General features: G+C 61.3%; 52 protein-coding genes (2 of these 52 running past the window's edge). 26 read left to right on the forward strand and 26 right to left on the reverse strand.

Going from position 1 to position 56,586, the window contains the following annotated elements; translation table 11 throughout:
- Together AB4P94_RS08780 and AB4P94_RS08785 are read right to left on the reverse strand one after the other, a co-directional pair.
- Positions 1-825 carry the 5' portion of a 3-keto-5-aminohexanoate cleavage protein gene (locus AB4P94_RS08780; RefSeq protein ID WP_395610224.1) on the reverse strand. 63 nt of this gene lie to the left of the window's left edge, so only the first 825 of its 888 coding nucleotides appear in the window; its start codon is at positions 823-825; its stop codon lies off the left edge, out of view.
- 78 nt (positions 826-903) lie between these two features.
- Positions 904-1,848, reverse strand: a complete 945-nt coding sequence (locus AB4P94_RS08785; protein WP_395610225.1) for a choline ABC transporter substrate-binding protein — start codon at positions 1,846-1,848, stop codon at positions 904-906.
- A gap of 193 nt (positions 1,849-2,041) precedes the next feature.
- Here AB4P94_RS08785 and AB4P94_RS08790 point away from each other — a divergent pair, with 193 nt between their 5' ends.
- The 3 genes from AB4P94_RS08790 to AB4P94_RS08800 all read left to right on the forward strand — a co-directional run bounded on the left by AB4P94_RS08790 (position 2,042) and on the right by AB4P94_RS08800 (position 4,301).
- Entirely contained in the window at positions 2,042-2,986 is a 945-nt protein-coding gene (locus tag AB4P94_RS08790) for a GlxA family transcriptional regulator (RefSeq protein WP_395610226.1), read from the forward strand.
- Between the two features lie 179 nt (positions 2,987-3,165).
- Positions 3,166-3,468 carry a transposase gene (locus AB4P94_RS08795; protein ID WP_014717988.1) on the forward strand — a complete coding sequence of 101 codons (303 nt, stop codon included), beginning with the start codon at positions 3,166-3,168 and terminating at the stop codon, positions 3,466-3,468.
- A gap of 8 nt (positions 3,469-3,476) precedes the next feature.
- Positions 3,477-4,301 (forward strand): IS3 family transposase, encoded by an 825-nt coding sequence (locus AB4P94_RS08800; protein WP_395611313.1) that lies wholly within the window; start codon positions 3,477-3,479, stop codon positions 4,299-4,301.
- A gap of 68 nt (positions 4,302-4,369) precedes the next feature.
- On the opposite strand, the gene AB4P94_RS08805 is transcribed toward AB4P94_RS08800, so the two are convergent.
- Genes AB4P94_RS08805 through AB4P94_RS08815 form a run of 3 tightly spaced genes read right to left on the reverse strand, consistent with a single transcriptional unit; the run spans position 4,370 to position 5,736 of the window.
- Entirely contained in the window at positions 4,370-4,786 is a 417-nt protein-coding gene (locus AB4P94_RS08805) for a DUF3010 family protein (protein WP_395610227.1), read from the reverse strand.
- A gap of 26 nt (positions 4,787-4,812) precedes the next feature.
- Positions 4,813-5,295, reverse strand: coding sequence for a hypothetical protein (locus AB4P94_RS08810; RefSeq protein ID WP_395610228.1), 483 nt, complete (start codon positions 5,293-5,295; stop codon positions 4,813-4,815).
- 39 nt (positions 5,296-5,334) lie between these two features.
- Positions 5,335-5,736: a lysozyme inhibitor LprI family protein gene (locus tag AB4P94_RS08815; protein ID WP_395610229.1), complete on the reverse strand. Its 402-nt coding sequence runs from the start codon at positions 5,734-5,736 to the stop codon at positions 5,335-5,337.
- 220 nt (positions 5,737-5,956) lie between these two features.
- On the opposite strand from AB4P94_RS08815, the gene AB4P94_RS08820 reads away from it, so the two are divergent.
- From AB4P94_RS08820 to AB4P94_RS08845, 6 genes are all read left to right on the forward strand, one after another.
- Entirely contained in the window at positions 5,957-6,934 is a 978-nt protein-coding gene (locus tag AB4P94_RS08820) for a dipeptidase (RefSeq protein WP_176996679.1), read from the forward strand.
- A 77-nt stretch (positions 6,935-7,011) separates the two neighbouring features.
- Positions 7,012-7,542, forward strand: coding sequence for a DUF5943 domain-containing protein (locus AB4P94_RS08825; RefSeq protein WP_016972865.1), 531 nt, complete (start codon positions 7,012-7,014; stop codon positions 7,540-7,542).
- A 15-nt stretch (positions 7,543-7,557) separates the two neighbouring features.
- Entirely contained in the window at positions 7,558-9,618 is a 2,061-nt protein-coding gene (gene dgcA / locus AB4P94_RS08830; protein WP_395610230.1) for a dimethylglycine demethylation protein DgcA, read from the forward strand.
- Between the two features lie 172 nt (positions 9,619-9,790).
- Positions 9,791-11,734: a dimethylglycine demethylation protein DgcB gene (dgcB, locus tag AB4P94_RS08835; RefSeq protein ID WP_395610231.1), complete on the forward strand. Its 1,944-nt coding sequence runs from the start codon at positions 9,791-9,793 to the stop codon at positions 11,732-11,734.
- Positions 11,734-12,954, forward strand: coding sequence for an electron transfer flavoprotein subunit alpha/FixB family protein (locus AB4P94_RS08840; protein WP_395610232.1), 1,221 nt, complete (start codon positions 11,734-11,736; stop codon positions 12,952-12,954). The genes dgcB and AB4P94_RS08840 overlap by 1 nt, the downstream gene beginning before the upstream one ends.
- A gap of 10 nt (positions 12,955-12,964) precedes the next feature.
- A complete protein-coding gene (locus AB4P94_RS08845; protein ID WP_395610233.1) occupies positions 12,965-13,735 on the forward strand; it encodes an electron transfer flavoprotein subunit beta in 771 nt (256 codons plus the stop codon).
- 910 nt (positions 13,736-14,645) lie between these two features.
- On the opposite strand, the gene gbcA is transcribed toward AB4P94_RS08845, so the two are convergent.
- Positions 14,646-15,941, reverse strand: coding sequence for a glycine-betaine demethylase subunit GbcA (gene gbcA / locus AB4P94_RS08850; protein WP_395610234.1), 1,296 nt, complete (start codon positions 15,939-15,941; stop codon positions 14,646-14,648).
- A 281-nt stretch (positions 15,942-16,222) separates the two neighbouring features.
- Between gbcA and gbcB the strand changes: the two genes are divergently transcribed.
- Positions 16,223-17,323 (forward strand): glycine-betaine demethylase subunit GbcB, encoded by a 1,101-nt coding sequence (gene gbcB / locus AB4P94_RS08855; RefSeq protein ID WP_395610235.1) that lies wholly within the window; start codon positions 16,223-16,225, stop codon positions 17,321-17,323.
- Between the two features lie 136 nt (positions 17,324-17,459).
- Here gbcB and AB4P94_RS08860 read toward each other — a convergent pair whose 3' ends face one another.
- The gene (locus tag AB4P94_RS08860) at positions 17,460-18,500 is read right to left on the reverse strand and encodes a threonine aldolase family protein (protein ID WP_395610236.1); all 1,041 of its coding nucleotides are present in this window, start codon (positions 18,498-18,500) and stop codon (positions 17,460-17,462) included.
- 90 nt (positions 18,501-18,590) lie between these two features.
- Between AB4P94_RS08860 and AB4P94_RS08865 the strand changes: the two genes are divergently transcribed.
- The 8 genes from AB4P94_RS08865 (at position 18,591) to fdhA (ending at position 28,425) form a co-directional block, all read left to right on the forward strand.
- Entirely contained in the window at positions 18,591-19,319 is a 729-nt protein-coding gene (locus AB4P94_RS08865) for a TraX family protein (RefSeq protein WP_395610237.1), read from the forward strand.
- Positions 19,320-19,555: 236 nt separating this feature from the next.
- Positions 19,556-20,809, forward strand: a complete 1,254-nt coding sequence (gene glyA, locus AB4P94_RS08870; protein WP_395610238.1) for a serine hydroxymethyltransferase — start codon at positions 19,556-19,558, stop codon at positions 20,807-20,809.
- Positions 20,810-20,831: 22 nt separating this feature from the next.
- A complete protein-coding gene (locus AB4P94_RS08875; RefSeq protein ID WP_010207084.1) occupies positions 20,832-22,082 on the forward strand; it encodes a sarcosine oxidase subunit beta in 1,251 nt (416 codons plus the stop codon).
- Between the two features lie 15 nt (positions 22,083-22,097).
- Entirely contained in the window at positions 22,098-22,400 is a 303-nt protein-coding gene (locus tag AB4P94_RS08880) for a sarcosine oxidase subunit delta (RefSeq protein WP_010207083.1), read from the forward strand.
- A complete protein-coding gene (locus AB4P94_RS08885) occupies positions 22,397-25,414 on the forward strand; it encodes a sarcosine oxidase subunit alpha (RefSeq protein ID WP_395610239.1) in 3,018 nt (1,005 codons plus the stop codon). The genes AB4P94_RS08880 and AB4P94_RS08885 overlap by 4 nt, the downstream gene beginning before the upstream one ends.
- 115 nt (positions 25,415-25,529) lie before the next feature.
- Positions 25,530-26,162, forward strand: coding sequence for a sarcosine oxidase subunit gamma (locus tag AB4P94_RS08890; protein ID WP_395610240.1), 633 nt, complete (start codon positions 25,530-25,532; stop codon positions 26,160-26,162).
- A gap of 10 nt (positions 26,163-26,172) precedes the next feature.
- Entirely contained in the window at positions 26,173-27,030 is an 858-nt protein-coding gene (purU, locus tag AB4P94_RS08895; RefSeq protein ID WP_005792124.1) for a formyltetrahydrofolate deformylase, read from the forward strand.
- Positions 27,031-27,225: 195 nt separating this feature from the next.
- Positions 27,226-28,425 (forward strand): formaldehyde dehydrogenase, glutathione-independent, encoded by a 1,200-nt coding sequence (fdhA, locus tag AB4P94_RS08900; RefSeq protein WP_395610241.1) that lies wholly within the window; start codon positions 27,226-27,228, stop codon positions 28,423-28,425.
- 50 nt (positions 28,426-28,475) lie between these two features.
- Here the strand turns inward: fdhA and AB4P94_RS08905 are convergent, their stop codons facing one another.
- The 4 genes from AB4P94_RS08905 to AB4P94_RS08920 form a co-directional block, all read right to left on the reverse strand.
- Complete coding sequence (locus AB4P94_RS08905) at positions 28,476-28,838, reverse strand: hypothetical protein (RefSeq protein ID WP_395610242.1); 363 nt, start codon at positions 28,836-28,838, stop codon at positions 28,476-28,478.
- Between the two features lie 166 nt (positions 28,839-29,004).
- Positions 29,005-29,463, reverse strand: coding sequence for an anti-sigma factor domain-containing protein (locus AB4P94_RS08910; RefSeq protein WP_395610243.1), 459 nt, complete (start codon positions 29,461-29,463; stop codon positions 29,005-29,007).
- 85 nt (positions 29,464-29,548) lie between these two features.
- The gene (locus tag AB4P94_RS08915) at positions 29,549-30,226 is read right to left on the reverse strand and encodes an anti-sigma factor domain-containing protein (RefSeq protein ID WP_395610244.1); all 678 of its coding nucleotides are present in this window, start codon (positions 30,224-30,226) and stop codon (positions 29,549-29,551) included.
- The gene (locus AB4P94_RS08920; RefSeq protein ID WP_395610245.1) at positions 30,223-30,849 is read right to left on the reverse strand and encodes a sigma-70 family RNA polymerase sigma factor; all 627 of its coding nucleotides are present in this window, start codon (positions 30,847-30,849) and stop codon (positions 30,223-30,225) included. Before AB4P94_RS08920 ends, AB4P94_RS08915 begins: the two co-directional genes overlap by 4 nt.
- A 151-nt stretch (positions 30,850-31,000) precedes the next feature.
- Here AB4P94_RS08920 and AB4P94_RS08925 point away from each other — a divergent pair, with 151 nt between their 5' ends.
- A complete protein-coding gene (locus AB4P94_RS08925; protein WP_078739464.1) occupies positions 31,001-31,573 on the forward strand; it encodes a DUF2780 domain-containing protein in 573 nt (190 codons plus the stop codon).
- Here AB4P94_RS08925 and AB4P94_RS08930 read toward each other — a convergent pair.
- A complete protein-coding gene (locus tag AB4P94_RS08930) occupies positions 31,570-32,457 on the reverse strand; it encodes an acyltransferase (protein WP_395610246.1) in 888 nt (295 codons plus the stop codon). The two genes, AB4P94_RS08925 and AB4P94_RS08930, sit on opposite strands and share 4 nt — an antisense overlap.
- Positions 32,458-32,629: 172 nt before the next feature.
- Between AB4P94_RS08930 and AB4P94_RS08935 the strand changes: the two genes are divergently transcribed.
- The 4 genes from AB4P94_RS08935 to creD are packed head-to-tail and all read left to right on the forward strand — an operon-like array spanning position 32,630 to position 36,657.
- A complete protein-coding gene (locus AB4P94_RS08935) occupies positions 32,630-33,130 on the forward strand; it encodes an ATP-dependent zinc protease (protein ID WP_395610247.1) in 501 nt (166 codons plus the stop codon).
- 9 nt (positions 33,131-33,139) lie between these two features.
- Positions 33,140-33,808, forward strand: a complete 669-nt coding sequence (gene creB / locus AB4P94_RS08940) for a two-component system response regulator CreB (RefSeq protein WP_395610248.1) — start codon at positions 33,140-33,142, stop codon at positions 33,806-33,808.
- Positions 33,808-35,247 carry a two-component system sensor histidine kinase CreC gene (creC, locus tag AB4P94_RS08945; RefSeq protein WP_395610249.1) on the forward strand — a complete coding sequence of 480 codons (1,440 nt, stop codon included), beginning with the start codon at positions 33,808-33,810 and terminating at the stop codon, positions 35,245-35,247. The genes creB and creC overlap by 1 nt, the downstream gene beginning before the upstream one ends.
- A 51-nt stretch (positions 35,248-35,298) precedes the next feature.
- Entirely contained in the window at positions 35,299-36,657 is a 1,359-nt protein-coding gene (creD, locus tag AB4P94_RS08950) for a cell envelope integrity protein CreD (RefSeq protein ID WP_395610250.1), read from the forward strand.
- A gap of 174 nt (positions 36,658-36,831) precedes the next feature.
- Here creD and AB4P94_RS08955 read toward each other — a convergent pair whose 3' ends face one another.
- The 8 genes from AB4P94_RS08955 to AB4P94_RS08990 form a co-directional block, all read right to left on the reverse strand.
- On the reverse strand, positions 36,832-37,461 hold the full coding sequence (locus tag AB4P94_RS08955; RefSeq protein ID WP_395610251.1) for a glutathione S-transferase: 630 nt from the start codon (positions 37,459-37,461) through the stop codon (positions 36,832-36,834).
- A 122-nt stretch (positions 37,462-37,583) separates the two neighbouring features.
- Complete coding sequence (locus tag AB4P94_RS08960) at positions 37,584-37,766, reverse strand: hypothetical protein (RefSeq protein ID WP_395610252.1); 183 nt, start codon at positions 37,764-37,766, stop codon at positions 37,584-37,586.
- Complete coding sequence (locus AB4P94_RS08965) at positions 37,763-38,866, reverse strand: PepSY-associated TM helix domain-containing protein (RefSeq protein WP_395610253.1); 1,104 nt, start codon at positions 38,864-38,866, stop codon at positions 37,763-37,765. The genes AB4P94_RS08960 and AB4P94_RS08965 overlap by 4 nt, the downstream gene beginning before the upstream one ends.
- Positions 38,867-38,928: 62 nt before the next feature.
- Positions 38,929-41,337 (reverse strand): TonB-dependent siderophore receptor, encoded by a 2,409-nt coding sequence (locus AB4P94_RS08970; RefSeq protein WP_395610254.1) that lies wholly within the window; start codon positions 41,335-41,337, stop codon positions 38,929-38,931.
- Between the two features lie 128 nt (positions 41,338-41,465).
- Positions 41,466-42,428: a FecR domain-containing protein gene (locus tag AB4P94_RS08975; protein ID WP_395610255.1), complete on the reverse strand. Its 963-nt coding sequence runs from the start codon at positions 42,426-42,428 to the stop codon at positions 41,466-41,468.
- Positions 42,425-42,943: an RNA polymerase sigma factor gene (locus tag AB4P94_RS08980; protein WP_395610256.1), complete on the reverse strand. Its 519-nt coding sequence runs from the start codon at positions 42,941-42,943 to the stop codon at positions 42,425-42,427. Before AB4P94_RS08980 ends, AB4P94_RS08975 begins: the two co-directional genes overlap by 4 nt.
- Before the next feature lie 100 nt (positions 42,944-43,043).
- Positions 43,044-43,751: a PolC-type DNA polymerase III gene (locus AB4P94_RS08985; RefSeq protein WP_395610257.1), complete on the reverse strand. Its 708-nt coding sequence runs from the start codon at positions 43,749-43,751 to the stop codon at positions 43,044-43,046.
- On the reverse strand, positions 43,748-45,670 hold the full coding sequence (locus tag AB4P94_RS08990; protein ID WP_395610258.1) for a putative nucleotidyltransferase substrate binding domain-containing protein: 1,923 nt from the start codon (positions 45,668-45,670) through the stop codon (positions 43,748-43,750). The genes AB4P94_RS08985 and AB4P94_RS08990 overlap by 4 nt, the downstream gene beginning before the upstream one ends.
- Before the next feature lie 246 nt (positions 45,671-45,916).
- On the opposite strand from AB4P94_RS08990, the gene AB4P94_RS08995 reads away from it, so the two are divergent.
- Entirely contained in the window at positions 45,917-46,363 is a 447-nt protein-coding gene (locus AB4P94_RS08995) for a response regulator (RefSeq protein ID WP_395610259.1), read from the forward strand.
- A 173-nt stretch (positions 46,364-46,536) separates the two neighbouring features.
- Here AB4P94_RS08995 and AB4P94_RS09000 read toward each other — a convergent pair whose 3' ends face one another.
- Positions 46,537-48,714: a malate synthase G gene (locus tag AB4P94_RS09000; RefSeq protein WP_395610260.1), complete on the reverse strand. Its 2,178-nt coding sequence runs from the start codon at positions 48,712-48,714 to the stop codon at positions 46,537-46,539.
- A 266-nt stretch (positions 48,715-48,980) separates the two neighbouring features.
- Between AB4P94_RS09000 and AB4P94_RS09005 the strand changes: the two genes are divergently transcribed.
- Positions 48,981-49,493: a glycine cleavage system protein R gene (locus tag AB4P94_RS09005; protein WP_395610261.1), complete on the forward strand. Its 513-nt coding sequence runs from the start codon at positions 48,981-48,983 to the stop codon at positions 49,491-49,493.
- Between the two features lie 224 nt (positions 49,494-49,717).
- On the opposite strand, the gene rarD is transcribed toward AB4P94_RS09005, so the two are convergent.
- The 5 genes from rarD to AB4P94_RS09030 form a co-directional block, all read right to left on the reverse strand.
- Positions 49,718-50,602: an EamA family transporter RarD gene (rarD, locus tag AB4P94_RS09010; RefSeq protein ID WP_395610262.1), complete on the reverse strand. Its 885-nt coding sequence runs from the start codon at positions 50,600-50,602 to the stop codon at positions 49,718-49,720.
- A 187-nt stretch (positions 50,603-50,789) separates the two neighbouring features.
- Positions 50,790-51,764, reverse strand: coding sequence for a serine/threonine protein kinase (locus AB4P94_RS09015; RefSeq protein ID WP_395610263.1), 975 nt, complete (start codon positions 51,762-51,764; stop codon positions 50,790-50,792).
- Positions 51,765-51,943: 179 nt separating this feature from the next.
- A complete protein-coding gene (locus AB4P94_RS09020) occupies positions 51,944-53,842 on the reverse strand; it encodes a PhoX family protein (protein WP_395610264.1) in 1,899 nt (632 codons plus the stop codon).
- Between the two features lie 79 nt (positions 53,843-53,921).
- On the reverse strand, positions 53,922-54,686 hold the full coding sequence (locus tag AB4P94_RS09025) for a TOBE domain-containing protein (RefSeq protein ID WP_395610265.1): 765 nt from the start codon (positions 54,684-54,686) through the stop codon (positions 53,922-53,924).
- Between the two features lie 57 nt (positions 54,687-54,743).
- Positions 54,744-55,481, reverse strand: a complete 738-nt coding sequence (locus AB4P94_RS09030; protein WP_395610266.1) for a ComF family protein — start codon at positions 55,479-55,481, stop codon at positions 54,744-54,746.
- Positions 55,482-55,572: 91 nt separating this feature from the next.
- Here AB4P94_RS09030 and bioB point away from each other — a divergent pair, with 91 nt between their 5' ends.
- On the forward strand, positions 55,573-56,586 hold the 5' portion of the coding sequence (gene bioB / locus AB4P94_RS09035; protein WP_395610267.1) for a biotin synthase BioB. Its footprint extends 42 nt past the window's final position; the window shows 1,014 of its 1,056 coding nt (coding positions 1-1,014); it begins with the start codon at positions 55,573-55,575; the stop codon falls past the right edge of the window.

Here is a 56,586-nt window from a genome sequence, read left to right on the forward strand (position 1 = left end):
CAGGCGGCTGAGGATTTCACTGGCGCGTTCCACCAGTTGGCCGTTGGTCGCCAGCACGCCTTTGTCCAGCCACAGGTTGTCTTCCAGGCCGACCCGCACGTTGCCGCCCAGCAGCACGGCTTGCGCGGCCATCGGCATTTGCATGCGGCCGATGCCGAAGCCCGCCCACACGGCGTCGGCCGGCAGGTTGTCGACCATGGCTTTCATGGTGGTGGTGTCGGCCGGAGCGCCCCACGGGATGCCCAGGCACAGCTGGAACAGCGGGTTATCGAGCAGGCCTTCCTTGATCATCTGCTTGGCGAACCACAGGTGGCCGGTGTCGAAAATTTCCAGCTCGGCCTTTACGCCCAACTCTTGAATGCGTTTGGCGCCTGCGCGCAATTGCGCCGGGGTGGACACGTAAATGGTGTCGCCGTCGCCGAAGTTCAGGGTGCCGCAATCCAGTGTGCAGATTTCCGGCAGCAGTTCTTCCACGTGGGCCAGGCGGGTCAGCGGGCCGACCAGATCGGTGTTGGGGCCGAACTCCATCGGGTTCTCGCCGCCACCGATTTCCAGGTCGCCGCCCATGCCGGCGGTGAGGTTGACGATGATGTCGATGTCGGCCTCGCGAATGCGCTCCATCACTTCACGGTACAGGGCGACATCGCGGCTGAACTTGCCGGTTTGCGGGTCACGCACATGGCAGTGCACAACGGTGGCGCCGGCCTTGGCGGCTTCCACGGCGGCGGCGGCGATTTGTTTGGGAGTGACCGGCACGTGTGGGCTGCGGCTGGTCGTGTCGCCAGCACCGGTGAGTGCGCAGGTGATGATGACGTCGTGGTTCATGAGGCAGGTTCCTTACAGGCGGGCGTAGTGATGCCGTTCGCAGCCAACAGCGGCTGCGACACGGTGAGTCGAATCAGGTTATTTGGCGGTCAGTTGCAGGTTGGCTGCAGCCGGTTTGCCGTCGAAGGTGGTCACGCCTTCCAGCCAGCGCTGCTGGTCTTGCGGGTGATCCTTGAGCCACTGCTTGGCGGACTCGATGGCGTCCTTGTGATCCAGCAGCGGTTGCATCATCCGGCTCTCGTCGGCGGCGGTGAAAGTCAGGTTGGTCAGCAGTTTGTGGATGTTCGGGCACTGTTCGGCGTAAGTCGGCGAGGTGACGCTCCATACTGTGGCCATGCCTTCGTTCGGGCCCAGGGCGTCGTCGCTGCCGGTGAGGTAAGTCATCGCGACGTTGACATTCATCGGGTGCGGCGCCCAGCCGAAGAACACCACGGCTTCCTTGCGGCGCACGGCGCGGTCGACGGCGGCGAGCATGCCAGCTTCGCTGGACTCCACCAGTTGGAACTTGCCCAGGCCGAACTGGTTCTTGGCGATCATCGCCTTGATCTGCGTATTGGCGCCCGAGCCGGGCTCGATGCCATAGATCTTGCCGCCCAGTTCTTTTTCGAACTTGGCAATGTCAGCGAAGGTCTTCAGGCCCTTGTCAGCCAGGTAAGTCGGCACGGCGAGGGTGGCGCGTGCATCTTCCAGGCTCGGTTTGTCGAGGACTTTGACTTGCTTGGCGTCGACGAACGGGGTGATGGTCTGGGTCATCAACGGGTTCCAGTAGCCGAGGAACAGGTCCAGGCGCTGGTCGCGGATGCCGGCGAAGATGATTTGCTGGGAAGCGCTGGTTTGTTTGGTCTTGTAGCCGAGGCCGTCGAGCAACACTTGGGTCATGGCGCTGGTGGCGATTACGTCGGTCCAGTTCACCACGCCCATGCGCACGTTCTGACAGGACGCCGCGTCGGCGGCCATCACGTTGGTGCTCAAAATGGCGCTGGCGCTGAGTGCAAGCACGCAGCGGCTGATCAGTCGGTTCATGGTGGATCCCTCGGCAGGTCGTTATTGTGGGGTCCGGCGTCTTTGTGCGCCGTGAGGCCAAGTTACGCAAGCCAGGGGGCGACAAAACGCACGGCGGCGACCAGCTCTTGCACTGCAGCGACCTGCCCCCTTGAATCCACCCGAGAACGGGAGTATCACAGTGCCACGCTGCCCGCCTGACGAGAGCGCCACCATGTCCCAGGATTTCTATTTTTTGCTGATGCCGGGCTTCTCGGCCATTGGCTTTATCTCCGCGCTGGAACCGTTGCGAGTGGCCAACCGCTTTCGCGGCGAGCTGTACCGCTGGCACGTGTTGAGTGCGGATGGCGGCGCGGTGCTGGCGAGCAATGGCATGTCGGTCAACGCCGACGCCGCGCTGGAGCCACTGAAAAAGGGCGCGACGCTGATGGTGGTCGCAGGCTTTGAGCCCTTGAAGTTCGCCACGCCGCTGCTGGAACACTGGCTGCGCCGCCTTGATCACGACGGCGTGACCCTCGGCGCCATCGACACTGGCGCCTGCGTGCTGGCCGAAGCGGGATTGCTCGACGGCCACCGCCTGACCCTGCACTGGGAGGCCATCGACGCGTTCAAGGAGTCCTATCCGCAACTCACCGTGACCCAGGAACTCTTCGAAATCGACCGCCGCCGCATCACCTGCGCCGGCGGCACGGCCTCCATCGACCTGATGCTCGACCTGATCGCCCAGGCCCACGGCCCGGAGCTGGCGATCCAGGTGTCCGAACAGTTCGTGCTCGGCCGCATCCGCCCGCGCAAAGACCACCAGCGCATGCAGATCGCTACGCGTTATGGCATCAACAACAAGAAACTGGTGCAGGTGATTGGCGAGATGGAACAGCACACCGAGCCGCCGCTGAGCACCTTGGCGTTGGCCGACGCGATCAAAGTCACGCGCCGACAGCTGGAGCGGCTGTTTCGTCTGCATCTCAATGACACACCGAGCAACTTCTACCTCGGCCTGCGCCTGGAAAAAGCCCGGCAGCTCTTGCGTCAAAGCGGCATGAGTGTGCTGGAAGTGAGTATTGCGTGCGGGTTTGAGTCGCCGTCGTATTTCACCCGCAGTTATAGGGCGCGGTTTGCGAAATGCCCGCGGGAGGATCGGCGAGGGGAGGTGGTCTGAGCCCGGATTTCGAGAGCAATACAGATCAAATGTGGGAGCTGGCTTGCCTGCGATAGCGGTTTATCAGATGGCATCCATGGTGCTGACCCACCGCTATCGCAGGCAAGCTGAACTGGCCTAATGATTTTGGACACTTCAATCGGGCGCTATGATAGCGCCCAAATCTGAGGTGTTTGGATATGCGTAAATCTTATTCGAGTGAGTTCAAGCTCAAGGCTGCCAGCATGGTGCTGGATGAAGGTCAGCCGGTTACCGAGGTCTGTGCCAGCCTGGATATTGGCCCTACTGCTCTGCGCCGTTGGGTCGATCAAGTGCAAAAAGAACGCTTGGGCTCGACTCCGGTGGGAGCCAAAGCAATTACGGCTGATCAACGAGAGATCCAGAGACTCAAAGCCCTGCTCAGGGAGAAAGACCTGGACATTGAAATCTTAAAAAAGGCCAGTGCTCTCCTGCTTTTGGACGCCAAAGATCATTCACGCTGATCGATGAGCTGGACGAGCAGTACGGCGTTAAAAGGTGTTGCCGGGCGTTCGGGGTTAACCGCAGCAGCTTCTATGCCTGGCGCCAGCGCCAAGGCAGAGCAAATCCTGAGCGGGAAAAGCTCAAAGCCGCGCTGGTCAGGTACCACAAGGCGTCGAGAGAGTCGGCGGGCGCACGTACCTTGTCCAAGGAGCTGCAAGCCAAAGGACATCGTGTCGGACGTTATATGGCTCGCAACTTGATGCGCGAAGCTGGCATCGCTAGTCGTCAGCGCAGGCGCCATAAGTACAAGTCGCCGGGCGTGGAGGCCTTGGTGGCGCCGCATATGCTCAAGCGAAAGTTTGATGTGACGGCGGTTAATCAGGTGTGGTGTGGCGACGTAACGTACATCAAGGTCGGCAAGCGTTGGATGTACTTCGCCGCCGTTCTGGATCTGTACGCTCGCAGGATCGTAGGCTGGTCGTTCTCGATGATTTCTGATGCCAACCTGACCTGCGAAGCACTACGCATGGCGGTGGAGTTGCGTGGCCATCCCCAGGATGTGCTGTTTCATTCTGACCAAGGTTGCCAGTACACCAGCCATAAATTCAGAAACGCGCTTGTGAAACATGGATTTAGGCAAAGCATGAGCCGTAAAGGCGAGTGCTGGGACAACGCCCCGATGGAGCGTTTCTTTGGTAGTTTGAAATCCGAGTGGGTTCCTGAAACGGGCTACAAACTGGAACATGAGGCCCGGGCAGACGTGCAGCGCTATGTCTCGCGCTACAACATCAGCAGGCCTCACAGCTATAACGACTACAGGTCGCCGGTCGTGAAGGAAAGGGTGGCGGCGTGAACCGTAATCAGTGTCCAAGATTACTTGACCAGTTCAAGCCAGCTCCCACATTTAATTTCTGCAGTGGCTTACTTCTTTAGCAGGGCCGAGCACGCCGCTTTGTAGGCTTCATGCTGGTACTTGTTCAGCGTCGCTGGCAGTTCAAAGTTGTGCTTCTTGTTCTGTGCATTAATGGTCTGCGGCGACAGCAGCGTCACCTCCACCCCATCCAGCAACTGAAACACCCCTTCAATCTTGAACGTAGTCGGGCCACCGGCGAATTCGCCTTTCTTGCTGCGCTTCTTGATCGCAATGCGAGTGATGGTATTTGCCTGCACAAAAGCCTTCACTTGGGTGGCGAAGGCTTTGACGTTGGCCGCTTCATCGTCGTCTTCCAGAGCGATTTTCTTGATGGCCAGGGCGACATGGGCCAGCGCCCCGTTGTCCAGGGACGCGACAGCGATGATGGCTTCGCTGCCTTTGATTTCGATGCCGCAGAGAGTCATTTTCAAGCCTATTGAATGAGAGGGGGTCAGTAATAGCGATCTTCGGCTTTGTGCTGATAGATCCGGTGCACGGTCCACAGGATCAGCATCCAGCACACAATTATTAAGCCGCTGCTGGCGCTCATGATGTAGAAATTAGGCGAACTCGAATGGAAGTTGGCCTTGATGTTATGCACCGTTGGAAACCATTTTGAATACACCACGGCGACCTCGTCGCCGACTTCGTAACCAGGGTCTTCAACGAAGCTGTTGTTATTCACCATGCCGTCTTCGCGCTGGCCTTCATGGCTGAACGAGTAATAAACGTTGGTGCTTGCGTTTCGCGGGCCGACGCTTTCGAGTTGAGTGATTTCCCCAACTGCTTCTACGGGGGCTGCCTTGATCAGTCCGTGTGGTGCACCCCGGCTGACCGACAGGGACAGCATCAGTGACAGTATCAATGTGAATAGAAACAGCAGAACAGCGCGCGTGAACAGGTAATCCCGTTCCGCTTCGCGGGCGTAATACATGTGAATTCCTTTTCAATGTTCCAGGCGGTGTCAGGCCTGTTATTCCTGCCCGATCGACTCCAAAAACTCCGACCGCTCATCACTCATCCGCGCCAAGCAGTCGTTCTGCTGGATCGCGTACTGCTTGCTGCCGTTTACCGCCGGGAAGGTGTCCACCGCGCAATCGGCATCACGCAATTTTTCCCACTTCTGCTGGGCATCCTTCAGACGAGCGGTAATGTCGGCCAGTTGCGACTTGTTGCTGGCATAGGTCGAACCCATGCGTTCCAGCAGGCCTTGATAGTTATCTTTGAGCAATTGCTCGGCGGTGGTCTTGTTGTAGGTGGCGCATTCCAGGGTTTGCTTGTCGTTTTCAATGCCATCGCACGGCGTGTTGTCGGTGTCTTCAGCCGCGTGGGCGGTGGTTGCGATGAGTGCCAAAGCCAGGAAAATCGATTTCATTGCGCCGTCTCATATCAGGTGATGACGCAAATTCTGGCTCAAGCGTGGGACAAAGAACAGCCGCCAGCCAGAGATGTCATGTAGGCCTTTGTCGCGGATTGACGCTTTCGGCAATTCCCCTGTCGTTTTTGCACCCGGCTCTGTCGGCCCCTGGGCATATGCTGGCCCCAAAGCGCCGGCAGACGATTCGGCGCATGAATCGCCAATAAGGGGACGCCTGATGAGCCCAGCCGAATTGCACGCCGACAGCATCGTTATCGACGGGCTGATCATTGCCAAGTGGAACCGCGACCTGTTCGAGGACATGCGCAAAGGTGGCCTCACCGCCGCCAACTGCACCGTGTCGGTGTGGGAAGGGTTCCAGGCCACCATCAATAACATCGTGGCCAGCCAGACCCTGATCCGTGAGAACAGCGACCTGGTGATCCCGGTGAAAACCACCGCCGACATCCGCCGCGCCAAGGAACTGGGCAAAACCGGCATCATCTTCGGCTTCCAGAACGCCCATGCGTTTGAAGACCAACTGGGCTACGTCGAGATCTTCAAGCAGCTCGGCGTGGGCGTGGTGCAGATGTGCTACAACACCCAGAACCTCGTTGGCACTGGTTGCTACGAGCGTGATGGCGGCCTGTCGGGCTTTGGCCGTGAAGTCGTCGGTGAGATGAACCGCGTCGGCATCATGTGCGACCTGTCCCACGTGGGCTCCAAAACGTCCGAAGAAGTCATCCTCGAATCGAAAAAGCCGGTGTGCTACTCCCACTGCCTGCCGTCAGGCCTTAAAGAGCACCCGCGCAACAAATCCGATGAAGAGCTTAAGTTTATTGCGGACCACGGCGGTTTTGTCGGCGTGACCATGTTCGCGCCGTTCCTGGCCAAGGGCATCGACTCCACCATCGACGACTACGCCGAAGCCATCGAATACACCATGAACATCGTCGGCGAAGACGCCATCGGCATCGGCACCGACTTCACCCAGGGCCATGGCCAGGATTTCTTCGAAATGCTGACCCATGACAAGGGCTACGCCCGCCGCCTGACCAGCTTCGGCAAGATCATCAACCCGCTGGGCATCCGCACCGTGGGCGAGTTCCCCAACCTCACCGAGACCCTGCTCAAGCGCGGCCACAGCGAGCGCGTGGTACGCAAGATCATGGGCGAGAACTGGGTCAATGTCCTGAAGGACGTCTGGGGCGAATAAGCCACCACTGACACTTCTTTTCCCCTGGCCATCCGGCGCCGGGGGCATCCAAACGAATTTTCTGGAGTTAAGTTTCCATGGCCAAGATCGCCCCGCAATTGCCTATCGAAGTCGACAGCGAAACCGGTGTCTGGACCTCCGACGCGCTGCCGATGCTGTACGTGCCGCGCCATTTCTTCGTCAACAACCACATCGGTATCGAAGAAGTGCTGGGCGCCGATGCCTATGCCGAAATCCTCTACAAAGCCGGCTACAAGTCCGCCTGGCACTGGTGCGAGAAAGAAGCCGAATGCCACGGCCTGGAAGGCGTCGCAGTGTTCGAGCACTACATGAAGCGCCTGTCGCAACGCGGCTGGGGCCTGTTCAAGATCCAGGACATTGACCTGGACAAAGGCACCGCCAGCGTCAAGCTGGAACACTCGGCGTTTGTCTACGTGTACGGCAAGGTCGGGCGCAAGGTCGACTACATGTTCACCGGCTGGTTTGCCGGCGCCATGGACCAGATTCTTCAAGCGCGTGGCAGCAAGATTCGCACTGTTGCAGAGCAAGTCTACGGAGGCTCCGAAGAGGGCCACGATGACGGCCTGTTCACCGTCAAGCCGTTGTAAGCCGAGGACCGTGCCATGGCTTTCGAAGCAATGTTCCAGCCGATCCAGATCGGCAAGCTGACCATCCGCAACCGCGTGCTCAGCACTGCCCACGCCGAGGTGTATGCCACCGACGGCGGCATGACCACTGACCGCTACGTGAAGTACTACGAAGAGAAAGCCAAGGGCGGCATCGGCCTGGCGATCTGCGGCGGCTCCTCGGTGGTGGCCATCGACAGCCCCCAGGAGTGGTGGAGTTCGGTCAACCTGTCCACCGACCGCATCATCCCGCACTTCCAGAACCTGGCCGACGCCATGCACAAGCATGGCGCCAAGATCATGATCCAGATTACCCACATGGGCCGCCGCTCGCGTTGGGACGGTTTTAACTGGCCAACCCTGATGTCGCCGTCCGGCGTGCGTGAGCCGGTGCACCGTGCCACCTGCAAGACCATCGAGCCGGAAGAAATCTGGCGCGTGATCGGCAACTACGCCAGCGCCGCCAAACGTGCCAAGGCCGGTGGCCTGGACGGTGTGGAACTGTCCGCCGTGCACCAGCACATGATCGACCAGTTCTGGAGCCCACGGGTCAACAAGCGTACCGACGAATGGGGTGGCACCTTTGAAGGCCGCATGAAGTTCGGCCTGGAAGTGCTCAAGGCCGTGCGCGCCGAAGTGGGTGATGACTTCTGCGTGGGCATGCGCCTGTGCGGTGACGAATTCCACCCGGACGGCCTGTCCCACGAGGACATGAAACAGATCGCCAAGTACTACGACGACACCGGCATGCTCGACTTCATCGGTGTGGTGGGGTCGGGTTGCGACACGCACAACACCCTGGCCAACGTGATCCCCAACATGAGTTATCCACCGGAGCCCTTTTTGCACCTGGCGGCCGGCATCAAGGAAGTGGTCAAGGTGCCGGTGCTGCACGCGCAGAACATCAAGGACCCGAACCAGGCCACGCGCATTCTGGAAGGCGGCTACGTGGACATGGTCGGCATGACCCGTGCCCACATTGCCGACCCGCACCTGATCGCCAAGATCAAGATGGGCCAGATCGACCAGATCAAACAGTGCGTCGGCGCCAACTATTGCATCGACCGCCAGTATCAAGGCCTGGACGTGCTGTGCATCCAGAACGCCGCGACCTCCCGTGAATACATGGGCGTGCCGCACATCATCGAGAAATCCACCGGGCCAAAACGCAAAGTCGTGGTGGTGGGTGCCGGCCCGGCCGGGATGGAAGCTGCGCGCGTTGCCGCTGAACGGGGCCACGACGTGACCCTGTTCGAGAAGAAAGAATTTATCGGCGGGCAAATCACCACCGCCTCGAAAGCCCCGCAACGTGACCAGATTGCCGGTATCACGCGCTGGTTCCAGCTGGAACTGGCGCGCCTGAAGGTCGACCTGCGCCTGGGTGTGGCGGCGGATGCCGACACCATCCTGGACCTGCGCCCGGACGTGGTCGTGCTGGCCGTGGGCGGCAACCCGAACGTCGAGCAGAACGAACACTGGGGCGCGGCCGAAGGCTTGATCGTCAGCAGCTGGGACGTGCTCGATGGCAAAGTCGCGCCGGGCAAAAACGTACTGGTGTACGACACCATCTGCGAATTCACCGGCATGTCGGTGGCGGATTTCCTTGCGGACAAAGGCAGCCAGGTCGAGATCGTCACCGACGACATCAAGCCGGGCGTGGCCATCGGCGGTACATCGTTCCCGACTTACTACCGCAGCATGTACCCCAAAGAAGTGATCATGACCGGCGACATGATGCTGGAAAAGGTCTACCGCGAAGGCGACAAGCTGGTGGCAGTGCTGGAGAACGAATACACCGGCGCCAAAGAGGAGCGGGTGGTGGACCAGGTGGTCGTCGAAAACGGCGTGCGCCCGGACGAAGCCATTTACTACGCCCTCAAGGAAGGCTCGCGCAACAAAGGCCAGATCGACGTCGAAGCCCTGTTCGCAATCAAGCCGCAACCTTGCCTGAGCGAAGCGGGTGATGGGTACTTGCTGTTCCGCATCGGTGACTGTGTGGCGCAGCGCAATACCCACGCTGCGATCTATGACGCCCTGCGCTTGTGCAAGGATTTCTGACCCAGCCTTGAACCAATGTGTACTCGGTCAAAATGTGGGAGCGGGCTTGCTCGCGAAGGCGGTGAATCAGCCACCGAATGCGTCAGCTGACACACCGCCTTCGCGAGCAAGCCCGCTCCCACATTTAGGTCCAGTTTCACAGTAGACCTGTGTGGTCTTTGGGAGCTTCACCATGTTGAACACCCTGCTGCCTATTCTCTTGTTCACCGCCCTGGGCCTCGCCGTCCTCGGCGCCCTGCGCCGGGTGAACATGTGGCGCCGTGGCCGCGCGTCAAAGGTCGACCTGCTGGGCGGCCTGCTGGCTATGCCCAAGCGCTACATGGTCGACCTGCACCACGTGGTCGCCCGCGACAAATACATTGCCAATACCCACGTCGCCACGGCGTTGGGCTTTGTGCTGTCGGCGCTGCTCGCCATTCTGGTGCACGGCTTCGGCCTGCATAACCGTATCCTCGGCTATGCCTTGTTGCTGGCTTCGGTGCTGATGTTTGTCGGCGCCACGTTCGTCTACCTGCGCCGCCGCAACCCGCCGTCGCGTCTGTCGAAAGGCCCGTGGATGCGCCTGCCGAAAAGTCTGATGGCGTTCTCGGTGAGTTTTTTCCTGGTGACGCTGCCGGTGGCTGGGATTCTGCCAGCGGACTTCGGCGGCTGGCTGCTTGCCGCGTTGCTCGGCGTGGGCGTTCTGTGGGGCGTGAGCGAGATGTTCTTCGGCATGACCTGGGGCGGCCCGATGAAACACGCCTTCGCCGGTGCCTTGCACCTGGCCTGGCACCGTCGCGCCGAACGCTTTGGCGGCGGCCGTTCCACCGGTTTGAAACCGCTGGACCTCAGCGATAAATCCGCGCCACTGGGCGTGGAAAAACCCAAGGATTTCACCTGGAACCAACTGCTTGGTTTTGATGCTTGCGTGCAGTGCGGCAAGTGCGAAGCCGCGTGCCCGGCATTCGCCGCCGGCCAACCGCTGAACCCGAAAAAGCTGATTCAGGACATGGTGGTCGGCCTGGCCGGCGGCACCGATGCCAAGTTCGCCGGCAGCCCCTATCCGGGCAAACCCATCGGCGAACACGGCGGCAATCCGCATCAGCCGATCGTCAACGGCCTGGTGGACGCTGAAACCCTGTGGTCGTGCACCACCTGCCGCGCCTGCGTGGAAGAGTGCCCGATGATGATCGAGCACGTGGACGCCATCGTCGACATGCGCCGCCACCTCACCCTGGAAAAGGGCGCCACGCCGAACAAGGGCGCTGAAGTCCTGGAAAACCTGATCGCCACCGACAACCCCGGCGGTTTTGCACCGGGTGGCCGGTTGAACTGGGCGGCGGATCTGAACCTGCCGTTGCTCAGCGAAAAAGGCACCACCGACGTGCTGTTCTGGGTCGGCGACGGCGCCTTCGACATGCGTAACCAGCGCACCTTGCGTGCGTTCGTCAAAGTGCTGAAAGCGGCCAAGGTTGATTTCGCCGTGCTGGGCCTGGAAGAACGCGACAGCGGCGACGTCGCTCGGCGCCTGGGCGATGAAGCGACGTTCCAATTGCTGGCCACGCGTAATATCCAGACGCTGGAGAAGTATTGCTTCAAACGTATCGTCACCTGCGACCCGCACAGCTTCCACGTACTGAAGAACGAGTACGGCGCCTTCAACGGCAATTACCTCGTGCAGCACCACAGCACCTTCATGGCCGAGCTGATCGGCGAAGGCGCGTTGAACCTGGGCCAACACAAGGGCAGCAGCGTGACCTATCACGACCCGTGCTACCTGGGCCGCTACAACGGCGAATACGAGGCACCGCGTCAGGTACTGCGCGCGCTGGGTATCGAGGTCAAGGAGATGCAACGTTCGGGCTTCCGTTCACGCTGCTGCGGCGGCGGTGGCGGGGCGCCGATCACAGACATTCCCGGCAAGCAACGTATTCCCGATATGCGCATGGACGACATCCGCGAAACCGGCGCCGAGCTGGTGGCCGTGGGTTGTCCACAGTGCACGGCGATGCTCGAAGGTGTGGTTGAGCCGCGTCCGTTGATCAAGGACATCGCCGAGTTGGTGGCCGACGCGTTGCTTGAAGACACTGCGCCGGCGAAGGTCCCTTTAAAACGTGAACCTGCGGAGGTGCACTGATGAGCGAGATTATCCGCCGCGACCCCCGGGCCGAATGGATCGCCCGCAACCGCCTGCACCCGCTGCATGCGGCGATGCAGCCGGTGCAACACAGCTGGATGGGACCTAACGGTGTCATCCGCAAAAATGTGCATGGTGTCGGTTTTATCGGCCCCAACGGCATCAAGCGTATCGACCGCAGCGGCGCCCAGCAGGGCGGCGCCGCCAAACGCACGGCGGCGGTGGAAGTGCAGTTGCCGTTGCACCAGGTTCCAGCGCCTGCGTTCTACATCAACGTGGTGCCGGATATGGTTGGCGGCCGCCTGAGCAGCCACGACCGTGACGTGCTCGGCCTGGCCCGCCAGTTGGCGGGCAGCGACGGCGCAGTGCTGGCCGTGGTGTTTGGCGAACACAAGGAAAGTGCGTTTGCCACGGCCGGTGTTGATCGCCTGCTGGTGCTGGAAGGCCACGCATTCGACGGTTATTCACCGGAGCAACGCGTCCAGGGCCTTCGGGCTGTGGATAACCAATTCAACCCGCGCCATTGGCTGCTGCCGGACAGCCGCAGCGGCGGCGGTGAATTGGGCCGACGTTTTGCTGCGAGCCTCAAGGAACGTCCGGCCACGCGCGTCTGGCAGATCAAGGGCGAGGAGTGCATCGGTCGCGCCGGTGCGGGCCAGGAAGATCTGGCTCGGCCACTGCCACGCCTGATTCTCGCCGCCGTGGAATGCGCCGAACCGGTCAGCGAAACCCGTCACGAAGTTCTGCCCGTGGAGTTATCCACACCCTTGGCGCGCAGCCTGCCACGTATCGAGGATCTGGGGGCGGTGGCGGTGGACCCGGCAGCGATTCCCATGGCCGAAGCCGAATTCATTTTCTCTGGCGGCAACGGTGTGAAGGACTGGGCATTGTTCCACCAGACTGCCGCCGCATTGGGCGCCACCGAAGGCGCCTCGCGGGTGGCGGTGGACGATGGCTTCATGGCCCGCGACCGCCAGGTCGGCGCCAGCGGCACCTGGGTCACGGCGCGAGTTTACGTGGCCGTGGGGATTTCCGGGGCGATCCAGCACCTGCAAGGCATCGGTGCCTGCGACAAAGTGGTGGCGATCAACCTCGACCCGGGCTGCGACATGATCAAGCGTGCCGACCTGTCGGTGATCGGCGAAAGCGCCGCAATCCTGCAAGCGTTGATTGCGGCGGTCGAAACCTACCGCAACGGCGCCAAGCGCGATGCAGCTTAAGGAAATGGCCATGACCACGAATGTAATCAGCCTGGTGTCCATCGGCGCCCACCCGACTTCCGGGCGCCCGCGCCGCGCCGAGCAAGACGCGCGCGCGGTCGAGTTGGGCCTGCAAATGGCTGGGGATAAGTTGCAGGTGCTGCACGCGGGCAACCTCCATGAGCCGACGTTGCGCAGCTACCTGGGCATGGGCTTGCCGCAACTGCATGTGTTGGAGCAGCCGGCGGGCAGCGATGCGTTGCCGGTGCTCAGCGATTATCTGCGCGAGGCCGGCGCCCAGGTCGTGCTTGCCGGCAGCCAGGCAGAAACCGGCGAAGGCTCGGGCATGTTGCCTTTCCTGCTGGCTGAGCAACTGGGCTGGCCGCTGATTGTGGGGCTGGCGCAGGTTGAATCCATCGACGGCGGTGTGGCGCATGTGCTGCAAGCCCTGCCGCGCGGTCAACGGAGGCGTTTGAAAGTGCGCTTGCCGTTTCTGGCCACGGTGGATAACGCCGCACCCAAGCCACGCCAAAGCGCTTATGGCCCCGCGCAGCGCGGTGAGCTGGCGGCGCATGAGGTCGAAGTTGAAGAAGATGAGTTATTCACAGGCGCCGTATTGCAACCGGCCAAGCCTCGGCCCAAGCGCCTCAAGGTGATCAAGGCCAAGAGCGGTGCTGATCGCATGAAGGCAGCCACCGCCAAGGCCAGTGGCGGCGGTGGGCAGGTGCTCAAGGGGCTAACTCCCGAAGCCGGTGCCGAAGCGATCCTCAAGTTGCTCATCGAAGAAGGCGTCGTACGCTGAACCCCTGTGGGAGCGGGCTTGTTGTGGCGAGGGAGCTTGCTCCCGCTCGACTGCGCAGCAGTCGCCTGCCCTTAGGGGCGCTTCGCACCCCAGCGCAAGCAAGCTTGCTCGCCACAGAAAGCCCCCACTTTAGTTTGCAATGTCCGTGAGCTTACCCACAATCCCTGTTGACCCACCTGTGGATAACCTGTTCGCGCTTGTCCACACCCCCTGTGAATCAAGCCCTCCAGCCCTCTGTACGAAAAATAACCAGGCTAACTGACGGTTTTTCCTGGGTTTTCTCACTGAATAACTTTGAGCGCTTATACAGACTTGCCCCCAAAGTCTGTTGGCGCTTCTGTGGATAAGATGTTCGCTATTGGCTACGGCCCATGTAAATAGAGGCTTTCAGTGAGTTGGTTGAAATATGACCAATTCGTGCCTTTGACCGACTTAAATCCCTGAGTGCCCCGGTTTATGAAGGTTTGACGTGGTTTTCCACAGCGTAGCCAAAGTTGCCCCCAAAGTCTGTTGGTGCTTCTGTGGATAAGGTGTTCGCGTACTGCTGTAGGCCAAGAATTCCGTGGCTTGCAGGGTGTTGATCAATAAATGATCAGGTGTGCGTAAAACCCGTCAATTTAAATAAGTCACGGATTTTCTTCATTTAATTTTGGGAGGAAGGCGCAGTTGCCCACAATTGCTGTGGGTGGCTTTGTGGATAAGTTGTTGGGTAAAGGCTGGAGGGCAGAGCGCTTCAGGGCTGCAAGAGGATTGATCAAATTATGAACAATATGGAAATCCAAATGTGGGAGCGGGCTTGCTCGCGAAGGCGACGTGTCAGTCACCATCATCGGCGACTGACACTCCGCTTTCGCGAGCAAGCCCGCTCCCACACAAGCCTGTTCTCACCGTCAGATCGGTGGAGTCTCTGTTACTCGTGCACCGCCACACCTTTGAGGTAAGGCGCAGGCGCCGCCCCCAGGTTGCTCAGCAACCGCTCGCTGTACCAGTCCACAAAATTCACCACGCCAAACTCATAGGTCTTGGAATACGGACCTGGCTGGTAGGCCGTGGAGTTGATCCCGCGCTGGTTCTCTTCGGCCAGGCGACGGTCCTGGTCGTTGGTGGCGTCCCACACTTGGCGCATGCGGTCGACGTCGTAGTCCACACCTTCCACGGCGTCCTTGTGCACGATCCACTTGGTGGTGACCATGGTTTCCTGGGCGCTGATCGGCCACACGGTGAACACGATGATGTGGTCGCCCATGCAATGGTTCCACGAGTGCGGCAGGTGCAGGATGCGCATCGAGCCCAGGTCCGGGTTCTTGATGCGGCCCATCAGCTTGGCGCAGCCTTGTTTGCCGTCCATGGTCATCGACACGGTGCCCTTGAGCAGCGGCATGCGCACGATGCGGTTACGCAGGCCGAAGCTGGCGTGGGCGTAAGGGATCTTCTCGGCATCCCAGGCGGCAGCGGAGGCGGCGACGTGATCCTTGAAGGCCTGGTCGGCCCGTGGGTCGGTGACGTCGTCCCATTCCAGCAGGGTTTTCAGCAGTTCCGGGTGCGACGCGTTGCAGTGGTAGCACTCGCGGTTGTTTTCCAGCACCAGTTTCCAGTTGGCTTTCTCGAACAAGGTGGTGGTGATCGCCACCTTGGTGTTCTCCATGTCGTACGGTTCCATGTAGTGGTTCAGTGTCGACAGGAAGTCATCAATGGCCGGCGGGTTTTCCGACAGGCTGATGAAAATGTAACCACCGGCGGTCTTCACGTTGACCGGCTTGAGACCGTATTGCTTCATGTCGAAGTCGGCGCCCATCTCGGTGCCGGCGAACAACAGGCGGCCGTCCAGCTCGTAAGTCCACTGGTGGTAGTGGCACACCAGTTTGGCGACCTTGCCCTTGTCGCTGGTGCACAGGCGCGAACCCCGGTGGCGGCAGACGTTGTGGAACGCGTGCACCACGCCGTCGGCGCCACGGATGACGATGATCGGGTTCTTGCCGATTTGCAGGGTGATGTAGTTGCCCTTGGTGGGGATCTCGCAGGTCATGCCGGCGATCAACCACTCTTTCTGGAAAATTTCCTGCATGTCGATATCGAACAGCCGTTCATCAGAGTAAAACGGCTGCGGCAGCGAAAAGGTGCGCTCGCGCTCTTGCAGCATTTGCGCGGTGGCCTTGCGTGCGGGTTCCAGCGGATCGCCCAAGCTTAAGGTTGCGGTGACGTCCATCGTGTATGTCCTCATGGCCATTCTGTGTGGCCGAGATAAGTGGCTGATCAGGTGTGCAGCAAGGCGTAAAGAAAGCGTCGTTGTCTGAAGCGAGTGTGGGGCCGCTGAACGCCAGAACCTTGTCCATTAGCGACATGGCCCACTCTGATCCCGACGCGCAAGCCCCGTGGTATGGGGGCTGGTCGCGATAAGTATGTGAATGTCGCAGATAGGTAAATGGGCGGTTCCGGCGTTACGCAGAATCGCCACCATCAGGCCGACGCACGGCTACGGAGAACACCATGTCCAATAATTTCCTGAATCCGGTAACCACCCAGACCTGGGCCAATGGCCGGCACATCGTCCGTTGCGTCAAAGTCATCCAGGAAACCTGGGATGTGCGCACCTTCTGCTTCATGGCTGATCAGCCGATCCTGTTCTTCTTCAAGCCCGGGCAGTTCGTCACCCTGGAGCTTGAAATCGAAGGCCAGCCGATCATGCGCTCCTACACTATTTCCAGTTCGCCGTCGGTGCCTTACAGCTTTTCGGTGACCATCAAGCGCGTGCCGGGCGGGCGCGTTTCCAACTGGCTGCACGACACCCTTCATGAAGGGCAAGAGTTGGCGGTACACGGGCCGGTCGGTCTGTTTAACGCCATCGACTTCCCAAGCCCGAAAGTGCTGTACCTCAGCGGCGGCGTTGGGATCACGCCCGTCATGTCCATGGCGCGCTGGTTCTACGACACCAACGCCAACGTCGACATGACGTTTATCCACAGCGCCCGTTCGCCCAAAGACATCATCTACCACCGCGAGCTGGAGCACATGGCGTCGCGGATCGATAACTTCAGCCTGCACCTGATCTGCGAAAAACACGGCTTGGGCGAGCCTTGGGCGGGTTATCGCGGTTACCTGAACCACAAAATGCTCGAGCTGATGGTGCCGGACTTCCTTGAGCGCGAAGTGTTCTGCTGCGGGCCTACGCCCTACATGAACGCGGTGAAGCGCCTGCTGGAAGCGGCCGGGTTCGACATGGCGCGTTATCACGAGGAATCCTTCGGCGCTACGCCACCGGAAGCGCGCGCGGACGCAGTAGAACAAGCCGAACAAGCCGCCGAAGCGCCGGAAATCGACCTGGCGGATCTGCACCAGGTGGAATTCATTGCCTCGGGCAAAAGCATCCGCGTGGCACCGGGCGAAACCGTGCACGCAGCGGCGGCCAAGCTCGGCCTGCTGATCCCGAAAGCGTGCGGCATGGGCATTTGCGGGACGTGCAAGGTGATGAAGCTGGGCGGAGAGGTCGAGATGGACCACAACGGCGGGATTACCGAGGAAGACGAAGCCGAGGGTTACATCCTGTCGTGCTGCAGCGTGCCCAAGGGGGATGTGCGTATCGAATTCTGAAGATTCACATGGCCCAATGTGGGAGCGGGCTTGCTCGCGAATGCGGTGTTTCAGTCAACACTTTCAGTGGCTGACACACCGCCTTCGCGAGCAAGCCCGCTCCCACATTTTGTCCGTGTACATCAGTGGGTGGCTGTCAGGCGCCCATCACTTCCCGAATGTCCGCCGCCAATTCCCTAACGCGCTCTTCCTCGGTATCCCACGCACACATAAACCGCGCGCCGCCTTTGCCGATGAAGGTGTAGAAGCGCCAGCCCTTGGCCGTCAGTGCCTCGATGGCCGCTTCCGAGAGTTGCAGGAACACGCCGTTGGCCTGCACCGGGAACATCAATTCCACGCCGGGAATGTCCGCCACCAGGCTGCTCAGCAACTGCGCGCAACGGTTGGCGTGGCGTGCGTGCTTGAGCCAGGCGTCGTTTTCCAGCAAGCCCACCCAAGGGGCTGAGAGGAAGCGCATTTTCGAGGCCAGTTGGCCCGCCTGTTTGCAGCGGTAATCGAAGTCTTCGGCCAGCTTGTGGTTGAAGAACAAGATTGCCTCACCCACCGCCATGCCGTTTTTTGTGCCGCCAAAACACAGCACGTCTACACCCGCTTTCCAGGTCAGGTCGGCGGGCGAGCAGCCGAGGAATGCACAGGCGTTGGAGAAGCGCGCGCCGTCCATGTGCAGGTTCAGGCCCAGTTCCTTGCAGGTCACGCTGATGGCGCGGATTTCATCCGGGGTGTACACGCTGCCGACTTCCGTGGCCTGGGTCAGGGTGACCACGCGCGGTTTCGGGTAGTGAATATCCTGACGCTTGAGCGCGATCTCGCGGATCGATTCCGGGGTCAGCTTGCCGTTTTCGGTGCGCGCGGTGAGCAGCTTCGAGCCGTTGGAGAAAAACTCCGGCGCGCCGCATTCGTCGGTTTCAACGTGGGCGGTTTCCGAGCAAATCACGCTATGGTAGCTCTGGCACAAGGACGACAGCGCCAGCGAGTTGGCGGCGGTGCCGTTGAACGCGAAGAACACTTCGCAGTCGGTTTCGAACAGGTTGCGGAAACCGTCGGCGGCGCGGTGGGTCCATTCATCATCGCCATAGGCACGCTGATGGCCCTGGTTGGCTTGTTCCATGGCGGCCCAGGCTTCCGGGCAGATGCCGGAATAGTTGTCGCTGGCAAATTGTTGGCTCTTGTCGGTCATGGCCCATTCCTGTGGTCGATGTTGGTGCGCACTGTAACCAAGATCGTTGGGGGTGCGCACGCACTGTAAATGCAAAGTCACTGGGGAATTATGCACGGTACTGAAACGATGCCTGTGGGACGTGTCCGCGATGGCGCTTTGGATTTGCTCAAGTGGCTGGCGCTGTTGTGCATGGTGCTCGACCACTTGCGCTATGTCGGGCTGAGCCTGGACGGCCTGTATGTGCCGGGGCGCCTGGCGTTCCCGTGGTTTTGCCTGGCGATTGCGGCGAATGTGCATCGCGCGCGAAATGCACCCGTGACCGGTCAGTGGCGCTATCTGGGATGGTTGCTGCTGTTCAGCGTGATCAGTGAAGTGCCGTACCGGATGTTTATCGACGATGCCGATACGTTTAACGTGCTACCGACCCTGGCGCTGGGGTTGCTGGTTGCCCGAGGATGGCAGCAGAAGGCGCTTTTTGATCGAGGTTTGGCGCTGATTGCTCTCGCAATCGCCGCTGTGTTTTCCTCGCACTTGATGTTCGGGTTTTTCGGCGTATTGCTGCCGTTGGCGATGCTGCTGGTGTTTCGCCGGCCGTGGTATTTCAGCGTGTTGCCGGGGGTGGTTTGCGTTGCAGCTAATCAATGGCAGATTCTGCTCAATAGCGGCACGCCCGTCGCGTTAATGGGGTTGGCCGCATGCCTGATCGCGCCGTTGGGCGGATTGGTCTTGTTGCGACATGCCAAAAACGCCTCGCCACCGGCCATGCGTCGCTGGGCTTACACACTTTATCCCCTGCATTTCCTGCTGCTGCTACTCGTCCGCCAATTCATCGCCTAACCCTTGTGGGAGCTGGCTTGCCTGCGATGCAGGCACCTCGGTGTGTCAGTTGCACCGAGGCGATGCCATCGCAGGCAAGCCAGCTCCCACAAGGGCCTGCGCACAATATTTCGGCAATGTCGTAAACGCACCTTTGCGTGGCGTGCGTAGGCATTTGACCTGTCTGCACCAGCCCTACCATCGCATCAAAGGGCCCTGCGAGGGCCTCAACAATACGAAAGGCTGGGAGAGACGCGATGTTCAGCAAACAAGACCAGATCCAGGGATATGACGACGCACTGCTCGCGGCCATGAATGCCGAAGAGCAGCGTCAGGAAGATCATATCGAGCTGATCGCGTCGGAGAACTACACCAGCAAACGTGTGATGGAAGCCCAAGGCAGCGGCCTCACCAACAAATACGCCGAAGGCTACCCGGGCAAGCGCTACTACGGTGGCTGCGAGCACGTGGACAAGGTTGAAGCCCTGGCCATCGAGCGCGCCAAGCAGCTGTTCGGTGCCGACTACGCTAACGTGCAGCCGCATTCCGGTTCGTCCGCCAACAGCGCCGTGTACCTGGCCCTGATCAACGCCGGCGACACCATCCTGGGCATGAGCCTGGCCCACGGCGGCCACCTGACCCACGGCGCCAAGGTGTCGTCCTCGGGCAAGCTGTACAACGCGGTGCAATACGGCATCAACACCGACACCGGCCTGATCGACTACGACGAAGTCGAGCGCCTGGCCGTTGAGTGCCAGCCGAAAATGATCGTGGCCGGTTTCTCTGCCTACTCCAAGACCCTGGATTTCCCGCGCTTTCGCCAGATCGCCGACAAGGTTGGCGCACTGCTGTTCGTCGACATGGCCCACGTCGCCGGCCTGGTTGCCGCTGGCCTGTACCCGAACCCGCTGCCGTACGCCGACGTGGTCACCACCACCACCCACAAGACCCTGCGCGGTCCACGGGGCGGCTTGATCCTGGCCAAGGCCAACGAAGCCATTGAAAAGAAACTCAACGCGGCCGTGTTCCCCGGCGCCCAGGGCGGCCCGCTGATGCACGTCATCGCCGGCAAGGCCGTGTGCTTCAAGGAAGCGCTGGAGCCAGGTTTCAAAGCCTATCAACAGCAAGTCATCGACAACGCCCAGGCCATGGCTGACGTGTTTATCAAGCGCGGCTACGACGTGGTGTCCGGTGGCACCGATAACCACCTGTTCCTGGTCAGCCTGATCCGTCAGGGCCTCACCGGTAAAGATGCAGACGCCGCCCTCGGCCGTGCCCATATCACCGTGAACAAGAACGCTGTGCCGAATGACCCGCAGTCGCCATTCGTGACCTCGGGCCTGCGCATCGGCACCCCGGCGGTGACCACGCGTGGTTTCAAAGTGCCGCAGTGCATCGAACTGGCTGGCTGGATCTGCGACATCCTCGACAACCTCGGCGACGCCGATGTCGAGGCCAATGTTGCCAAGCACGTGTCTGCCCTGTGCGCTGATTTCCCGGTTTATCGCTGAGCGCGGTTTTGGAGTAATGACTATGCAACGCTACTCGGGCTTCGGCCTCTTCAAGCACTCACTCAGCCACCACGAAAACTGGCAGAAAATGTGGCGCACGCCCACGCCTAAAAAGGTCTACGACGTGGTCATCGTCGGCGGCGGCGGGCATGGTCTGGCGACCGCTTACTACCTGGCCAAGGAACACGGCATCACCAACGTGGCCGTGGTCGAGAAAGGCTGGCTGGGCGGCGGTAACACCGCGCGCAACACCACCATCGTGCGTTCCAACTACCTGTGGGACGAGTCGGCGCACCTATACGAACACGCGATGAAACTGTGGGAAGGCCTGTCCCAGGACCTGAACTACAACGTGATGTTCTCCCAGCGTGGCGTGTACAACCTGTGCCACACCCTGCAAGACATCCGCGATTCCGAGCGCCGTGTGAGTGCCAACCGCCTCAACGGCGTGGACGGCGAACTGCTCAACGCCAAACAAGTGGCCGACGAGATCCCGTACCTCGACTGCTCGAAAAACACCCGCTACCCGGTACTCGGCGCCACTGTGCAACGTCGCGGCGGCGTGGCCCGTCACGATGCCGTGGCCTGGGGCTTTGCCCGTGCGGCTGACGCACTCGGCGTGGACCTGATCCAGCAGACCGAAGTGATCGGCTTTCGCAAGGAAAACGGCGTGTGCATCGGTGTGGAAACCAACAAGGGCTTCATCGGTGCCAAGCGCGTCGGTGTGGTCACGGCCGGTAACTCCGGGCACATGGCCTCGCTGGCGGGCTTTCGCCTGCCGATCGAATCCCACCCGCTGCAAGCGTTGGTGTCGGAGCCGATCAAGCCGATTATCGACAGCGTGATCATGTCCAACGCCGTGCACGGTTACATCAGCCAGTCCGACAAGGGCGACCTGGTGATCGGCGCCGGTATCGACGGCTACAACGGCTACGGCCAGCGTGGTTCCTACCCGGTGATCGAACACACCATCCAGGCCATCGTCGAGATGTTCCCGGTGCTGTCCCGCGTGCGTATGAACCGCCAGTGGGGCGGCATCGTCGACACCACGCCGGACGCCTGCCCGATCATCTCCAAGACGCCGGTGCCGAACATGTTCTTCAACTGCGGTTGGGGCACCGGTGGCTTCAAGGCCACCCCAGGCTCAGGCAACGTGTTTGCCGCGAGCCTCGCCAAGGGTGAAATGCACCCGCTGGCCGCGCCATTTTCCATCGACCGTTTCCACAACGGTGCGTTGATCGACGAACACGGCGCTGCGGCCGTCGCCCACTAACAGGAGAAATTCCCTATGTTGCATATCTTCTGTCCTCACTGTGGCGAACTGCGCTCCGAAGAGGAATTCCACGCGTCCGGCCAAGCGCACATCCCGCGCCCGCTGGACCCGAATGCCTGCACCGATGAAGAGTGGGGCGACTACATGTTCTTTCGCGATAACCCCCGTGGCCTGCACCACGAGCTGTGGATTCACGCTGCCGGTTGCCGCCAGTACTTCAACGCCACGCGCGACACGTTGACCTACGAAATTCTTGAAACCTACAAGATCGGCGAGAAGCCGCAATTCACCGCCAAGGCCTCTGGAGAGAAGGTATGAGCCAGATCAATCGCCTGTCCAACGGTGGCCGAATCGACCGTAATAAAGTCCTCACGTTTACTTTCAACGGCCAGAGCTACAAGGGCTTTGAAGGTGACACGCTGGCCGCTGCCTTGCTGGCCAACGGCGTCGACATCATCGGCCGCAGCTTCAAGTATTCGCGCCCTCGCGGCATCTTTGCCGCCGGCGCCGAAGAGCCGAACGCGGTGCTGCAGATCGGCGCCACCGAAGCCACCCAGATTCCCAACGTGCGCGCCACGCAACAGGCGTTGTACCAGGGCCTGGTCGCCACCAGCACCAACGGCTGGCCGAACGTCAACAACGACGTGATGGGCATTCTCGGCAAGGTCGGCGGCAAGCTGATGCCGCCGGGTTTCTACTACAAAACCTTCATGTACCCGCAATCGTTCTGGATGACCTACGAGAAGTACATCCGCAAGGCCGCAGGCCTGGGTCGCTCGCCGACCGAGAACGACCCGGACACTTACGACAACTTCAACCGTCATTGCGACGTGCTGATCGTTGGCGCAGGCCCTGCCGGCTTGTCGGCGGCGCTGGCGGCTGCGCGCAGCGGCGCTCGGGTGATCATCGCCGACGAGCAGGAAGAGTTCGGCGGTTCGCTGCTGGATTCGCGCGAAAGCCTCGACGGCAAGCCGGCCACTGAGTGGGTTGCCAGCGTAATCGCTGAATTGAAAGCTTTGCACGACGTGGTGCTGCTGCCCCGCGCCACCGTCAACGGCTACCACGACCATAACTTCCTGACCATCCACGAACGCCTCACCGACCACCTCGGTGACCGTGCGCCGATTGGTGTGGTGCGCCAGCGTATCCACCGTGTGCGCGCCAAACGCGTGGTACTGGCGACCGGTGCGTGCGAGCGCCCGCTGGTGTACGGCAACAACGACGTGCCGGGCAACATGCTCGCCGGTGCTGTTTCAACTTACGTACGCCGCTATGGCGTGGCGCCAGGCAAGAAACTGGTGCTGTCGACCAACAACGACCACGCCTACCGCGTTGCGCTGGACTGGCTCGACGCTGGCCTGCAAGTGGTGGCCGTGGCTGATGTGCGCCACAACCCACGCGGCGCCCTGGTGGAAGAAGCGCGCGCCAAAGGCATTCGTATCCTCACCGGTAGCGCCGTGATCGAGGCCCGTGGCAGCAAGCACGTCACCGCCGCCCGCGTGGCCGCGATTGATGTGAAAGCACACAAAGTCACCAGCCCAGGCGAGTGGCTGGAGTGCGACCTGGTGGCCAGCTCCGGCGGTTACAGCCCGGTGGTTCACTTGGCTTCGCACCTGGGTGGCAAGCCGACCTGGCGTGAAGACATCCTTGGTTTCGTACCGGGCGAAGCCCCGCAAAAACGCGTGTGCGTGGGTGGCATCAACGGCGTCTATGGCCTCGGCGATTCCCTGGCCGACGGTTTTGAAGGCGGCGTGCGCGCGGCCAGTGAAGCCGGTTTTGCGCCAGTCGAAGGCACCCTGCCAAAAGCCTTGAGCCGCTTGGAAGAGCCGACACTGGCGATCTACCAAGTGCCGCACGACAAGCCAACCGCACGGGCGCCTAAGCAATTCGTCGACCTGCAAAACGACGTGACCGCCGCCGCCATCGAACTGGCGACCCGCGAAGGTTTCGAGTCGGTCGAGCACGTCAAACGCTACACCGCGCTGGGCTTCGGCACCGACCAGGGCAAGCTGGGCAACGTCAACGGCCTGGCCATCGCGGCTCGCTCCCTGAACGTGACCATCCCGCAGATGGGCACCACCATGTTCCGCCCGAACTACACGCCGGTCACGTTCGGCGCCGTAGCCGGTCGTCACTGTGGGCACATCTTCGAACCGGTGCGCTACACCGCCCTGCAAGCCTGGCACGTGAAAAACGGCGCCGAGTTTGAAGACGTCGGCCAGTGGAAACGCCCGTGGTATTTCCCGCGCAACGGTGAAGACCTGCACGCCGCCGTGAAACGCGAATGCCTGGCCGTGCGCGACAGCGTGGGCCTGCTGGATGCCTCGACCCTCGGCAAGATCGACATCCAGGGCCCGGATGCGCGTGAGTTCCTTAACCGCATCTACTCCAACGCCTGGACCAAGCTCGACGTGGGCAAGGCGCGCTACGGCCTGATGTGCAAGGAAGACGGCATGGTCTTCGACGACGGCGTGACCGCCTGCCTCGCCGACAACCACTTCCTGATGACTACCACCACCGGCGGCGCGGCTCGCGTACTGCAGTGGCTGGAAATCTATCAACAGACCGAATGGCCAGACTTGAAGGTGTACTTCACCTCGGTCACCGACCACTGGGCCACCATGACCCTGTCCGGCCCCAACAGCCGCAAGCTGCTGGCGGAAGTCACCGACATCGACCTGGACAAGGACGGCTTCCCGTTCATGACCTGGAAAGAAGGTTTGGTGGGCGGCGTACCGGCTCGCGTGTTCCGGATCTCGTTCACCGGCGAGCTGTCGTACGAAGTCAACGTGCAGGCCGACTATGCGATGGGCGTGCTGGAGAAAATCGTCGAGGCTGGCAAAAAGTACAACCTGACCCCGTACGGTACCGAAACCATGCACGTACTGCGGGCCGAGAAGGGCTTCATCATCGTCGGCCAGGACACCGACGGCTCGATGACCCCGGACGACCTGAACATGGGCTGGTGCGTTGGCCGCACCAAACCGTTCTCGTGGATCGGCTGGCGTGGCATGAACCGTGAAGACTGTGTGCGTGAAGAGCGCAAGCAGTTGGTGGGCTTGAAGCCGATTGATCCAAACGTATGGCTGCCGGAAGGCGCGCAGTTGGTGCTCGATCCGAAGCAGGCGATTCCGATGAAGATGGTCGGTCATGTCACCTCAAGCTATGCCCACAACTCCCTCGGCTATTCGTTCGCGATGGCGGTGGTGAAGGGCGGCTTGAAACGCATGGGCGAGCGGGTGTTTTCACCCCAGGCGGATGGCAGTGTGATCGAGGCGGAGATTGTGTCTTCGGTGTTCTTTGACCCGAAAGGTGATCGCCAGAACATCTGACAAACCGCATCGCAGGCAAGCCAGCTCCCACAGTTGGAATGCGTTCCCCTGTGGGAGCCGGGCTTGCCCGCGATGAGGCCCGAACAGACACCACAGAATTCAGAACAGGTGCTTTATGACAGCAGCCAACGTTTACCAACAACGCCCCACCACCGGCGCCAAGGCCGAGTCGTCGCTGCACCATGCCGACCTCGCCAGCCTGGTCGGCAAGGGCCGCAAAAACGCCGGCGTGACCGTGCGCGAAAAGAAACTCCTCGGCCACCTGACCCTCCGTGGCGATGGCCATGACGCGGCCTTCGCTGCGGGCGTGCACAAGGCCCTCGGCATCGAACTGCCAAGCGCCCTGCAAGTGATCATCAAAGGCGAAACCAGCCTGCAATGGCTCGGCCCCGATGAATGGTTGCTGATCGTGCCAAGCGGTGAAGAATTCGCCGCCGAGCAAAACCTGCGTGCCGCCCTGGGTGATTTGCATATCCAGATCGTCAACGTCAGCGGCGGCCAGCAGATCCTCGAACTCAGCGGCCCGAACGTGCGCGATGTGCTGATGAAGTCCACCAGCTACGACGTGCACCCCAACAACTTCCCGGTGGGCAAGGCGGTGGGCACGGTGTTCGCCAAGTCGCAACTGGTGATCCGCCACACAGCCGAAGACACCTGGGAACTGCTGATTCGCCGCAGCTTCTCGGATTACTGGTGGCTGTGGCTGCAGGATGCGTCTGCCGAATTCGGCCTGAGTGTTCAAGCCTGAGGAGTGAGCCATGAGCCGCGCACCCGATACATGGATTTTGACTGCCGACTGCCCCAGCGTGCTCGGCACGGTGGACGCGGTCACCCGCTACCTGTTCGAGCAGGGCTGCTACGTGACGGAGCACCACTCGTTCGATGACCGGCTTTCGGGCCGGTTCTTTATCCGCGTGGAATTCCGCCAGCCCGACGGGTTTGACGAACAGGCGTTCCGCGATGGCCTGGCCACACGCGGTGAAGCGTTCGGCATGATCTTCGAGCTGACGGCGCCAAACTACCGGCCTAAAGTGGTGATCATGGTCTCCAAGGCCGATCATTGCCTCAACGACCTGCTGTATCGCCAGCGCATCGGCCAACTGTCGATGGACGTGGTCGCGGTGGTCTCCAACCACCCCGATTTGAAACCGTTGGCCGACTGGCACCAGATTCCCTACTACCATTTCCCCCTCGACCCCAACGACAAACCGTCCCAGGAGCGTCAGGTGTGGCAAGTGGTGGAAGACACCGGCGCCGAGCTGGTGATCCTTGCGCGCTACATGCAAGTGCTGTCGCCGGAGCTGTGCCGCAAGCTGGATGGCAAGGCCATCAACATTCACCACTCGTTGTTGCCGGGGTTCAAGGGCGCCAAGCCGTATCACCAGGCCTACAACAAGGGCGTGAAGCTGGTAGGCGCCACGGCGCATTACATCAACAACGATTTGGACGAAGGCCCGATCATCGCCCAGGGCGTGGAGGTGGTGGACCACAGCCACTATCCCGAGGATTTGATTGCCAAGGGGCGCGATATCGAAGGCCTGACGTTGGCCCGGGCGGTGGGATATCACATTGAGCGGCGGGTGTTTCTCAACGCCAATAGAACTGTGGTGCTCTGATGGACGCCTTCGCGAGCAAGCCCGCTCCCACATTCGACCGCATTCCAAGGTTGGAACCCAGTCGAATGTGGGAGCGGGCTTGCTCGCGAAGAGGCCCTCACTAACAACGCAAAAACAGCATCTGTAACCCGAGCACTTAAACGCGCTGCCTGCCTGGGCAACGCGGTTCCATAAAAACAACAGCGAGGTGAAAGCATGTCTGGTAATCGTGGTGTCGTGTATCTCGGCAACGGCAAGGTCGAAGTACAGAAAATCGACTATCCCAAAATGCAGGACCCCCGTGGCAGGAAGATTGAGCACGGCGTCATCCTGCGCGTGGTTTCCACCAACATCTGCGGCTCGGACCAACACATGGTGCGTGGCCGTACCACTGCCCAGACCGGCCTGGTACTCGGTCACGAAATCACTGGCGAAGTGATCGAGAAAGGCAGCGACGTCGAGAACCTGAAAATCGGCGACCTGGTGTCTGTGCCGTTCAACGTGGCCTGCGGCCGTTGCCGCTCGTGCAAAGAGCAACACACCGGCGTTTGCCTGACCGTCAACCCGGCCCGTGCCGGTGGCGCCTACGGCTACGTCGACATGGGCGACTGGACCGGTGGCCAGGCTGAATACGTACTGGTGCCGTATGCCGACTTCAACCTGTTGAAACTGCCGGACCGCGACAAGGCCATGGAGAAAATCCGCGACCTGACCTGCCTCTCCGATATCCTGCCGACTGGCTACCACGGCGCTGTGACTGCCGGAGTTGGCCCAGGCAGCACCGTCTACATCGCCGGTGCCGGCCCGGTTGGCCTGGCTGCTGCCGCTTCCGCCCGCCTGCTGGGTGCGGCGGTGGTAATCATCGGCGACGTCAACCCGGTGCGCCTGGCCCACGCCAAGGCCCAGGGTTTTGAAATTGCCGACCTGTCCAAGGACACCCCGCTGCACGAACAGATCGCCGCCTTGCTGGGCGAGCCGGAAGTGGACTGCGCCGTCGACGCGGTAGGCTTCGAAGCCCGTGGCCATGGCCATGAAGGCGTGAAAGCCGAAGCCCCGGCCACCGTGCTCAACTCGCTGATGGGCGTGGTGCGTGTGGCAGGCAAGATCGGTATTCCGGGCCTGTACGTCACCGAAGACCCGGGCGCTGTGGACGCCGCCGCAAAAATGGGCAGCCTGAGCATTCGCTTTGGGCTCGGCTGGGCTAAATCCCATAGCTTCCACACCGGCCAAACGCCGGTGATGAAGTACAACCGCGCGCTGATGCAGGCGATCATGTGGGACCGTATCAACATTGCCGAGATCGTGGGCGTACAGGTGATCAGCCTGGATGACGCGCCGCGTGGTTATGGCGAGTTCGATGCGGGTGTGCCGAAGAAGTTTGTGATTGATCCGCACAAAATGTTCAGTGCAGCCTGACGCGTTGGGCTAAAAAAATGGCGACCCTGGAGGTCGCCATTTTTTATGGGTTATTTAAGTGCCGTCAGCCGCAGATAGGGATCGGCCACCTCACCATTTTTTATCAAGCGCTTACCGCCGTAATCACAGTGAATTTTGCCAGCGTGCTCGTTGATTTCCTGCGCCTTGAGCTCGTACTCCGAGGCCAGGTAATCGTCGCGGGTCGCCGCCGTTTGCCCGGTCCATGTTTTGCCGTTGGCGGTGGCGGTGTATTGATAGCCCTCACCGTACGGCGAGGGCAGGTCGGGGTCTGTGTAGGGTTTTGATTGAATGTCGCGAGGGGCAGGGCATTGGTCGATATCAACGGGTGCGCGTGTCTGCTGGCCGTTGATTGCGCTGAATACAGCAATAACGTTGGGGATCAATCCGATCATGGTGGTTACAGCTCCTGAGTAGGTTGGCCTGATTGAGGCAACCTTGGGTGGGCTGTAACGACGCTTGGGTTCCGTGGAGTCGGGTGCTTCAGGCATGAGAAAGGGCGACATGGCGCCGCCCTTTTTGCCACTGGTGTTGCCTTGGAAGGTTTATAGCGTGGTGGGATCAGCGATTGGCCAACGCGCCCTGATACACCGTCGGCCCCGTCGGCTGGCGGCTCACCGAACCGCCCTTGGTTTCCGAACTCACCATTAACTCTACCGGCTTGCTGATGGATTCCTGTTGGCGCGGGTTGAGCCCGATAATGCCTTTGCCGTCTTCCGGCAGCAGGCCAAGGGATACGGGGGTACCGTCTTTGGGGACTGCCCACAGTTCGAGGCTCTGGTCTGGTGCTGCAGCCGTGGTGGCGATTGGCTGCACTTCAAGATAATCCTTGTGGGCCATGATTTGCGCGGCCGGCTGCTGTTCAGTGGTCACCAGCGTGGCGGCGGATTTTACGGTGTCTTGCGTATACAGCGCACCGCCGACACCGGCGGCTACCACCAGGCAAGCGCCGATGAACAGGCGAGGGCCGCTCCAGAATGAAGGTTTTTGATCAATCACTTGGGGTTGGATCGCAGTCATAAGTCTCTTCCTGACAAATTTTGTAGTCAGTTCATTGACCCTGCCACGGGCGATGGGTTCCTGAACCCATCGCCGTCGATCGTCGTTAAAGTGATGCCAATTGGCCTTGATACAGCACGGGGCCGGTGGGTTGGCCGGTGGGTGAACCCCCTTGAGGCTCCAGGCTGATGGCCAGGGTCAGGGGGGCGGTCAGCAGCGCCTGCTGCGCTTTGCTCAACTGAATGCGGCCTTTGCCCCCATCAGGTACCAAGCCCAGGGAAATCGGTTTTCCTCCGGCTGCAATCGCCCACAACTCCAGGACGCGCGTCGGCTCCAGCGCCGCCAGCGTCAGCGGTTCGACTTGCAGGTAATCGGCGAACGCCTGGATGCGCAGTGCCGGTTGCTGGCTGGCGTTGACCAGGGTGGCGTTGTACTGCGCGGTGTGGTCACGCTGGTAAAGCACACCGACAAACAGTGCCAGCACCACGGCGCATGCCGCCGCAAGCAAACGGAGATTCATCCAGAACGGTTTCTTCGCGGGCACATGCAGCACCTGCGGCTCAATCCGCGCTTTGATGCCTGCCCAGACGTGGTCGGGCACCGGGCGTTCGGGCAAGGTGCCGGTCAGGCTGGCCAGGGCCGCCTGCCAATGGCCGAGTTCGATGCGCAGCGCCGCGTCGTCCAACAACAGGTTTTCAAAGCGCCTGCGCGCGGTGGCGGGCATTAGCCCGATGGCATAGTCGGCGGCGAGGGCGCGGCGCAGGGCGGTGGTTTGATAGTTCATGATTCAAGGCACCTGCGCAGGCGCTCCATGCCGCGGCGGATCCAGGATTTGACCGAGCCCAGGGGCGCCGCCAAGTGGTCGGCCAATTCCGAGCACGACAGGCCCTGAAAGTAGGCCACGGTGATCGACTGGCGTTGCATGCCGTCGAGGGTGTCCAGGCAACGGTTGAGGGCGCGGGCTTCGCGCTCACTGTCGAGTTGCTCGTGGGCGCTGGGGCTGTCGTCGAGCAGCGCGTCCTGCTGGCCGTCGGCCAGGGGCTGCTCGCGGCGCTTGCGCAATTGGTCGATGGCCAGGTTGCGGGTGATGTTGACCATCCACGTCATCGGCGCCGCCAGGTGGGCTTCGTAGCGCGAGGCGTTGTACCAGATACGCACGAAGGCCTCCTGCAGCACCTCTTCGGCCAGGTCCGAACGGCCCATGAAACGGAAGGCAACCCCGTGCAGGCGCGGCGACACGCTGCGGTACAGGGTTTCGAACGCCTGGCGGTTGCCCAGGGCGCATTGGGCCAGCAGGGGCCGCAATGGGTCGGTATCGTGGATGGAAATAGGGCTTCTCCAGGCTCTCGTTCGAGGGCGACGGGACTGCGCACGGTAGGCAGAGGGTAGTTCAGCTCGAGCATTCATTCCATCCGACTCCGGGCGGTGCATGCCAGATATACGCGAGGGCGGGCCGTTTGGATGCAGCTTTTTCTGAACTAATCTTGAAGTGGGAACATTCCTTCGGCACTGTCAGTCAAACGCCTGCTTTTAGCTCCTACATTCAGAGGTTGTCTTGATGAAGATTTCACGCGGTTTCGCCCTGTCCTGCCTGTTGACCGTGGCCGCCAGCCCGGTGTTTGCCGCAGGTTTCAGCCTGGGCGACGTGGCCAACGCCGTTTCCGGTGCCCAGGGCAGCAACAACAAGGCAGCTGCCGCAGCGCCAAGCTCCCAGACCGCCGGCCTGCTGAGCGCACTGACATCACAATTGAACGTCACCCCGGAGCAAGCCGTCGGCGGCACCGGTGCCATGTTGGGTCTGGCGAAGAACCAACTGAGCAGCACGGATTATTCGCAACTGGGCAAAAGCGTGCCCGGGCTGGACCAACTGTCGGGGAGCAACTCCCTGGGCAGCCTCGGCGCCTTGAGCGGTTTGCTCGGCCAGACTGGCGGCAGCAAGACCAGTGGGCTGGACAGCGTGTTGGGTAACGTGAAAAACACCAACGACCTGAACACCGCGTTCAGCGCACTGGGCATGGACAGCGGCATGGTTGGCCAGTTTGCGCCGGTGATCCTGCAATACCTGGGCGGCCAGGGTGCCAATCAGTCGGTGCTGGGCAAGCTGGCTTCGGCCTGGGGTACTGGCGGCTAACGCCCCTCTGCGCGCAGCTGTTCGATGCGCGCATCCTTCTCCATCCAGAGCTGGTTGACCCAGTTCTGGACGGTCTGGCGAAACGCCGGATCGTTCTCGTAATCGCCCTGCCACAACGCCGGGTCCAGCTCACGGGTGCGGATATCGATGATCACTTTTGGCACCGCGCCGCTGATCAAGTCCCAGAAACCCGGAATCTTTTGCTGCGGATAGACCACGGTCACGTCAAGGATCGCGTCCAGCTGTTCGCCCATCGCCGCCAGCACAAACGCCACACCGCCCGCCTTGGGCTTGAGCAGGCGCGTAAAGGGTGAAGCCTGCTGCAAGCGTTTGGCCTCGTTGAACCGCGTGCCTTCCAGGTAATTGACCACCGTCACTGGCTGGCGCTTGAACAGCTCGCAGGCCTCTTTGGTGATCTTCAAATCCTGTCCTGCCAGCTCCGGGTGTTTGGCCAGGAAGGCCTTGGTGTAGCGCTTCATGAACGGGTAATCCAGCGCCCACCATGCCAGGCCGAGGAAGGGCACCCAGATCAGCTCTTTTTTCAGGAAGAACTTGAAGAACGGCGTACGCCGGTTGAGGGTTTGGATCAGTGCCGGAATGTCCACCCAGGACTGGTGGTTGCTGATCACCAGGTAGGAGGTGTCGCCGCGCAGGTCATCGCCGCCGCGAATGTCCCATTGGGTCGGGATGCACAGCGAAAAGATCAGCTTGTCGATTTCGGCCCAGGTCTCGGCGATCCACATCACCGCCCACGAGGCATAGTCGCGAAAGCGGCCGGGGGCAATCAGCTTGAGCAGGGCAAACACCATCAATGGCCCGAACAGCACCAGGGTGTTGAGTAACAGCAGCAGTGTGACCAAACAGCCGGTGAGCAGGCGGCGCATAAGCAACTCTTGGAATTGTGTGAGGCGGGCCATGATAAGAGAGGTGAGTCTAGAGGCCAAATCGCAAATTGCCCGACGAATGTTTCACAATGTGGCCTGTAGGGTTCAGAACTAACTAACCACGGCTTTTGCGGTCTAGAATCCGCCTACTTCTTTCCGGGGAAATCACTTCGTGAAACTGCTATTTGCCTCGCTCGCCCTGTTTGCCCTGCCGGCCATGGCCGCCGAACCGACCCTCTACGGTCGCTACGAATACATCCAGTTGCCCGAGATCGGCCAGACCTTCAAGGCCAAGATGGACACCGGCGCGCTGACCGCCTCGCTGTCGGCCCGTGATATCGAAACCTTCAAGCGTGATGGCGACGACTGGGTGCGTTTCCGCATTGGCGGCAAGGACGCGAGCGACAAGGTGTTCGAGCACAAGGTTTCGCGCATCAGCAAAATCAAGAGCCGCGCCGACGAAGACGACGACAAGGACGAAGCCACCGTAGCCAAGCGCCCGGTGATTGATCTGGAAATGTGCCTGGGCGACGTCAAGCGCACCGTGGAGGTCAACCTCACCGACCGCAGCAGTTTCAATTACCCGCTGCTGATCGGCGCCAAGGCCCTGCGTGAATTCGGCGCGGCGGTGAACCCGGCCCGTCGTTACACGGCTGATAAACCGGACTGCTGACAGACGCCCATGCCGCATATCCTGATTGTCGAAGACGAAGCCGCGATTGCCGACACGCTGATCTTTGCCCTGCAAGGCGAAGGCTTCACCACCACGTGGCTGAGCCTCGGCCAGGAGGCGTTGGCCCATCAGCGCCAGACCCCGGCCGACCTGATCATCCTCGACATCGGCCTGCCGGACATCAGCGGCTTTGAAACCTGCAAGCAGTTACGGCGCTTCACCGAAGTGCCGGTGATGTTCCTCAGTGCCCGCGATGGCGAGATCGACCGGGTGGTGGGGCTGGAGATCGGCGCCGATGATTATGTGGTCAAGCCGTTCAGCCCGCGGGAAGTGGCGGCGCGGGTCCGGGCGATTCTCAAACGAGTGGGCCCGGGCCTTGCCCCCGCCGTGTTTCAGGTTGACCTGGAGCGCATGCAGATCAGTTATCGCGGCCAGCCCCTGAGCCTGACGCGCCATGAGTTCCGCCTGCTGCAAAGCTTGCTGGAGCAACCCGAACGCGTGTTTAGCCGCGAGCAATTGCTGGATGCCGTCGGCGTGCCCGCCGATGCCGGCTACGAGCGCAACATCGATACCCATATCAAAAGCCTGCGCAGCAAACTGCGAAATGTAGCGGCGGATGCCGAGCCGATCCAGACCCATCGTGGCCTGGGCTATAGCTACAGCCCGAGCAACAGCTGATGCGCCTGGGGCTGCGGATTTTCCTGGTGTACGCGCTGTTTATCGGCCTGACCGGGTATTTCGTGCTCAACACGGTGATGAAGGAAATCCGCCCCGGCGTGCGCCAATCCACCGAAGAAACCCTGGTGGACACGGCCAACCTGTTGGCCGAGATCCTGCGCGAGGACGTGAAAAACGGCACCCTCGGCCAGAGCCATTGGCCGGAATACCTCAAGGCGTACGGCACTCGCCAGCCCGGCGCGACCATCTGGGGCCTGCCGAAAAACCAGGTCAACCACCGCATCTACGTGACCGATGCCAACGGCATCGTGTTGCTCGACTCCACCGGCGAAGCGGTTGGCCAGGATTACTCCCAATGGAACGACGTGTACCTGACCCTGCGCGGTGAGTACGGCGCGCGCTCCACGCGTAGCGAACTGGATGACCCGGCCACGTCGGTGATGCACGTGGGCGCGCCGATCCGTGATAACGGGCAGATTATCGGCGTGGTCACCGTGGCCAAACCCAACAGTTCGTTGCAGCCCTATGTCGACCGCACCGAGAACCGGCTGCTGTGGTACGGCGCTGGGCTGGTGGTGCTGGGCCTGTTGCTCGGCGCTTTGTTGTCGTGGTGGCTGAGTGTCGCGTTAAGGCGCCTGACCGCCTATGCCGAGGCGGTCAGCGAAGGGCGGCGTGCCGAGTTGCCGCATTACCGGGGCGGTGAGCTCAAGCAGTTGTCCACCGCCGTGGAGCATATGCGCACGCAACTGGAGGGCAAGGCCTACGTCGAGCATTACGTGCACACCCTGACCCACGAACTGAAAAGCCCGCTGGCGGCGATTCGCGGCGCGGCGGAACTGTTGCAGGGCGATATGACCCGTGAGCAGCAACAGCGCTTCGTGGGCAATATCGACAGTGAAAGCGCGCGCTTGCAGCAACTGATCGAACGCCTGCTGAACCTGGCACAAGTAGAGCAACGTCAGGGCCTGGAGGAACAGACGAGCATTGCGTTGGCGGGAATGGTCGAGGATGTGCTCAAGGCGCAGTGCGCGCGCATTGAAGGTGCCGGGTTGCAGGTCGAGCAGGCGATTGGCGCGCAGGTGAGGGTGTACGGCGAACCGTTTCTGTTGCGTCAGGCTTTGGGCAATCTGCTGGATAACGCGCTGGATTTCACGCCACCTGGCGGCACATTGAGGTTCAGCGCCCACACCCAACACCATGAAGTGCAGATCACGCTGTTCAACGGGGCCGCACCGATTCCCGATTACGCGCTGCCGCGCTTGAGCGAGCGGTTCTACTCGCTGCCACGCCCGGCCAGCGGGCGCAAAAGCACGGGGCTGGGCCTCAACTTTGTCGAGGAGGTGATGAAGCTCCACGGCGGTACTCTGCAGATCGGCAACGTGCCGGGCGGGGTACAAGTGGTGCTGCAACTCCACACAGTCTCCACATCCCCCACATAAACCGCCCATACGGGCTGCCCAGACTCTCCCCATCAAAACAGGGAGACACCCATGAACCGCAGCCTGCTATTCAAACTCGGCGCGATTGCGCTGCTGATCCTGCTGTTGCTGATTCCGTTGCTGATGATCAACGGCATCATCGTTGAGCGCCAATACACCCGCGATTCCGTGTTGGCCGACATCGCCCGCAGCTCCAGCTACAGCCAGCGCCTTACCGGCCCGGTGATGGTGGTGCCGTACCGCAAGATCGTCCGCGAGTGGAAACTCAATGAAAAGCTCAACCAACGCTACGAGGAAACCCGTGAAGTGCGCGGTCGTCTGTATTTCCTGCCGGAGCGTTTTGAGCTCGACGGTCAGGTGCAAACCGAACTGCGTGCTCGAGGCATCTACCAGGCGCGGCTGTTCCACGCCGACAACCGCATCAGCGGGCGTTTTGTTTTGCCTGAGCAGTTGGGTATCAAAGAAAACTTCGCCGATTACACTTTTGAGCCGGCGTATCTGGCGGTGGGTATCAGCGATATTCGCGGCATTGAAAATGCGCTGATGCTGGAACTGGGCAGCCAGCGCCTGGAGTTTTCGCCGGGCACCCAAGTGGCCTGGCTGGGCGAGGGCGTGCACGTGGCGTTGCCGGAGCTGGACAGTAAAAAGCCGGCCGCCCTGGACTTCGCCTTCGACCTGCGCCTGCAAGGCACCGAGCAACTGCAAGTGGTGCCGGTGGGCAAGACCAGCCAAGTGTCGCTGGCTTCGAACTGGCCGCACCCAAGCTTCACCGGCAACTTCCTGCCGACACAACGGGACGTGACCGACAAGGGGTTTACCGCCAACTGGCAGACCACGTTCTTCTCCACGAACCTCGAAGAAAGCATGCGCGGCTGTCCGCTCGATCAAGTCTGTGAGGATTTCAACAGCCGCAGCTTCGGCGTGAACTTCATCGACCCGGTGGACCAGTACCTCAAGAGCGACCGCGCGATCAAATACGCACTGCTGTTTATCGCCCTGACCTTTGCCGGTTTCTTCCTGTTCGAAGTGCTCAAGGGCCTGGCGGTACACCCGATCCAATACGCGTTGGTGGGGTTTGCCCTGGCGTTTTTCTACTTGCTGTTGCTGTCGTTGTCCGAGCACATCGGGTTCGCCCTGGCTTACCTCATCTCGGCGAGTGCCTGTGTGTTGTTGATCGGCTTTTATGTGTGCCACGTGCTGCGCAGCGTCCGCCACGGCCTGGGGTTCTCGGCAGGGTTGGCGGCCTTGTATGGCTTGTTGTACGGACTGTTGAGCGCCGAGGATTACGCGCTGCTGATGGGCTCGCTGTTGCTGTTTGGCCTGCTGGGCACGGTGATGGTGCTGACGCGCAAACTGGACTGGTACGGCGTGGGCAAGCGCAAGGGGTTTGATCTGGAGGCGGTGCAATGATCGGGTTGCGTGAGGATCAGCAGATGAGGGCGCGGATGGTCGACTATCTCAACTTCGCCACCGCCCTCTGTGGGAGCGGGCTTGCCCGCGATAGCAGAGGACCAGTACTCGATGTGTTGAATGACACACCGCTATCGCGGGCAAGCCCGCTCCCACACTGGACGGTGGTGGATGTTAGAGCGGGGGTTGAGTCTGCTGCATCGAAGGCCGCTGGCTGACCTCGGCATACCAGGCTGCAAGCTGGGGGTTGGCGTCACGCCATTGCAGGTCCGGGTGGCGGAAATCCAGGTAACCCAAGGCACAGGCCACGCTGATCGCTGCGATGTCGAAGTGGCTGCTCAGCTCGGCAATGGCGTCCTGTTCCAGCTCGGCGACGCTGCGACGGATCTTGTTGCGCTGCTCGTCCAGCCACTGGTCCCAGTGTTTGTCTGCGGGGCGCATCGCGGTCTCGTAGCGCACCAGCACGGCGGCATCCATGATGCCGTCGGCCAGCGAGGCCAGGGTCAGGCGGCGCCAGCGCGCCGAGCCGTCGCGGGGAATCAGCGGGTTGCCGACGTGCTGATGGTCGAGGTAGTCGAGGATCACCCGGCTGTCGTGCAACACGCTGCCGTCGGCCAGGCGCAGGGCCGGGATCTTGCCCACAGGGTTGCCTTGCACCACTTGGGCGTCCGGGTTGACCGGTGTCGGCGTACAGCCTTGCAGGGCCACGCGGTCCTGTTGGCCGGTTTCAGCCAGCAAGACGCGGACTTTGCGCACGAAGGGCGATGCGGGGTTGTGAAACAAGGTCATGCTGGGAGTGGACATGGGCAAACCTCAAGAATGGGCTGCGGCTAGCCTAGAGATATTGAGGGTGTTTTTGAAGGCTCCCACATTTTGATTTGTGAACACCGTTAAATGTGGGCGCTGGCTTGCCTGCGATAGCGCCTTCAGCCACGCCGCTTAAACAACCCCCAAACACCAATCACTGCGGGAACCCCCAGCCCCACCCAACTGAGCGAGTCCCACAGCCCATCCCCCAGCAACGCCGCAAACAGTCCGGCGGCGCTGAGCAGGCCAATCCCCAGTGGAATGCCGAACACCTTCCAGAAACTCGACTGCCGCGGCTTCATGGCTTGGCCGCCTTGCGCCGCACGACCCACAGGTAGACCCCGCTGCCCAGCACGATGATGGTCAGCACATCCAGCACCGCCCACAAAATCTTCATCGGCATACCGCCATAGTCGCCAAAGTGCAGCGGCTGGGACATGCCCATGGCGTCCATGTACCACGGCCGTTCAGCGATGGCGGTGACGGCCAAGGTGCTGGCGTCGATCAGCACCGGTGTGAGCAAATGCGAGGTCAGGTGCGTGCTTCCTTTCATGAACACCGCGTAATGGTGCTCGCTGGAAAAGCGTGTACCGGGGAAGGCGATGAAGTCCGGCTCCATGCCCGGCGCGGCCTTGGCCGCGATGGTCAGCAAGTCGGTGGCCGGTGCGCGCTGAGTCAGCGGCGGCGCGTTTTTGTAGGGTTCGATCATGGCGCTGAGGCTGTCCTGGCGCCAGGCGGCGATGATCAGGTCGGCGCAGGCGCTGATCACGCCGGTCACGCCCACCACCAGCGCCCAGGTCAGGGTGACCACGCCGATCAGGTTATGCAGGTCGAGCCAGCGCAGGCGCGTGGATTTGTCCTGGCGCACGGTGGCGAACTTCAGCCGGCGCATGAACGGCAGGTACAGCACCGTGCCGGAGACCATCGCCACCACGAACAAAATGCCCATGAATGCCAACAGCAACTTGCCCGTCAGGCCGACGAACATGTCCGTATGTAAGCGCAGCAGGAACAGCGTCAGCCCGCCATTGGCCGCCGGGGTTTCCACGGCTTGGCCAGTGCGCGCGTCAAGCATGAAGGTGTGGGACGAATTGGGTTCGGTGCCGGCCGTGGCGGCCATGATCGCGATCACGCCGTTCTTGTCGTCTTCGTCCCAGGCCAAGTATTGCATGGCTTCGCCGGGGCGATGGGCCTGCGCCTTGGCGACTAATTGCTCAAGATTGAGCTGCGGCGTGTCGGCGGGCATCTGAGCCAGTTCCGGCTCGTTACCCAGCAAGTGGTCGATCTCGTGGTGAAACACCAGCGGCAGGCCGGTGAGGGCGAGCAGCAGCAGGAACACCGTGCAGATCAGGCTGGTCCAGGTGTGGATGAAGGACCAGCGGCGGATGGTTTTGCTTTTCATGGTTCATCCAAATGCAAAAGGGCCACGGCGGACCGTGACCCTTGAGTGACCTTGTCAGCGGCTTACCACTTGTAGTTAACCGCCGCTACGACATTGCGCTCATCGCCGTAGTAGCACCAGGCCCCATCACAGGTCGACAGGTAGTCCTTGTTGAAGATGTTTTTGGCGGTGACATCCACCGAGACACCTGCGAGCACGGGGTTGAGGCGGCTCAAGTCGTAATGCACGGCGGCGTCATACACGGTGTACGAGCCCACATGACCGTTGGCTGTGTTGGCAGTGTTGCCATAGGTGTCGCCTACATACCGAACGCCAGCACCCACGCCGAAACCGTCCAGCACGCCCGAGTGCCATGTGTAGTCAGACCACAACGAAGCCTGGTTGCGTGGCACCAGCTTCATGCGGTTGCCTTTGTCGTCCCCCTTGAGGATTTCGGTGTCGGTGTAGGTGTACGAACCCACCAGTTTCAGATTGTCGGTCACTTGCGAGGTGGCTTCCAACTCAAGGCCGCGCACGCTGATTTCGCCGATCTGGCTGGTGATGTTGTTCTGTGTCACCGATACATTCTGCTGGCGCAGGTCGAACACCGCAGCGGTCAGCAAGGTCTTGCTGCCCACCGGTTGGTATTTCACGCCGACTTCGGTCTGTTTACCTTCGGTGGGTTTGAATGACTCGGTTGCGCTGGCGCTGGCACCGGCCGTGGGCTGGAACGACTCGGTGTAGGAAATGTACGGCGTGATGCCCGAATCGAACACATAGCTCAAGCCTGCGTTGCCGCTAAAGGCTTTGTCACGCTGGGTGTTGGTCGCATCGTTCATGTTGAAGAAGGTTGTGCCGGTGTGAATCCAGTCTTCACGCCCGCCCAGGGTCAGGCGCCATTTGTCCAGGGCAATCTGGTCCTGGATGTAGAGGCCGGTCTGCACGGTCTTCTGGTTGTAGTCGTAGAAGGTGAATGGCGCGCCCGCCGGGCGGGGCTGGTTGTAGATCGGGCGGTTCGGGTTGATGCTTGCCGCGTTGCCTTCGATCCAGTGGTAATCAGTATTGGAACGCTGGTGATCCAGGCCGAGCAACAAGGTATGGCTCAGCGCACCGGTCTGGAAGTCGGCCTGGAAATTGTTATCTAAAGCGAGTTGCGCGATGTCTTCATCGACCTTGTCGTAAATGCGTTTGAGCATGCCATCTGCACCGACTGCGGTATCGCCGTAGCTGGAGTAGGTGGTGTTAAACGCCAGCTCGCTCTTGGTGTAACGCAGGTTTTGTTTGAACTGCCAGACATCGTTAAAGCGATGGTCGAAGGCATAACCCAGGGCGTAGTAGGTGCGGTCGTAGTAGTCCTGGTCCGGTTCGCCGAGATTTTTGTGATGGGAAATCTTGCCGGCTGGCGAACTCAGCTTGGTGCCTTGCAATGGCAAAAACTGACCGCTGATACCGGTGTCATCGCGGGTGAATTGCGAAAGCAGGGTCAGGTGGGTGTCGTCGTTGATGTTCCAGGTCAGGCTGGGTGCGATGTTGTAGCGCTTGTCATCTACATGATCGATTGGCGTGCCGCTGTCGCGAACCACGCCATCAACGCGATAGAGAAACTCGCCTTGGTCATCGATTTTGCCGGTGCTGTCGAAGCTGATCTGTTTGCGGTTGTTGCTGCCGACTTCGGCGCGCACGGCATTGCTGCTTTCAGCCTGGGGGCGACGGCTGACCATGTCGAGCATGCCGCCGGGCGGGGTTTGGCCATAGACTGAGGAGGCCGGGCCACGCAACAGGGTGATGCGATCCAGGTTCCAGGTTTCTTGTTTCGGGTTGGCGTAGGAGCCCTTGGGCAACGGCAGGCCGTCGAGGAATTGGGTCGGCTCGAAGCCGCGCACCCGTAGCCAGTCGGCACGGGAATCACTGCCGTAGCTGCTGGCAATTACGCCGGGCATGTAGCGCACGGCGTCATCCAGGTTTTGCACGCCACGGTCTTCCATCTGCGCACGGGTGACCACAGACATCGAGCGAGGCGCCTCAATGATCGGCGTGTCGGTCTTGGTGCCCGCTGCGGTACGCGTTGCGACATAACCGTCTACCGGGCCCCAGGCGCTTTCATAGCTGCCCTGGCCGGTGATATTGGTTTCCGGCAACGCCACTACGCCTTCCGGAATCGCGACCAGCGTAAATGTCCCGGCGCTGCTCTGCTCCAGCTGCAACCCAGTCCCGCGCAATGCCTCACGCAGCGCGCCCTGTGCGTCGAACTGGCCTTTGACCGGGGCCGAGGTTTTGCCCGACGCCAGCGAAGGGTTGAGCGTCAGCGCCAAGCCGGCCTGGCTGGCGATCTGGTTCAAGGTGGTCGCCAACGGCGCCGCCGGCAGGTTGTAGGCGCGCACGCTGGAGGCCTGTTCGGCGGCGATCAGCGAGGTGCTGGCCAGCGGGGCGCTGAGGGCGATGGCCAGGGCTAACAGGCTGGGGCGCAACAAGGTGTCGAGCGTGCGGGACATGGGGAAGGCTCCTGAATGGAAATATTTCTCAATTGCCTAGGTGCCGAGCGAGAATCGAAAAGTGATAGGGCAGGGTGAAAATATTTTTCGGGGTGTTCTCCAGGGCCCCATCGCAGACACCGCAGGCCCTAAGGCTTACCCTTGACCGTCACCCACCACGGCGTGTGCTGCTCGATCTGCACCGGCAGGGTCGGCAGTAGGGCATTGAGCGCCAGCGTGGTGTCATGCAGCGGGAAGCTGCCGGTGATGCGCAACGCTGCGACGTTTTTATCCACACCCAGATAGCCCGTGCGGTAGCGCCCCAGCTCGTCGATCACATCGCCCAAACGTGCGTTGTCGACCACCAGCATGCCGCGCGTCCAGGCGTCGGTGGCGGGCGTGACGGCGAGCACCGGGCCGAGACCATCACTGCGCATCAGTACTTGTTGGCCTTCCTTGAAAATCTGTTCCTGGCGCAGCGCCTCAGGCTGGGCCGCCACGGCGGACTGCAGCACGCTCAGGCGCGTAGCGTCGTCTTCACGCCTCACGATAAACCGCGTGCCCAGCGCCCGCAGGCTGCCGTCGCGGGTTTGCACATAAAACGGCCGCGCATCGTTGTGGCCGGTTTCGACGAGGATTTCGCCTTCCTGCAACACGATCAGTCGGCGCTTTTCATCAAAGCGCACGTCGATGGCGCTGTGGGTGTTGAGGTTGATCAGCGTGCCATCCGCCAGTTTCAGCGTGCGCTGCTCCCCGGTGGCGGTGCGTTGATCGGCCAGCCAGTAGTGGATCGGCACGTAACGCTCACCGGCAAACAGTGCCAGGCCAATCACCAGCGCCACACTCGCCAGGCCGCTGCCCAGCTTGCGCACGCGTTGGCGAATGCTTTGGCGTGACTGCAAGAGTGCCGCCCGTGCCGGGCCCGAGGCGGCGCTGAAGCGTTGGTCGAGCATGCCCAGTTGGCGCCACGCGCGGGCGTGTTCTTCATGGCTGGCCAGCCATTTGTCGAACTCTTCGCGCTCGACCGGGCTGCCGTCACCCGAATCGAGGGAGAGTTGCCAGGCAATTGCCGCATCCAGCACACGCGCCGAAACCGGTTTGGCGCCTGTCACAGCGGCTCGCCATACAGCGCGATGTAGCACTGGCGAATGCCCTGGGCCAGGTACTGGCGTACACGCGGCACCGACACGCCAAGGCGCGTGGCGATTTCGGCGTGGCCCAGGCCGTCGAGGCGGTTATAGAGGAAGGCGGCGCGGGCCTTGCTCGACAGCTTGCCAAGCAGGCGGTCGATGGCCTTGAGGTCTTCAAGGATCAGTTGCTGCTCTTCGGGCGAGGGGTGTTCGCTTTCCGGGATCAGCATCAATTCGGTGAGGTAAGCCTGCTCCAGCGCCGCACGGCGGAAGTAGTCGAACAGCAGGCCTTTGGCGATGGCCACCAGAAACGCGCGGGGTTCGCGGGGTTCGCGCAACTCATCACGGCCCAGCAGGCGCATGAAGGTGTCCTGGCTCAGGTCTTCGGCGCGGCTCGGGCATGCCACGTTGCGCCGCAGCCAGGCCAGCAGCCAGCTACGATGGTCGCGATACAACGCGCCAACAAGCTCACTGTGTGGGGTCTGGACCGACGACAAGGCATCACCGAATAAACAAGAGGTTTAAACTAACGAGAATTATTCGCGATTGTGTCAGAGGCGCAAGGCGCGCGCAATTGGCGTCTGTCGGGCGGTGCTATTAAAACGATGGCGCTTGTTTGCGCCGTTTCCATTGGCTCAAACGCTCTTGCAGTGCCTGCGGGCTATCGATTTGCTGGCGGTTCGCGCGGCTGAACAGGATGAGCATCAGTTCGGCGGTGGCCAGGGCGTCGGCGCTGGCGTGATGGCGTTCACCCACGTGCAGCTTGAAGTGGTTGATCCAGTCGTCGAGCCCGGCTTCACGAATATTGGCCTCGGGGCACAGCAGCGGGGCGATGTCGGCCACATCGAGAAACGGATGGGCCAAGCGATAACCCAGGCTGTCCTTGAGTGCGCGGCACAGCATGTGTTGATCGAAAGGCGCGTGGAAAGCCAGCAATGGGCTGTCGCCGACGAACTCCATGAAGTCGAGCAGGGCTTCGGCCGGGTCGCTGCCGGCGGCAATCGCACTTGGGCCCAGGCCATGGATCAGCACGCTGGGGCCGAGCTTTGTTTCGGCACGTTGCAAGGTGCGCTCGAACAGTTGGGAAAAATCCACCGCGCCGTCCTCGATCACCACAGCGCCGATGGACAACACCTGGTCGCGGTTGAGGTTCAGGCCGCTGGTTTCCAGGTCCACGACGACCCAGCGCTGGCTGCGCAACGGCCCGTCGCCCAGCACCCGGGGGTTGGGCAGTTGTGCCAGGCGTTGCTGTTGCTGTGCGTCGAGGCCGGGTTTTTTCGCACGTAGCCAGCCGAACCAACTCACAGTTGATACCGCAATGTCAGGCTGCTTTGCAGGCGCTGGGCCTGACGCAGGGATTCACGCAGGATGCGCCGGTCAAGGTGGTTGAGGCTGTCGGGGTCGACGCGGTTGGAATACGGCTGGTTTTCGCGGGTTTGCAACTGGTGCTGCTGCATGCGGGTTTGCTGGATGAAATGGTAAGCCTCTTCATAGGCGGCGCCATCCAGCGGTTCGATGACCTCCTTGGCCACCAACTGGCGCAGGCGCTCCAAGGTGTTGTTGGCGTGGACACCATTGGCCAGGGCCAGCAGGCGTGCGCCGTCGACAAAAGGCGTAAGGCCCTGCACTTTCAGGTCCAGCGTGGCCTTTTCCGCGCCTTTGCGCGCCAGCACAAACTCGCGGAAACGCCCCACGGGCGGGCGCTGGCGCAACGCGTTCTCGGCCAGCATGCGCTGGAACAGCCGGTTATCTGCAACCTGATCAAGAATGCCCTGGCGCAATTGCTCGCAGCCACGCTCGTCACCCCACACCACCCGCAGATCGAAATAAATGCTCGACCCCAGCAGGTTCTCCGGCGTCGCCTCGCGGATAAACGCGGCAAACCGCCGTGCCCATTCCGCCCGCGACAGGCACAGCTCGGGGTTGCCGGCCATGATATTGCCCTTGCACAGGCTGAAGCCGCACAGCGCCAGGCTCTGGTTGATCTGTTGCGCGAGCGGCAGCAGCCGTGCGCGAAAGTCGGCCGCTTCGGCGGCATCTTTGGCCTCGAACAGGATGCCGTTGTCCTGATCGGTGAATAGCGTCTGCTCTCGGCGCCCTTCGCTGCCGAAGCACAGCCAACTGAAGGGCACGCCTGGGTCGCCTTTTTCAGCCAGCGTCAGCTCGATCACCCGGCACACGGTGTGATCGTTGAGCAGCGTAATGATGTGAGTGATCTGGGTCGACGAGGCGCCATGGGCCAGCATGCGCTCGACCAATTGGCCGATTTCGCCGCGAATCGCCACCAGATTTTCCACCCGCGGCGCGTTGCGGATGGTGCGGGCCAGGTGTACCAGGTCCACGCGTTGCAGGGAAAACAGGTCACGCTCGGACACCACGCCGCACAGGCGTTGATCCTTGACCAGGCACACGTGGGCGATGTGCCGCTCGGTCATGGCGATGGCGGCGTCGAAGGCGCTGTGGTCAGGCGTCAGGAAGAAAGGCGCCAGGGTCATGTGATGTTCGATGACCTGGTTGAAATCGCTGGCGCCGTCAGCCACCACTTGGCGCAGGTCGCGCAGGGTGAAAATACCCAGGGGCGCCTTGTGCTCGTCCACGATCACGATGCTGCCCACTTGTTGTTCATGCATCTGCGTAACCGCCTCGCGCAACGGCGTGTTCGGGCTGCAGGTAACCGGGTGGCGCATGGCCAATTCGCCGAGGCGGGTGTTCAGCGAATATTGGGTGCCGAGGGTTTCCACGGCTTTTTGCTGCACCTGCTGGTTGATCTGGTCCAGCAGGCTGCTGACACCGCGCAAGGCAAAGTCGCGAAACGGGCTGGAAAGCGCGAACAGCTTGATAAAGGCCGGCTTGTTCAGTTGCAGGCAAAAGGTGTCTTCGGCGGCCTTGTGTTCGGTACGGGTCGCCCGCTCGCCCAGCAGTGCGGCGAGGGGAAAGCATTCGCCAGTGGTGATTTCGAAGGTGGTTTCGGTGGAGTCGGGCCGCTCGCCCACCACCCGGCCTTGTTTGACGATGTAGAAATGCTCGACCGGCCCGCCCGACGGCTTGAGGATGCTGTCCCCAGGTCCATAGAAGCGCAGTTGGCATTGTTCGACCAGAAACGCCAGGTGCGCGTTTTCCATCTGGTTGAAGGGCGGGAAGCGTTGCAGGAATTGCAGGGTGCCGTGGATGTTCTGCAACACGGCGGTTTTTCCCGCCTGGGCGAAAGCATCAGCTTTACTCATAACAGTGACCGCAGTTTTTTTGTCGTTATCGTGCCTCATGGTCGACTTCCGCGCGGCGAGTGCCCATTGGACGTAAGTCTAGGTCGAGAGAAACCGTGCAGAACTAGGGAAAAACCTTACATGGCTATTGTCCAAACCCCGTAGAACGCCCACTAGGCAAACTTTCCGACGAAGTGCACATTGTTCGCCCTTCCGCAGATGTCTGACGAGTGTGCTGGGAGATTGATGAGAACTGCTGAGAAACGTATGTCCGACCACGATATTTTGAGTGATGCCGAGCGCGAGGCGCTGAGCGCCGTGATGCTTGAGCCCGATTTACCGCCACAACGCGTGTTGATTGTTGACGACGACAAGGACGCGCGTGAACTGCTGGCGGAAATCCTGGGGCTGGACGGCATTCGCTGCATGACCGCCGACAGCGGCGAGTCGGCGTGGGACTTGTTGAGCTCCAGCAGTTCGATCGGTTTGTTGATCACGGATTTGCGCATGGCACCGAGCAACGGCCTGGAGCTGATCCGCCAGGTGCGCAGCTCTACTCGGGCGGCGTTGCCGATCATCATCATGTCGGGGGACGCGGAAGCGCCGGATGTGATTGATGCGATGCATTTGAGCGTGGTGGATTTTTTGCTCAAGCCGATTGATAGCGTGAAGCTGGCGAAGATGGTCAAGCGGGAATTGGGGATGGCTTCCTGATTTTGCGGTGAAGGCGTGGGCCTCTTCGCGAGCAAGCCCGCTCCCACACTCGACGGCGTACACCCTGTAGAAATGCGATCGAATGTGGGAGCGGGCTTGCTCGCGAAAGCGTCAGCCCAACCACCCTAAAGCTTAAAGAAAAAGCCCCGATCTCGCGATCAGGGCTTTTTCATTTACAGGCCGTTTTTAGCCTTGAATTCCCGGCGCCGACGATGCAACACCGGCTCGGTATACCCATTGGGCTGTTTAGTCCCTTCAATCACCAACTCCACCGCTGCCTGGAACGCGATGTTGCTGTCGAAATCCGGTGCCAGCGGACGGTACAGCGCGTCACCGGCGTTCTGACGGTCCACCACCGGCGCCATGCGCTTGAGGCTTTCCAGCACCTGGTCTTGGTTGACGATGCCGTGGCGCAGCCAGTTGGCAATGTGCTGGCTGGAAATGCGCAGGGTGGCGCGGTCTTCCATCAAGCCCACGTCGTTGATGTCCGGCACCTTCGAGCAACCGACGCCCTGGTCGATCCAGCGCACCACATAACCCAGGATGCCCTGGGCGTTGTTGTCCAGCTCGTTGCGGATTTCTTCGTCGGACCAATCGGTATTAGTGGCCAGAGGAATGGTCAGGATGTCGTCCACCGAGGCGCGTTCGCGTTTGGCCAGTTCGGCCTGGCGGGCGAACACGTCGACCTTGTGGTAGTGCAGCGCGTGCAATGCAGCGGCGGTGGGCGAAGGTACCCACGCGGTGTTGGCGCCGGCCAGTGGGTGAGCGATTTTCTGCTCAAGCATCGCCGCCATCAGGTCGGGCATGGCCCACATGCCTTTACCGATCTGCGCGCGGCCTTGCAGGCCGGTGCTCAGGCCGATATCGACGTTCCAGTTCTCGTAGGCGCCAATCCATTTTTCCGCCTTCATCGCGGCCTTGCGCACCATCGCGCCAGCTTCCATGGAGGTGTGGATTTCGTCGCCGGTACGGTCGAGGAAGCCGGTGTTGATAAATACCACGCGCTCGCTGGCCGCCTTGATGCAGGCCTTGAGGTTGACCGTGGTGCGGCGCTCCTCGTCCATGATCCCGACTTTGAGCGTGTTGCGCGGCAGGTTCAGCACGTCTTCGATGCGGCCGAACAGCTCGTTGGTGAATGCCGCTTCTTCCGGGCCGTGCATCTTCGGTTTAACGATGTACACGGAACCGGTGCGGCTGTTCTTGCGGCTGCTGGTGCCGTTCAGGCTGTGGATGGCTGCCAGGCTGGTGATCAGGCCGTCGAGAATGCCTTCGGGCACTTCGTTGCCGGCGTTGTCGAGGATCGCGTCGATGGTCATCAAGTGGCCAACGTTGCGCACGAACAGCAGCGAACGGCCGTGCAGCGTCACATCCTGGCCATTCACGCCGGTGTACACGCGGTCAGGGTTCATGGTGCGGGTGAAGGTCTTGCCGCCCTTGGCGACTTCTTCGGCCAGGTCGCCCTTCATCAGGCCGAGCCAGTTGCGGTAGATCACCACCTTGTCGTCGGCGTCGACGGCGGCCACGGAGTCTTCGCAGTCCATGATGGTGGTCAGCGCGGCTTCCATCAGCACGTCTTTGACGCCGGCAGCGTCGGTCTGGCCGACCGGGGTGCTGGCGTCGATCTGGATTTCGAAGTGCAGGCCGTTGTGCTTGAGCAGGATCGCGATCGGCTCGGCCGCAGGGCCCTGGAAACCGATCAACTGAGCATCGTCGCGCAGGCCGCTGTTGCTGCCGCCCTTGAGGCCGACGATCAGCTTGCCATCGACGATCTTGTAACCGGTGGAATCAACATGGCTGCCGGCGCTGAGCGGGGCGGCTTCGTCGAGGAAGGCGCGGGCGAAGGCGATGACCTTGTCACCCCGGATCTTGTTGTAGCCTTTACCTTTCTCGGCGCCGTCGGCTTCGCTGATGGCGTCGGTGCCATACAGCGCGTCATACAGCGAACCCCAGCGCGCATTCGAGGCGTTGAGGGCGAAACGGGCGTTCATTACCGGTACGACCAGCTGTGGGCCGGCCATGCGGGCGATTTCGTCATCGACGTTTTGGGTCGTGGCCTGGAAGTCTGCGGCTTCTGGCAGCAGGTATCCGATGTCTTGCAGGAAGGCTTTGTAGGCCACCGCGTCGTGCGCCTGGCCGGCGTGGGTCTGGTGCCAGGCGTCGATGCGCGCCTGGAAATCGTCGCGTTTGGCGAGCAGGGCTTTGTTCTTCGGGGCCAGGTCGTGGATGACCTTGTCGGCGCCGGCCCAGAACTGCTCGGCAGTGATGCCGGTGCCGGGAATGGCTTCGTTGTTCACGAAGTCGAACAGGACTTTGGCGACCTTAAGGCCACCGACTTGAACGTGTTCAGTCATCTCTTGCCTCACTCTGCGGAGCTTATGCGCTTTTCAAGATTTTCATTATGTAGTGCACGGTTGGGCATACTACATGATGACTTGCGGTTGTGAAAATTTGACTAAATACGTCGTTTAGCGACCCTCCTGTGACATTCGGTCACAGCGGGGAATGGGATGTTCTCAAAAAAGTATCGGATTGTTCCAGATAAATATAAAAATGGTACACGATTTGTTTTCGAGGGCTCCCGAGTCCACCTTGTAGATTGAATTCAGAGGGCTTCGCCATGGACCATCTTGTACTCACTATTATCGCCGCCGACAAACCCGGCCTCGTCGAACGCATCGCACAGAACATCGCCGCCCACGGTGGCAACTGGCTGGAAAGCCGTATGGCGCACATGGCCGGGCAGTTTGCCGGGATATTGCGTGTCGGTGTGCCGGCCGAAAACCGCCAGGCGTTGGTCGGCGCGCTGGAAGATTTATCCACACACGGCATTCGCGTGTTGGTGGGCGAGGGCAGTACCGGGCAGGCAGCGGCGTCCAAGTCGATCCTGATGACGCTGGTGGGCAACGACCGCTCCGGCATCGTGCGCGAGATCACCGCGCTGTTGAGCAAGCAGGGTGTGAACCTGGAGAGCCTCAGCACGGACGTGCGCCCGGCGCCCATGAGCGGCGACCCGTTGTTTACCGCCGAGGCGCTGTTGCAGGTGCCGGCCGCGTTATCCCTGGATACCTTGCAGCTGTCCCTGGAAACCCTGGCGGATGACTTGATGGTGGAGCTGCACCACGAGGAATAATTTGCCCACATAGGTTATGCATGGAAATCTTGCATGGGCCTGTGGATAACCTGTAGAGACCCGGCGCCGGGCCAGGCCGGCCGGGCTTCTTCGCCAGTTGAGCAAAAAACGAACAGTTTCAAAGGCTTGTGCACAAATGGCGGGGATCAGGTTGTGGATAACCTTGGGGTTAATGCCTGCAAGCCACGCCGGCTGTGGCTTGCAGGGGGTTGTACGTTATTTGATCAGCGCTTGCGCGCGCTGAGCCAGATATCCACGCTGTATACCACCAGGCCGGCCCAGATGAACGCGAAGGCGGTCAGCGTACTCGGCGCCAGATGCTCACCGAACAACAGCACGGCTTCCAGCAGCACCAATGTCGGCGCGGTGTACTGCAAAAAGCCCAGCGCGGTGTAGGGCAAATGCCGTGCGGCGGCGTTGAAGCACACCAGCGGGATCAGTGTAACGGGACCTGCGGCCACCAGCCACCAGGCCTCGGACGTGCTCCAGAACTCGGACTGCAAACTGTGGGCCGACGGGTTGAACAGCAACCACGCGATGGCAATCGGCACCAGCATCCAGGTTTCCACCACCAACCCAGGCAGCGCCTTTACGGGTGCCTGTTTGCGGATCAGGCCGTAGAAACCAAAGGTCATCGCCAGCACCAGCGACACCCACGGCAAACTGCCGACCTGCCACACCTGTTGCGCCACCCCGGCCGCCGCCAGCCCGACCGCCACCCACTGCAGGCGCCGCAGGCGTTCGCCGAGGATCAGCATGCCCAGCACCACGTTCACCAACGGGTTGATGTAGTACCCCAGGCTCGCCTCCAGCATGCGGCCGCTGTTGACCGCCCACACATAGGTCAGCCAGTTGGCCGCGATCAACGAGCCGCTGAGTGCCAGAATCGCCAGGCGCTTGGGGTTGTCGCGCAACTCGCGAAACCAGCCGGGGTGCTTCCACACCATCAACAGCAAACCGCCAAACAGCGCGGACCACAGCACGCGGTGCACGATGATCTCGGCGGCGGGCACGCTGGCGATGGCTTTGAAGTAGAGCGGGAACAGGCCCCAGGTGATGTAGGCGCTCAGGCCCAGGATGTACCCCTTGCGAGGGTTGGCGGCGTGCATTGCAGAATCCTTGCTTAGGCAGCTAACAAAGCGCGATTGTAAGGATATTTGCCAGGTAACGGGTGGTGCTTTTCTGTGGGAGCTGGCTTGCCTGCGATAGCATCACCGGGGTGCAGCAGGTAAACCGAGGTGCCTGCATCGCAGGCAAGCCAGCTCCCACACAAGCCACCCACAGGGGAGTGTGCGGTCAGAAGAGTTTCAGCGGTTCTTCGTTGAGCGCCGCCAATTGCTCGCGCAACGCCAGCACCTGGTCGCCCCAATACCGCTCGCTGCCAAACCACGGGAAACTGTGGGGGAACGCCGGGTCGTCCCAGCGCCGTGCCAGCCAGGCGCTGTAGTGCATCAGGCGCAGGGCGCGCAATGGTTCGATCAGCGCCAGCTCGCGGGGGTCGAAATCGTGGAATTCCTGATAGCCGTCCATCAACTCCGACAGTTGGCCAAGGCATTCCTGACGGTCACCGGCAAGCATCATCCACAGGTCCTGCACCGCCGGGCCCATGCGGCAGTCATCCAGGTCGACGATGTGGAACATCTCGTCGCGGCACATCATGTTGCCGGGGTGGCAATCGCCGTGCATGCGGATGTTCTTGTGCGGCGTGGCCTTGTACACCTCTTCCACGCGCTTGAGCAGGTCGCGCGCCACGGATTCGTAGGCGGGCAGCAGGCTCTTGGGAATGAAGTTGCCTTCGAGCAGGGTATTGAGGGAATCGTGGCCGAAGTTTTTCACGCCCAACGCTTCACGGTGTTCGAACGGGCGGGTGGAGCCCACCGCGTGCAGACGGCCGAGCAATTGGCCAAGGCGGTAGAGTTGATCAAGGTTGCCCGGCTCTGGCGCGCGGCCGCCACGCCGTGGAAACAGAGTGAAACGGAAGCCCGCGTGTTCGAACAGGCTCTCGCCGTTGTGGATCAGCGGCGCAACCACTGGCACTTCGCACTCGGCCAGTTCGAAGGTGAAGCGGTGTTCTTCGAGGATGGCTTCGTTGGTCCAGCGCTGCGGCCGATAAAACTTGGCGATCAGCGGCTCGGCGTCTTCGATGCCCACCTGATACACGCGGTTTTCGTAGCTGTTGAGCGCCAACACGCGCGCATCGCTGAGAAAACCGATGCTTTCGACCGCGTCGAGCACGAGGTCGGGGGTGAGTGTTTCAAACGGATGGGCCATGCGAACTCCTGCGCGCAGCAGGGCGCCGCGTCCGGCCGGGTATGGTAACGCACACGAGCATAGATAGGTGGTGGCTGTGCGGACGCCTTCGCGAGCAAGCCCGCTCCCACATTCGACCGCGTTTTTTCAGACTAAACGCGGTTAACTGTGGGAGCGGGCTTGCTCGCGAATACGGTCTGTCAGGCGCCGACGATGCCGCCGTCATCCCGTCGGATCGCCATCACCGACGACCGCGGCTTGCCGTTCGGCAGATGCTCCGGCCAGGTCGAACCCCCCGTTTCGCCCGGGTGCTGAATGCCCACAAAAAGCGTTTTCTGATCCGGCGAGAAGCTGATGCCTGTCACTTCGCAAGCGACCGGGCCGACCATGAAGCGGCGAATTTCTCCGGTGGACGGGTCCGCACACAGCATCTGGTTGTTGCCCATCCCGGCGAAGTCGCCCGCGTTGCTGTAGTCGCCATCGGTGAGAATCCACAAGCGCCCGGCCTTGTCGAAGCCCAGGCCGTCGGGGCTGTTGAACATGTTCTGCGGGTTGATATTCGACGAGCCGCCTTTCGGCGTGCCGGCATGCACGCCGGGGTTGCCGGCCACCACAAACAGGTCCCAGCTGAAGTCCGCTGCGCCGTGGTCATCGGCGTTGGCCTTCCAGCGCAGAATCTGCCCGTAGACGTTTTTCTCACGCGGGTTAGGGCCGCCCACCGGCTGGCCGTCTTCGCCGCGCTTGGCATTGTTGGTGAGGGTGCAATACACCTGGCCGTCGGTGGGGCTGACCACGATCCATTCCGGGCGGTCCATGCGCGTGGCTTTCACCACGCTGGCGGCCAGGCGCGCGTGGATCAGCACTTCGGCCTGGTTGGCGAAACCCGAGCTGGCATCGATGCCGTTTTTGCCATGGGTCAGCTCCACCCATTGGCCTTTGCCCTTGGGGTGGTCGGCGTTGCCGTCGCCCGCATCGAAGATCGCCACAAACAAGGTGCCGTGATCAAGCAGGTCTTTGTTGGCCTTGGGGTTTTTGTGGTTGATCTTGTCGCGGCTGACGAACTTGTAGATGAACTCACCGCGCTCGTCGTCGCCCATGTACACCACGGCGCGGCCATCGCGGGTTTCGGCCAGGGCGGCGTTTTCATGTTTGAAGCGGCCCAGCGCGGTGCGTTTGGCAGGCGTGGATTGCGGGTCGAACGGGTCGATTTCCACTACCCAGCCATGGCGGTTGAGTTCGTTGGGGTTCTTGGCCATGTCGAAGCGCGGGTCGTGTTGATGCCAGTTGATGTCTTTGCTGGCGGCCACCACGCCGTAGCGTTTTTGCCCGGCGTCGAAGGTCTGTTGTGGGTTACTGCTGCCGAAGCAGTCGGTGAAGTTCTCTTCGCACGTCAGATAAGTGCCCCACGGGGTTTTGCCGTTGGCGCAGTTCTGGAAGGTACCGAGGGCTTTCTTGCCGGATTTGTCGGCGCTTGTTTTCAGCCAGTCGTGGCCAGCGGCCGGGCCGCTCAGGCGGATCGGCGAGTTGCCGTGGATACGGCGGTTGTAGCGCGAGTCCTGGACGAACTGCCAGGTGTCGCCCTTGCGCCGCACTTCGATCACCGACACGCCTTCGCTGGCCTGGGCCTTGCGCACGTCTTCGGCCGACTGCGGCGCGCCGCCGTGGGCGAAGAGGTAGCGATAGTTGGTGTATTCGTTGTTGATCGCCATCAGCGCACGGTTGTTATCGCCGGGGAAGGCGAACAGGCTCATGCCGTCGTTGTTGTCGCCGAACTGTTGTTCCTGGGCTTTGGCCGTGCCGTTGCCGGACGGGTCGAAGGCCGGGGCGTTTTTGCTCAACGGCTGGCCCCAACTGATCAGCACCGAGGCACTGTAGCCCGGCGGCAAGGTGATGGCGTCGCTGGTGGCGGCGGCGATGCTGGTAAAACCCAGCAGCGGGCTGGCGGAGGCGGCACTCACGGCGAGTGCGCTGCGGGTGAGCAGGTTGCCGCCCAGGAACATTGCGGCACCGCACAAGGCGCCTGCGCCGATGAAACGGCGGCGGGTCAGGCCGACCATCTGTTCAAGGTCGGTGGCTTGGTTTTCTTCTAATAGGCTCATTTCAGGCTCCCTGCGGTTTTTGCAGACACCTTAAGGAGCGCACGTGACGAAATTGTTGCAGTTTGAAGGCTGTGCAGCGCTATACCGGTGTGCCGAGCAACACATTGCTCGGCGCGAACTGCACCTGGATCGGCTGGCCTTCGGCGGCGCCCAACGCCTTGAGCGCGGCGGGCTGCGCCAGGGCGCACAACACGAGGCCGTTGGGCAGGGCGACACGCACTTCGCTTGGGCCGTCATCGGCGTCGAGAATCGCGTCGATAAGTCCGCTCATGCAATTGTGTCCAGGTGTTGCGGCTTGCCCGACCGCGAGCAACTCCAGCCAGCCGGCCTTGATCAACGCAATCACCTCAACGCCAGTCTCCAGCTCCAGCCGCTGCGTGCTGTCGTGGGTGATTTGCGCCTCCAGCGTCAGGCCGCCCACCAGTTGCAGGCGGATCACGTCGTTGCGGCCATGGCTGTCGATGGCGACGACCTGGCCATGCAGTTGGTTGCGCGCGCTGGTGCGCAACATCAAGCGGCCCAGCAGGTTGAAGTCGCTGGCGTCTTCATCCGAGCCCAGTACTTCGGCCTGCAACACTTGCAGGCGCTGATAGAGGCGCAACACGCGTTCACCTTCAGCGGTGAGCCTGGCGCCACCGCCGCCTTTGCCGCCGACACTGCGCTCCACCAAGGGGTGCTGCGCGAGGTTGTTCAGCTCATCGATGGCATCCCATGCGGCCTTGTAACTCAAACCGGCGCTTTTTGCCGCACGAGTAATCGAGCCTTGCTCGGCGATATGCGCCAACAGGGCAATGCGTTGGGGGCGGCGGATGATGTGTTGGCTGAGTGAGGTCGGCAGAGACATGTGGATACGCTTTTATAAGGTCAGCGGACGTTGCAGGCGTGGCGCGCGCGAGTCAAGTCACGCACCTGGTTTTGGTGTGCGTGCCAGGCAGTAGACATCGACCTGGCAGGCGCCGGCGTCCATCAACAGCCGGGCCAGGCTGTGGGCAGTGGCGCCGGTGGTCAGCACGTCATCCACTAGCGCGAAGTGGCGGCCTTGCACCTGGGCACCGGGCGCCAGTGTAAATGCAGTGAGCAGGTTGCGCTGGCGGGTCTTGGCGTCGAGGGCTTGCTGCGCGACGGTTTCATGGGGGCGTAACAACACCTGTTCATTGTGTGGGAGGTCGAGGCGTTCACTGAGCCAGCGCGCCAGCATCTGCGCCTGGTTGAAGCCGCGTTCACGCAGGCGCTTGCGCGCCATGGGCACCGGCAGCAGGCAGTCGGGGCGGGTGAGTTCGGCGTTGTCGAAGCGATGTTGCAGATGGCGCCCCAGCAGACGCGCGAGCATGTGGCCAAGGGGCCAGCGCGATTGGTGCTTGAAGCGGGTGATCAGGGTGTCGACTGGAAAGCCGTAGGTCCAGGGCGCGATCACCTGTTTAAAGGCCGGTGGTTTTTTCTGGCATTGGCCGCAGGTCAGCCCTTCCATCGGCAAGGGCAGAGCGCACACCTCGCAATGCTCCATCAGCCATGGAAGCTCGGTTTCGCAGACGTTACACACACAATCGGCCGATTCAGCCGGCTCATCGCAAATTAAACAGCTGTGATTGTTTTTTGACCAGATGTAAACCTGATGTTTGTGGTCCGGTTGACAGTGCATGAATCTTCCTTAAATATGCCGAGCATCCGTGTCGTGACTGTGGGTATTACCTCTCCACAGTGAAAGCCCAAGCATAATCAAGGAAACGCCCATGAGCGCCAGCACCTCTGCAACCCTGCGTCACGATTGGTCCTTAGCCGAAGTCAAAGCGCTGTTCGTGCAGCCTTTCAATGACCTGTTGTTCCAGGCGCAGACCGTGCACCGCGCGCATTTCGACGCCAACCGTGTGCAGGTGTCGACCTTGCTGTCGATCAAAACCGGCGCCTGCCCGGAAGATTGCAAATATTGTCCGCAGTCGGGCCACTACAACACGGGCCTCGAAAAAGAGAAGCTGATGGAAGTGCAGAAGGTCCTCGAAGAGGCCGCTCGCGCCAAAGCCATCGGTTCGACCCGCTTCTGCATGGGCGCCGCCTGGAAACATCCGTCGGCCAAAGACATGCCCTACGTACTGCAAATGGTCAAAGGCGTGAAGGCCATGGGCCTGGAAACCTGCATGACCCTTGGCCGCCTCGACCAGGACCAGACCGAAGCCCTAGCCCAGGCCGGCCTGGACTACTACAACCACAACCTCGACACCTCGCCGGAGTTCTACGGCAGCATCATCACCACCCGCACCTACAGCGAGCGCCTGCAAACCCTGGCTTACGTGCGCGACTCGGGGATGAAAATCTGCTCGGGCGGCATCCTCGGCATGGGCGAGTCCCTCGACGACCGCGCCAACCTGCTGATCCAGCTGGCCAACTTGCCGGAGCATCCGGAGTCGGTGCCGATCAACATGCTGGTGAAAGTCGCCGGTACGCCGCTGGAAAACGCCGAAGATATCGACCCGTTCGACTTCATCCGCATGCTCGCCGTGGCGCGCATCCTGATGCCGCAATCCCACGTGCGCCTGTCGGCGGGCCGTGAGGCGATGAACGAACAGATGCAGGCCTTGGCGTTTTTCGCCGGCGCCAACTCGATTTTCTACGGCGACAAACTGCTGACCACCGCCAACCCGCAGGCTGACAAGGACATGCAACTGTTCGCGCGCCTGGGGATCTTGCCGGAAGCCCGTGAAGAGCATGCTGATGAAGTGCATCAGGCTGCGATCGAGCAGGCATTGGTG

This window comes from Pseudomonas sp. B22129 (assembly GCF_044218875.1).
GTDB lineage: Bacteria > Pseudomonadota > Gammaproteobacteria > Pseudomonadales > Pseudomonadaceae > Aquipseudomonas.

Bases quoted from the DNA above. Each gene is read 5' to 3' on its own strand.
- AB4P94_RS08785 (WP_395610225.1), bottom strand. From the start codon at position 1,848: ATGAACCGACTGATCAGCCGCTGCGTGCTTGCACTCAGCGCCAGCGCC.
- AB4P94_RS08790 (WP_395610226.1), top strand. From the start codon at position 2,042: ATGTCCCAGGATTTCTATTTTTTGCTGATGCCGGGCTTCTCGGCCATT.
- AB4P94_RS08795 (WP_014717988.1), top strand. From the start codon at position 3,166: ATGCGTAAATCTTATTCGAGTGAGTTCAAGCTCAAGGCTGCCAGCATG.
- AB4P94_RS08805 (WP_395610227.1), bottom strand. From the start codon at position 4,786: ATGACTCTCTGCGGCATCGAAATCAAAGGCAGCGAAGCCATCATCGCT.
- AB4P94_RS08810 (WP_395610228.1), bottom strand. From the start codon at position 5,295: ATGTATTACGCCCGCGAAGCGGAACGGGATTACCTGTTCACGCGCGCT.
- AB4P94_RS08815 (WP_395610229.1), bottom strand. From the start codon at position 5,736: ATGAAATCGATTTTCCTGGCTTTGGCACTCATCGCAACCACCGCCCAC.
- AB4P94_RS08820 (WP_176996679.1), top strand. From the start codon at position 5,957: ATGAGCCCAGCCGAATTGCACGCCGACAGCATCGTTATCGACGGGCTG.
- AB4P94_RS08825 (WP_016972865.1), top strand. From the start codon at position 7,012: ATGGCCAAGATCGCCCCGCAATTGCCTATCGAAGTCGACAGCGAAACC.
- dgcA (WP_395610230.1), top strand. From the start codon at position 7,558: ATGGCTTTCGAAGCAATGTTCCAGCCGATCCAGATCGGCAAGCTGACC.
- dgcB (WP_395610231.1), top strand. From the start codon at position 9,791: ATGTTGAACACCCTGCTGCCTATTCTCTTGTTCACCGCCCTGGGCCTC.
- AB4P94_RS08840 (WP_395610232.1), top strand. From the start codon at position 11,734: ATGAGCGAGATTATCCGCCGCGACCCCCGGGCCGAATGGATCGCCCGC.
- AB4P94_RS08845 (WP_395610233.1), top strand. From the start codon at position 12,965: ATGACCACGAATGTAATCAGCCTGGTGTCCATCGGCGCCCACCCGACT.
- gbcA (WP_395610234.1), bottom strand. From the start codon at position 15,941: ATGGACGTCACCGCAACCTTAAGCTTGGGCGATCCGCTGGAACCCGCA.
- gbcB (WP_395610235.1), top strand. From the start codon at position 16,223: ATGTCCAATAATTTCCTGAATCCGGTAACCACCCAGACCTGGGCCAAT.
- AB4P94_RS08860 (WP_395610236.1), bottom strand. From the start codon at position 18,500: ATGACCGACAAGAGCCAACAATTTGCCAGCGACAACTATTCCGGCATC.
- AB4P94_RS08865 (WP_395610237.1), top strand. From the start codon at position 18,591: ATGCACGGTACTGAAACGATGCCTGTGGGACGTGTCCGCGATGGCGCT.
- glyA (WP_395610238.1), top strand. From the start codon at position 19,556: ATGTTCAGCAAACAAGACCAGATCCAGGGATATGACGACGCACTGCTC.
- AB4P94_RS08875 (WP_010207084.1), top strand. From the start codon at position 20,832: ATGCAACGCTACTCGGGCTTCGGCCTCTTCAAGCACTCACTCAGCCAC.
- AB4P94_RS08880 (WP_010207083.1), top strand. From the start codon at position 22,098: ATGTTGCATATCTTCTGTCCTCACTGTGGCGAACTGCGCTCCGAAGAG.
- AB4P94_RS08885 (WP_395610239.1), top strand. From the start codon at position 22,397: ATGAGCCAGATCAATCGCCTGTCCAACGGTGGCCGAATCGACCGTAAT.
- AB4P94_RS08890 (WP_395610240.1), top strand. From the start codon at position 25,530: ATGACAGCAGCCAACGTTTACCAACAACGCCCCACCACCGGCGCCAAG.
- purU (WP_005792124.1), top strand. From the start codon at position 26,173: ATGAGCCGCGCACCCGATACATGGATTTTGACTGCCGACTGCCCCAGC.
- fdhA (WP_395610241.1), top strand. From the start codon at position 27,226: ATGTCTGGTAATCGTGGTGTCGTGTATCTCGGCAACGGCAAGGTCGAA.
- AB4P94_RS08905 (WP_395610242.1), bottom strand. From the start codon at position 28,838: ATGATCGGATTGATCCCCAACGTTATTGCTGTATTCAGCGCAATCAAC.
- AB4P94_RS08910 (WP_395610243.1), bottom strand. From the start codon at position 29,463: ATGACTGCGATCCAACCCCAAGTGATTGATCAAAAACCTTCATTCTGG.
- AB4P94_RS08915 (WP_395610244.1), bottom strand. From the start codon at position 30,226: ATGAACTATCAAACCACCGCCCTGCGCCGCGCCCTCGCCGCCGACTAT.
- AB4P94_RS08920 (WP_395610245.1), bottom strand. From the start codon at position 30,849: ATGAATGCTCGAGCTGAACTACCCTCTGCCTACCGTGCGCAGTCCCGT.
- AB4P94_RS08925 (WP_078739464.1), top strand. From the start codon at position 31,001: ATGAAGATTTCACGCGGTTTCGCCCTGTCCTGCCTGTTGACCGTGGCC.
- AB4P94_RS08930 (WP_395610246.1), bottom strand. From the start codon at position 32,457: ATGCGCCGCCTGCTCACCGGCTGTTTGGTCACACTGCTGCTGTTACTC.
- creB (WP_395610248.1), top strand. From the start codon at position 33,140: ATGCCGCATATCCTGATTGTCGAAGACGAAGCCGCGATTGCCGACACG.
- creC (WP_395610249.1), top strand. From the start codon at position 33,808: ATGCGCCTGGGGCTGCGGATTTTCCTGGTGTACGCGCTGTTTATCGGC.
- creD (WP_395610250.1), top strand. From the start codon at position 35,299: ATGAACCGCAGCCTGCTATTCAAACTCGGCGCGATTGCGCTGCTGATC.
- AB4P94_RS08955 (WP_395610251.1), bottom strand. From the start codon at position 37,461: ATGTCCACTCCCAGCATGACCTTGTTTCACAACCCCGCATCGCCCTTC.
- AB4P94_RS08960 (WP_395610252.1), bottom strand. From the start codon at position 37,766: ATGAAGCCGCGGCAGTCGAGTTTCTGGAAGGTGTTCGGCATTCCACTG.
- AB4P94_RS08965 (WP_395610253.1), bottom strand. From the start codon at position 38,866: ATGAAAAGCAAAACCATCCGCCGCTGGTCCTTCATCCACACCTGGACC.
- AB4P94_RS08970 (WP_395610254.1), bottom strand. From the start codon at position 41,337: ATGTCCCGCACGCTCGACACCTTGTTGCGCCCCAGCCTGTTAGCCCTG.
- AB4P94_RS08990 (WP_395610258.1), bottom strand. From the start codon at position 45,670: ATGAGTAAAGCTGATGCTTTCGCCCAGGCGGGAAAAACCGCCGTGTTG.
- AB4P94_RS08995 (WP_395610259.1), top strand. From the start codon at position 45,917: ATGTCCGACCACGATATTTTGAGTGATGCCGAGCGCGAGGCGCTGAGC.
- AB4P94_RS09000 (WP_395610260.1), bottom strand. From the start codon at position 48,714: ATGACTGAACACGTTCAAGTCGGTGGCCTTAAGGTCGCCAAAGTCCTG.
- AB4P94_RS09005 (WP_395610261.1), top strand. From the start codon at position 48,981: ATGGACCATCTTGTACTCACTATTATCGCCGCCGACAAACCCGGCCTC.
- rarD (WP_395610262.1), bottom strand. From the start codon at position 50,602: ATGCACGCCGCCAACCCTCGCAAGGGGTACATCCTGGGCCTGAGCGCC.
- AB4P94_RS09015 (WP_395610263.1), bottom strand. From the start codon at position 51,764: ATGGCCCATCCGTTTGAAACACTCACCCCCGACCTCGTGCTCGACGCG.
- AB4P94_RS09020 (WP_395610264.1), bottom strand. From the start codon at position 53,842: ATGAGCCTATTAGAAGAAAACCAAGCCACCGACCTTGAACAGATGGTC.
- AB4P94_RS09025 (WP_395610265.1), bottom strand. From the start codon at position 54,686: ATGTCTCTGCCGACCTCACTCAGCCAACACATCATCCGCCGCCCCCAA.
- AB4P94_RS09030 (WP_395610266.1), bottom strand. From the start codon at position 55,481: ATGCACTGTCAACCGGACCACAAACATCAGGTTTACATCTGGTCAAAA.